Annotated in this window: 40 protein-coding genes and 1 tRNA gene (1 of these 41 only partly in view); 23 read left to right on the plus strand and 18 right to left on the minus strand. The window is 28.2% G+C overall.

Annotation, left to right across the window (positions count from 1 at the left end; all coding sequences use genetic code 11):
• From C4S76_RS04005 to C4S76_RS04025, 5 genes are all read right to left on the minus strand, one after another.
• A protein-coding gene (locus tag C4S76_RS04005; protein ID WP_105192902.1) for a UbiA family prenyltransferase crosses the window boundary here: on the minus strand, window positions 1-229 show its 5' portion. Its footprint begins 668 nt before the window's first position; only the first 229 of its 897 coding nucleotides appear in the window; its start codon is at window positions 227-229; its stop codon lies off the left edge, out of view.
• A gap of 50 nt (window positions 230-279) precedes the next feature.
• The gene (locus C4S76_RS04010; protein WP_105192903.1) at window positions 280-1206 is read right to left on the minus strand and encodes a mevalonate kinase family protein; all 927 of its coding nucleotides are present in this window, start codon (window positions 1204-1206) and stop codon (window positions 280-282) included.
• A gap of 187 nt (window positions 1207-1393) precedes the next feature.
• A complete protein-coding gene (groL, locus tag C4S76_RS04015) occupies window positions 1394-3022 on the minus strand; it encodes a chaperonin GroEL (protein ID WP_105192905.1) in 1629 nt (542 codons plus the stop codon).
• A 30-nt stretch (window positions 3023-3052) separates the two neighbouring features.
• Window positions 3053-3331: a co-chaperone GroES gene (locus C4S76_RS04020; protein ID WP_105192907.1), complete on the minus strand. Its 279-nt coding sequence runs from the start codon at window positions 3329-3331 to the stop codon at window positions 3053-3055.
• A gap of 349 nt (window positions 3332-3680) precedes the next feature.
• Window positions 3681-4247 (minus strand): HdeD family acid-resistance protein, encoded by a 567-nt coding sequence (locus tag C4S76_RS04025; RefSeq protein WP_105192909.1) that lies wholly within the window; start codon window positions 4245-4247, stop codon window positions 3681-3683.
• 172 nt (window positions 4248-4419) lie between these two features.
• Here C4S76_RS04025 and C4S76_RS04030 point away from each other — a divergent pair, with 172 nt between their 5' ends.
• Window positions 4420-4989 carry an RNA polymerase sigma factor gene (locus C4S76_RS04030; RefSeq protein WP_105192911.1) on the plus strand — a complete coding sequence of 190 codons (570 nt, stop codon included), beginning with the start codon at window positions 4420-4422 and terminating at the stop codon, window positions 4987-4989.
• Window positions 4990-4994: 5 nt separating this feature from the next.
• Here the strand turns inward: C4S76_RS04030 and yaaA are convergent, their stop codons facing one another.
• The 5 genes from yaaA to C4S76_RS04055 all read right to left on the minus strand — a co-directional run bounded on the left by yaaA (window position 4995) and on the right by C4S76_RS04055 (window position 11685).
• Window positions 4995-5753: a peroxide stress protein YaaA gene (gene yaaA, locus C4S76_RS04035; protein WP_105192913.1), complete on the minus strand. Its 759-nt coding sequence runs from the start codon at window positions 5751-5753 to the stop codon at window positions 4995-4997.
• 166 nt (window positions 5754-5919) lie between these two features.
• The gene (gene sufD, locus C4S76_RS04040; protein WP_105192915.1) at window positions 5920-7185 is read right to left on the minus strand and encodes a Fe-S cluster assembly protein SufD; all 1266 of its coding nucleotides are present in this window, start codon (window positions 7183-7185) and stop codon (window positions 5920-5922) included.
• Window positions 7186-7236: 51 nt separating this feature from the next.
• Entirely contained in the window at window positions 7237-7971 is a 735-nt protein-coding gene (gene sufC, locus C4S76_RS04045) for a Fe-S cluster assembly ATPase SufC (protein WP_105192917.1), read from the minus strand.
• Between the two features lie 634 nt (window positions 7972-8605).
• Entirely contained in the window at window positions 8606-11053 is a 2448-nt protein-coding gene (locus C4S76_RS04050) for a bifunctional UDP-N-acetylmuramoyl-tripeptide:D-alanyl-D-alanine ligase/alanine racemase (protein WP_105192919.1), read from the minus strand.
• Between the two features lie 29 nt (window positions 11054-11082).
• Window positions 11083-11685 carry a thymidine kinase gene (locus C4S76_RS04055; RefSeq protein ID WP_105192921.1) on the minus strand — a complete coding sequence of 201 codons (603 nt, stop codon included), beginning with the start codon at window positions 11683-11685 and terminating at the stop codon, window positions 11083-11085.
• A 72-nt stretch (window positions 11686-11757) separates the two neighbouring features.
• Between C4S76_RS04055 and C4S76_RS04060 the strand changes: the two genes are divergently transcribed.
• The 4 genes from C4S76_RS04060 to C4S76_RS04075 all read left to right on the plus strand — a co-directional run bounded on the left by C4S76_RS04060 (window position 11758) and on the right by C4S76_RS04075 (window position 13643).
• Window positions 11758-12444 (plus strand): hypothetical protein, encoded by a 687-nt coding sequence (locus tag C4S76_RS04060; protein ID WP_105192923.1) that lies wholly within the window; start codon window positions 11758-11760, stop codon window positions 12442-12444.
• 6 nt (window positions 12445-12450) lie between these two features.
• Entirely contained in the window at window positions 12451-13125 is a 675-nt protein-coding gene (rsmI, locus tag C4S76_RS04065; protein WP_105192925.1) for a 16S rRNA (cytidine(1402)-2'-O)-methyltransferase, read from the plus strand.
• Window positions 13122-13541 (plus strand): RrF2 family transcriptional regulator, encoded by a 420-nt coding sequence (locus tag C4S76_RS04070; protein WP_105192927.1) that lies wholly within the window; start codon window positions 13122-13124, stop codon window positions 13539-13541. Before rsmI ends, C4S76_RS04070 begins: the two co-directional genes overlap by 4 nt.
• Before the next feature lie 28 nt (window positions 13542-13569).
• Window positions 13570-13643: transfer RNA gene (locus C4S76_RS04075), tRNA-Ala, on the plus strand.
• A 306-nt stretch (window positions 13644-13949) separates the two neighbouring features.
• Here C4S76_RS04075 and C4S76_RS04080 read toward each other — a convergent pair.
• The 4 genes from C4S76_RS04080 to C4S76_RS04095 form a co-directional block, all read right to left on the minus strand.
• The gene (locus C4S76_RS04080) at window positions 13950-14831 is read right to left on the minus strand and encodes a CPBP family intramembrane glutamic endopeptidase (protein WP_105192929.1); all 882 of its coding nucleotides are present in this window, start codon (window positions 14829-14831) and stop codon (window positions 13950-13952) included.
• A 190-nt stretch (window positions 14832-15021) separates the two neighbouring features.
• Window positions 15022-15618: a ribonuclease HII gene (locus C4S76_RS04085; RefSeq protein ID WP_105192931.1), complete on the minus strand. Its 597-nt coding sequence runs from the start codon at window positions 15616-15618 to the stop codon at window positions 15022-15024.
• Between the two features lie 41 nt (window positions 15619-15659).
• The gene (locus C4S76_RS04090; protein WP_105192933.1) at window positions 15660-16430 is read right to left on the minus strand and encodes a C40 family peptidase; all 771 of its coding nucleotides are present in this window, start codon (window positions 16428-16430) and stop codon (window positions 15660-15662) included.
• Between the two features lie 2 nt (window positions 16431-16432).
• The gene (locus C4S76_RS04095) at window positions 16433-17065 is read right to left on the minus strand and encodes an O-methyltransferase (RefSeq protein ID WP_105192935.1); all 633 of its coding nucleotides are present in this window, start codon (window positions 17063-17065) and stop codon (window positions 16433-16435) included.
• 383 nt (window positions 17066-17448) lie between these two features.
• On the opposite strand from C4S76_RS04095, the gene C4S76_RS04100 reads away from it, so the two are divergent.
• Both C4S76_RS04100 and uvrA read left to right on the plus strand, forming a co-directional pair.
• Entirely contained in the window at window positions 17449-17775 is a 327-nt protein-coding gene (locus C4S76_RS04100) for a YegP family protein (RefSeq protein WP_105192937.1), read from the plus strand.
• A gap of 208 nt (window positions 17776-17983) precedes the next feature.
• Window positions 17984-20776: an excinuclease ABC subunit UvrA gene (gene uvrA, locus C4S76_RS04105; protein WP_105192939.1), complete on the plus strand. Its 2793-nt coding sequence runs from the start codon at window positions 17984-17986 to the stop codon at window positions 20774-20776.
• Between the two features lie 529 nt (window positions 20777-21305).
• Here the strand turns inward: uvrA and C4S76_RS04110 are convergent.
• Window positions 21306-23582, minus strand: a complete 2277-nt coding sequence (locus C4S76_RS04110; protein ID WP_105192983.1) for an aconitate hydratase — start codon at window positions 23580-23582, stop codon at window positions 21306-21308.
• Window positions 23583-24013: 431 nt separating this feature from the next.
• Here C4S76_RS04110 and C4S76_RS04115 point away from each other — a divergent pair, with 431 nt between their 5' ends.
• From C4S76_RS04115 to C4S76_RS04145, 7 genes are all read left to right on the plus strand, one after another.
• A complete protein-coding gene (locus C4S76_RS04115; RefSeq protein ID WP_105192941.1) occupies window positions 24014-24877 on the plus strand; it encodes a decaprenyl-phosphate phosphoribosyltransferase in 864 nt (287 codons plus the stop codon).
• Window positions 24878-24889: 12 nt separating this feature from the next.
• Window positions 24890-26203: an FAD-binding oxidoreductase gene (locus tag C4S76_RS04120; protein ID WP_105192943.1), complete on the plus strand. Its 1314-nt coding sequence runs from the start codon at window positions 24890-24892 to the stop codon at window positions 26201-26203.
• A 16-nt stretch (window positions 26204-26219) separates the two neighbouring features.
• Window positions 26220-27611: a hypothetical protein gene (locus tag C4S76_RS04125; RefSeq protein ID WP_105192945.1), complete on the plus strand. Its 1392-nt coding sequence runs from the start codon at window positions 26220-26222 to the stop codon at window positions 27609-27611.
• A 34-nt stretch (window positions 27612-27645) separates the two neighbouring features.
• Complete coding sequence (locus C4S76_RS04130; protein WP_105192947.1) at window positions 27646-28374, plus strand: SDR family NAD(P)-dependent oxidoreductase; 729 nt, start codon at window positions 27646-27648, stop codon at window positions 28372-28374.
• Between the two features lie 11 nt (window positions 28375-28385).
• Window positions 28386-29972: a hypothetical protein gene (locus C4S76_RS04135; protein WP_105192949.1), complete on the plus strand. Its 1587-nt coding sequence runs from the start codon at window positions 28386-28388 to the stop codon at window positions 29970-29972.
• A gap of 109 nt (window positions 29973-30081) precedes the next feature.
• Entirely contained in the window at window positions 30082-31593 is a 1512-nt protein-coding gene (locus C4S76_RS04140; RefSeq protein WP_181044052.1) for a hypothetical protein, read from the plus strand.
• Window positions 31586-32173 carry an HAD-IB family phosphatase gene (locus C4S76_RS04145; protein WP_105192953.1) on the plus strand — a complete coding sequence of 196 codons (588 nt, stop codon included), beginning with the start codon at window positions 31586-31588 and terminating at the stop codon, window positions 32171-32173. The genes C4S76_RS04140 and C4S76_RS04145 overlap by 8 nt, the downstream gene beginning before the upstream one ends.
• A gap of 56 nt (window positions 32174-32229) precedes the next feature.
• Here C4S76_RS04145 and C4S76_RS04150 read toward each other — a convergent pair whose 3' ends face one another.
• The 3 genes from C4S76_RS04150 to tyrS form a co-directional block, all read right to left on the minus strand.
• Window positions 32230-32655, minus strand: coding sequence for a DUF6646 family protein (locus C4S76_RS04150; RefSeq protein WP_105192955.1), 426 nt, complete (start codon window positions 32653-32655; stop codon window positions 32230-32232).
• A gap of 50 nt (window positions 32656-32705) precedes the next feature.
• Window positions 32706-33200, minus strand: a complete 495-nt coding sequence (locus tag C4S76_RS04155; protein ID WP_105192957.1) for a hypothetical protein — start codon at window positions 33198-33200, stop codon at window positions 32706-32708.
• 84 nt (window positions 33201-33284) lie between these two features.
• A complete protein-coding gene (gene tyrS, locus C4S76_RS04160) occupies window positions 33285-34580 on the minus strand; it encodes a tyrosine--tRNA ligase (protein ID WP_105192959.1) in 1296 nt (431 codons plus the stop codon).
• 412 nt (window positions 34581-34992) lie between these two features.
• On the opposite strand from tyrS, the gene C4S76_RS04165 reads away from it, so the two are divergent.
• The 9 genes from C4S76_RS04165 to C4S76_RS04205 form a co-directional block, all read left to right on the plus strand.
• Entirely contained in the window at window positions 34993-35799 is an 807-nt protein-coding gene (locus tag C4S76_RS04165; RefSeq protein WP_105192961.1) for a hypothetical protein, read from the plus strand.
• Between the two features lie 17 nt (window positions 35800-35816).
• A complete protein-coding gene (locus C4S76_RS04170; RefSeq protein WP_105192963.1) occupies window positions 35817-36290 on the plus strand; it encodes a DUF4280 domain-containing protein in 474 nt (157 codons plus the stop codon).
• A gap of 101 nt (window positions 36291-36391) precedes the next feature.
• Window positions 36392-39232 (plus strand): LysM peptidoglycan-binding domain-containing protein, encoded by a 2841-nt coding sequence (locus C4S76_RS04175; protein ID WP_105192965.1) that lies wholly within the window; start codon window positions 36392-36394, stop codon window positions 39230-39232.
• An 11-nt stretch (window positions 39233-39243) separates the two neighbouring features.
• The gene (locus tag C4S76_RS04180; protein WP_105192967.1) at window positions 39244-40281 is read left to right on the plus strand and encodes an SH3 domain-containing protein; all 1038 of its coding nucleotides are present in this window, start codon (window positions 39244-39246) and stop codon (window positions 40279-40281) included.
• A 2-nt stretch (window positions 40282-40283) separates the two neighbouring features.
• Window positions 40284-41246, plus strand: coding sequence for a hypothetical protein (locus C4S76_RS04185; protein WP_105192969.1), 963 nt, complete (start codon window positions 40284-40286; stop codon window positions 41244-41246).
• Window positions 41247-41836: 590 nt separating this feature from the next.
• Window positions 41837-42997 (plus strand): hypothetical protein, encoded by a 1161-nt coding sequence (locus C4S76_RS04190; protein ID WP_105192970.1) that lies wholly within the window; start codon window positions 41837-41839, stop codon window positions 42995-42997.
• 208 nt (window positions 42998-43205) lie between these two features.
• Entirely contained in the window at window positions 43206-43460 is a 255-nt protein-coding gene (locus tag C4S76_RS04195; RefSeq protein WP_105192971.1) for a hypothetical protein, read from the plus strand.
• 5 nt (window positions 43461-43465) lie between these two features.
• Window positions 43466-44362 carry a hypothetical protein gene (locus C4S76_RS04200; RefSeq protein WP_105192972.1) on the plus strand — a complete coding sequence of 299 codons (897 nt, stop codon included), beginning with the start codon at window positions 43466-43468 and terminating at the stop codon, window positions 44360-44362.
• Between the two features lie 5 nt (window positions 44363-44367).
• Window positions 44368-44834: hypothetical protein (locus tag C4S76_RS04205; RefSeq protein WP_221404983.1), on the plus strand; the 467-nt coding region annotated here is incomplete at its 3' end.

Consider the following 44834-nt stretch of genomic DNA (forward strand, 5'->3'; position numbering starts at 1 on the left):
CATAAAAATGATTGATAATGTATCCAGCCATAGCACTTAATGCTGATGAAAAAACGATTCCATGAAGTTTTATGTTTTTTAGATTTTCAATGATATTATGCTTTTCATTGAAAAGGAAAATCGCTGAAATGTACATAGCAAGAATTAACATAATTACATTAGTAATCCTTACTCTTATTAAGAGAGAAAAGTTAAATAAAAAAAACTTTTTATTAGCCAGACGCTCCATTTTTATGCTTTAGTAAGGCATAAAATTACAAAAAAGCAATTCAAAAGCTATTAAAAGCGGTAAATGACTTCTTTATTGTAATTTTTAAGCATTTTTTTAGTAGTTGTATAATCTTGGGTAAAGCCAAGTATATAACCTCCTCCGCCAGATCCACATAGTTTTAAATAATAAGTGTTGGTATCAATACCTTTTTTCCATATTTTAAGAAAGTCGTTAGGTATCATAGGAGAAAAATGGTTCAATGCCCATAGAGAAAGTTTTTTTAAATTTTGAAAGAGAGGTTTAGTCTCTTTTTTTAAGAAAGCATCAATGCAAGCATTATTGTATCGAATAAATTCTTCTTTAAGAGTTTTACGAAATCCCTCGTTTTTAAGTTTTTCAAAGAAAATTTTGACCATAGGCTCTGTTTCTCCGGGAACTCCTGAATTTATAAGGAATATAGCTCCTTTTCCTTCTTTTCCTTCAAAAATCCCAACTTTATCCACTTCAGAATTTGGTTGTATAAGAAGAGGAATATTCATATAGCAAATAAGAGGGTCTATTCCAGAACTTTTTCCATGGAAAAAAGATTCCATTTCACCCAATATTAACTTTAAACTTTTTAGATCTTGCTTTGCTATTTTACTGGGAGATATTTTATGAATACAGTATTTATCAAAAATTGCCGCAACTAAAGCGCCAGAACTCCCTACACCATATCCTTGAGGTATATTGGAATTAAAATACATACCTTGTTGTATATCTTTTTCCAGTTGCGTGTTATTGAGTTCAAATTTTGATGGAAATTTTAAAGTTTTAAGATACTTTGAAAATGCCTTAAGTGAAAGATTAGACTTTTGTTCTTTATCATCTTTAAGATCAGAAAATTGTAAAGTACCTTTATAAGAATTAAAAGGAAGAGTTAAACCTTTTGAGTTTTCTATAATCCCATATTCCCCAAAAAGCATAATTTTTGCATAAAATAGAGAATGAGTCATATTTTTAAATATCCATAAAAAATGGTTAATATTTTACAAATGTAAGAAAATTATCTAATTCTATTTTAGAATGGAACTTATTATTTAAATTGCATTAAATTAATTTATTTCAAATCAATTTTGAAAAATAAAAAAGCTGGATTTAATTTTAATCCAGCTTTTTATTATTATGCATGTATGTATTATATTACATCATTCCTGGCATTCCTCCTCCCATAGGTGGCATTGCAGGTTCATCTTTTTTAATGTCTGTAATTACACATTCAGTAGTTAATAACATTCCGGCAACAGAAGCAGCATTTTCTAAAGCTACACGTGTTACTTTAGTAGGGTCTATGATACCTGCAGCAAACATACTTTCATATTTTTCGGCTTTTGCATTGTAACCGAAATCATCTTTACCTTCCAATACTTTGTTTACAACTACAGATCCTTCACCTCCTGCATTAGCTACAATTTGTCTTAAAGGCTCTTCAATTGCTTTTTTCACTATTTTTATACCAGTATCTTCGTCTTGGTTTTCACCTTTTAAAGAGCTAACCCCTTCAATTGCTCTTACTAATGCAACTCCACCACCGGCAACAAAACCTTCTTCTACGGCTGCTCTGGTAGCGTGTAAAGCATCGTCTACTCTATCTTTTTTCTCTTTCATTTCAACTTCAGAGGCTGCTCCTACATAAAGTACAGCTACTCCTCCGGCTAATTTTGCTAACCTTTCTTGAAGTTTTTCTTTATCGTAATCAGATGTAGTATTTTCAATTTGTGATTTAATTTGAGAAACTCTTTGTTTGATAGCGTCATCCTTTCCAGCTCCATTTACAATTGTAGTATTATCTTTATCAATAGATACTTTTTCAGCAGTTCCTAACATTTCTAAGGTAGCTCCTTCTAAAGTTAATCCAGCTTCTTCAGAGATTACGGTTCCACCTGTTAAAATAGCAATATCTTCTAACATGGCTTTTCTTCTATCACCAAATCCTGGAGCTTTAACAGCTGCAATTTTAAGAGAACCTCTTAAACGGTTAACAACTAAGGTAGCTAAAGCTTCTCCATCTACCTCTTCAGAAATAATTAGTAAAGACTTTCCATGTTGGGCTACAGGTTCCAATACAGGAAGTAAGTCTTTCATACTAGATATTTTTTTATCACATAATAAGATATAAGGATTTTCTAATTCTGCAATCATTTTATCTGTATTAGTAACAAAATAAGGAGATTGATATCCTCTGTCAAATTGCATACCTTCTACTACATCTACGTATGTATCGGTTCCTTTTGCTTCTTCCACTGTAATAACTCCTTCTTTTCCTACCTTTCCAAAAGCTTCAGCAATTAAAGAGCCAATGGTTTCATCATTATTAGCGGAAATAGAAGCTACTTGTTTAATTTTTTCAGAATCAGAACCTACTACTTGAGATTGTTTTTTTAATGCTTCAACTACAGAAATTACAGCTTTATCAATACCTCTTTTTAAATCCATAGGATTGGCACCTGCTGCAACATTTTTTAATCCTTCTCTTACAATTGCTTGTGCTAAAACTGTAGCAGTAGTAGTTCCGTCTCCAGCCACATCATTAGTTTTAGAAGCTACTTCTTTTACCATTTGTGCTCCTAAATTTTCAATTGCATCTTCTAATTCAACTTCTTTAGCTACTGTTACCCCATCTTTAGTTACATGTGGTGCACCAAAAGATTTTTGTATAACTACGTTTCTACCTTTAGGTCCTAATGTGACTTTTACTGCATTTGCAAGGGCATCTACACCTTTTTTTAAAGCATCTCTTGATTCAATATTAAATTTTATATCTTTTGCCATTTTGTTTATTTTTTAATTAATGAAAAATTATTATATAATTGCTAAAATATCAGATTCCCTCATAATTAGGTAATCTTTACCATTTAGTTTTAATTCCGTTCCTGCATATTTACCATATAAAACTTTATCTCCCTTTTTTACAGTCATAGGTTCGTCTTTTTTACCGGTTCCCACAGCAACAACAGTTCCTTCTTGAGGTTTCTCTTTTGCACTATCAGGTATAATAATTCCTGAAGCTGTTTTGGTTTCAGCTGCTGCCGGTTCTATTATTACACGATCAGCTAATGGTTTAATTGATAATTCTGACATATTTTTTAATTTTTAATTAATACTAAATTATTTTCCATATTTGATTTTCGAAAAATATGCCAAAATATATTATTGTGCCAAAATATAGTTTTAATAAGTAACTAAATGACAAATTGTCTTTTGTATGCCTTAGTGGAAAATTAAAGACAAAAAAATTTATTGAATAATTAATATTAATTTTTATAAATTCTTACTTTAATAATAAGTTATCATTGTTAATACGATATAAATTTATGGGAATGATAAAAAATGATTATATGTGCATATATAGTTCAACTTTTAAAATAAAAAAGGTCTGTTATTAACAGACCTTTTTATGTATTATGAAATAGATGCTTTTTGTAAAAAATTATTCATCTAGTTTTTTAAAAAATTTCTTTACTCTGATTGCAATATATATGTTCATAATTCCTAAAAATAAGGCTACCATGCTTGACCATATAATAATTGTTCCTATTCCTATAGGAGGGAAAATAACAATTATAAAAGAAATAATTACTTCAAGGATTCCAAAAATTAATAAAAATCCCCAGTCAGAAGAATAATTTTTAGTTTCCAAAGATATACCTATAGAATTTATACCTCTAAATAATAACCATAATCCAATAAATAATACTAAAATTTGAGCAGATAAGGTAATAGGATTACATAATAAAATAATTCCTAAAAAAAGATCTAAAATTCCTCCTACTAAATACCATCCCCACGAATCTATAGTATTTTTATTATTTAGTGAAAAGATAATTTCAAATATTCCACTAATAAAAAATCCTATAGAGAAAAGCATAGCTAAAGCAGCAAAAGAAGCAATAGGATATAATATAAGTAATATACTAAATATAATTAATAATATACCCATAAGTAAAAAAGCCCACCAACTCCCGTGGCTTTTTCTTACGTTTGAATAATTTGTCATAATTTTGATTTTATAATTAATCGTTAAAGACAAAAATAATGCCACTAGATGAATGTATTTTACATGTTCCTAATATTTAGTAAGTGTAAATATAATAAGTGCTGGTATCAATATTGGTATAATTTAATTTAGGTATTATTATTGCGTAAAATTAGGCAGTAAATATTTTAATTTGAAAACAAAGTCTAATTTATTACAATTAATAGAGCAGGCAAGGTGTTCTAAACCACAAGCTCAAAGCAAAATAGTGAATCTTTTTTGGGATGAAATTAAAGGATATATTAATTCTTTAACTAAAGATGAAATTTTAGCTGAGGAGTTAACCATAAATACATTCACAAAAGTTTTAAATAAATTGTCATTATATAATTCTGATTTTGATTTTAAAACTTGGATTGTATCGATAGCCCACAATACCACAGTAGATTGCTTTAGAAAAAGAAGTAAAGGATTTGATTTTTATATAGAAGATAGTTATAGTGAAATTAAAGATATGGAACCTTCACCAGAACAGGTATTTATTGAAAAACAAGATTCTGAAGTATTGGAAAGAATGATGTCTAAATTACCAAAAAATTATAGTTACTTGATGCAATTAAGATATTTAGAAGGAAAAAAGTTAAAAGAAATAACGAAGGAAACGGACCTTTCGCTTGCGAATGTAAAAGTGAGTCTAATGAGAGCCAAGAAGTTATTGTTTGAAATGCAACAGAAAGACAGTGAGTCCGATAATTTAAAATAAAAAAATTAACGAACAAAGACAAGGTTGTTATTTTGAGATAACTCTTCTGAAAATTCATAACCATCTTCATTATAAACTTTTAATTTTTCTACATCTTTAATATTATTTATAGCACACCAACGAGCCATTTTTCCTCGGGCATTTTTTATATATATAACTATATACTTCCATTTATTATCTTTAAAATCTTTAAATTCAACATTTACTACTTTCCCTTTAAGATTTTTAGTTTTAAAAACTTTAAAATATTCTTTACTACAAAGGTTTAGGATAGGTTCATCATTTTCAAGATGAGAATTCAGGTAATGGGTAAGTGTTTGTTCCCAAAAGGAATATAAATCTTTAGATTTTTCAGTTTTTAATTTTTTTCCAATTTCTAAGCGGTATGGCATAATATCATCTGAGGGGCGAAGTATACCATAAAGCCCAGAAATGATTAAGAGGTTTTTTTGTAGATAATTTAATGCTGTAGATGAGAGGTTTTTTGCATTTAAACCTCTATAAACTTCACCTTTAAAAGCATAAATTGCCTGTAAAGATTCTTTTTTAGAAGGATTAGGTTTCCATTCCTGATTTCTTTCCCAGCTTTCTTGAGATAATTTTGGAGAAATATCAAGAAGATTTTCGAGTTCTTTTGGGGTATATTCTTTTAATACTGAATGTAGTTTCTTACTGAGTTCAATATATTCAGGTTGGGTATGTTTATGCCATTGGGATACGGTTTCAATACTCATAAGCTTTGCCGGAGATAATAGTATTTTCATGCAAATGAATTTATTATTTTACTAAATTAAAAAAATATAGAATGTGATAATAAATATTATTTTATTGTTTTTTTATTAAAAAAAACAGATATTTTTTCTGTAATGTAGATTAAAAAACAAAAGGTTAATATTGCATTTAACCTTTTATATAATTGAGCAATTTTTATTAAAAATCAATGTCAACATTAACATTTAGTTTTTTAGCTATTAATTTATTTATTTCGGTTTTTAGTTCAGGAATATTTACAGTATTGAGTACATCGTTGAAAAAAGCAAGCATAAGCAATGCTTGAGCTTCTTTTTGATGGATTCCTCTTTGTTTCATATAAAATAAAGCATCATTATCTAACTGTCCTATGGTACAACCATGAGAACATTTTACATCATCAGCAAATATTTCTAATTGTGGTTTAGAGTCAATTTCAGCTTTATTAGATAATAAAATACTATTATTTTGTTGAAAAGCATTTGTTTTTTGTGCTTTCTTATGAACTTTAATTTTACCATTAAAAATTCCATGAGCATCATCTAAATAAATTCCTCTGTATAATTCATGGCTCTCACAATTGGGTTGATTATGATGTACCATAGTATGATTTCCAACTTCCTGACTGTTTCCTATAATAGTAATTCCTTTTAGAGTTGAATTAATATTTTCTCCATTATGGTCAAATGTTAATTCGTTTCGAGTAGTATTTCCTCCAAAAGAGAATGTATGTATAAAAGCTTGGCTATCTTGTTCTTGTTGTATATAAGTTAAGTCTATTAAATTAGACAATTTAGTGTCATTTTGTATTTTATATATTCTGGCAACAGCATTTTTTTCAATAAAAATTTCATTAACAGCATTTGTTAAAAAAGAATATGTTGATAGTGTATGAATTTTTTGTGTAATACAAACCTCCGAGCTTTGTTCTAATATCAATAGATTCCTAATATTTTGTTTAGCTTTTTCAGATTGTTCTGAATTTATATATAATAGTTCTATGGGCTTTTCTTCTTTTATATTTTTAGGTAAATAAATGAAAACTCCCGAGGGAAAAGAAGAACTATTTAATACACAAAAAAAATGATGTTTATCGGTAATAGAATTATATTTTTTTTTAATTATGGAAAAATAACGTTCGTCTTTAAGAGCTTCAGATAAAGGAAGTATAACTAGTTTTTCTTTTGGATAAAAAGATAATTTAGGGGAAAAAACTCCATCAATAAAAATAATTTTATAAGAATCTAATCCCATAATTAAATGTTCTTTAATTACAGAATCATTTATTGTATTATTTTTTGCAGTAGCATATTCATTTACGTGGAAATCAGATATGCGAGAATATTTCCAATCTTCATTTTTTTTTAGAGGAAAAGGAATATTTTGTAAAAGAGAATCAGCGTTTGCTTGTATTTTATTTATTAGAGTGTTTTCTAAATGATTCATGAGATTTATTTATATGTAGTGTGTAAATTGTAATAATAATAGAAAATACTTTTAAAGCCAATCATACCCTTTTTGTTCAAGTTCTAAAGCAAGTTCTTTAGTTCCTGATTTTATTATTTTTCCGTCTCTTAATACATGCACTACATCTGGAATTATATAATCTAATAGCCTTTGGTAATGTGTAATAACCAATACAGCATTGTTAGGATTTTTAAGTTTGTTCACCCCATTGGAAACAATACGTAGGGCATCGATATCTAATCCGGAATCAGTCTCATCTAAGATTGATAATTTAGGTTCTAACATAGCCATTTGAAAAATTTCATTACGTTTTTTTTCTCCACCTGAAAAACCTTCGTTTAAAGACCGAGAAAGAAAATCTTTTTTAATTTCTAGTAATTTAGATTTTTCGTTTACTTTTTGCAAGAATTCTTTGGCTGAAATATCTTCCAATCCATGAGCCTTTCTATTAGCATTTATGGCAGCTTTCAGAAAATTAGAAACACTTACTCCCGGAATTTCCACTGGATATTGAAAAGACATAAAAATACCTTCATTTGCTCTTTCCTCCGGAGTTAAATTTAATAGATCTTTCCCTTCAAAAATTATTGAACCCTCTGTTACCTGATAATCTTCTCTTCCCGTAATAACATTTGATAGTGTGCTTTTCCCTCCACCGTTAGGCCCCATAATAGCATGAACCTCTCCTTTTTTAATTTCTAAATTAATACCCTTTAAAATTTTTTTACCATCTATTTCTGCATGTAAATTTTTTATTGTTAACATATTTATTTCGCCTTATACTTTAGATTTGTTCTAAATACAAATATACTATCTTTATATTAGGTATGAAAAACCCATTATAGATTTTATCTATTTTTTCATTTATAATTAAATAATTACAATTTTATTTATGTTTTAAAACTCAAAATATAAAATATTATTAACAAAAAAGAAATTTTTTAATATTTTCAATGATTCAATGGTACCTTTAAGATACTTACCTAAAATAAACATTTCTTTACTTTAATTAAAGTATTAAAAATACGGGTGTATTTTATAGTTCAAAATTCTACATAAACAGGAATATAATTTATATATTAGATAAAAGAATAATAAATAGGTTTATGAATTTTTTTTGAAAGAAATTCTTTCCCATCATGCCTTAAACATTATATTTCAAATAAGTTTAATTATGTTAAGTTCTTTTTCTCTTAGAAATGAAAATAGAAATAAAAAATATAAATTTTTAAGTTTATTTTTCAATAGATTGAATGTTATTAAAATGTATATTAAACATTTGATTGATTCTACGAATCTTCAAATATTTTCAAAAAAGTAATTAGTATAACATAGGTTTAAATTTAAAATTTTTAATTAAAGTGAATGAGAAATTAAAAAAAATATACACTATATAAACTTATTCACGGTAATAAACTCTTTTTACCCTTGGCGAAATAGAAGTAAGAATTTCATAAGGAATAGTCTGACACCAGTTTGCATATTCACGTAAGCTAGGGCTTTCGCCCAATATAATTACGGAATCTCCTTCTTTACAAGAAATATCTGTAACATTAATCATCATCATATCCATACATATAGATCCTATAATTGGTGCTTTTTGTCCGTTAAGCAGCACATATCCCACTTCATTTCCTACCAGCCTACGGATTCCGTCAGCATAACCTATAGGAAGAGTAGCAATTATACAATCTTTTTTTGCTTTAAATCTTCTACCATACCCTACCGTTTCTCCTTTTTTAAGATAATGTAAATTAGATATTACAGTTTTAAGGGTTACTACATTTTCTAAATTTTTCATAGCTTTTGTACTATCTACATATCCGTACATGCCTATTCCAATACGCACAGCGTCAAATTGATATTCCGGATAATTAATAATACCTGTAGTATTACATATATGCAAAAAAGGAGTATAAGAGATTTCTGCAATTAATGATTCATAACACTTTTTAAGTTCTTCGGCTTGCTTTCGGGTAAATTCTTCTTCAGATAAATCATCAGATGCAACAAAATGACTAAATATAGATTTTACTTCAACAAACGGATTGTCTTTAAGAAAAAGGCCTAGCTGTGTCATTTGCTCAAAATTAAATCCCAGTCTATGCATTCCGGTATCAATTTTTATATGTATTGGATACTTTCCTGAAATAGATTTTTCTTTGAGTTTAGATATAAATTTTTCAAGTACACGAAAACTGTATATTTCAGGTTCTAATTGATAATCTATAACAGTATCATAGCTACTGATTTCAGGATTCATAACCATGATAGGAAGGTAAATTCCTTTTTTTCTTAATAAAGCACCTTCATCTGCTATGGCAACAGCTAAATAATCTATGTGATAATATTGAAGGACTTCTGCCACTTCAAAACTACCAATTCCATAAGAAGAGGCTTTTACCATAGCAATAATTTTAGTTTTCGGTTTCAGAAGACTTTGGAAGTAGTTGATATTTGTCATCAAAGAATGCAAATTAATTTCCATAATAGTATCATGAGACTGAACTTCCAAATGGGCAGCAACTTTTTCTAATTCAAATTTACGTGCACCTTTTAGTAAAATAGCTGCATCTTTCATTATATAATTATCAAGATGATTAATCAATTCATTTGTAGATAGAAAACAATAAATAGATCCCTGAAAAAGATTTCTATATTTGTTTAAACATTCTCCAACTAAAAAAACAGAATTGATTTGGAACGTATTTATCCGTTTAGCTATTTTATGATAAAGTTCTTTTTCGGGTGTTTGAGATTGTAATATATCTGAAAGAATTAGTATTTTATTAGGTTTATTTTGTTGGAAAAGAAAGTTAAGGGCTATTTCCAGTGAAGTAAAATCAGAATTGAATGTATCATTTATAAGAATACAATTATGATTTCCCTTAATCAGTTCCAATCTCATAGAAACCGTCTGCAATTGAAGGAATTTTTCCTGCATAAATTGAGGACTGAATTCTAATGAATGTAAAACAGCTATTATACATAAAATATTCTGGATAGAAGCCTCATCGGTAAAAGGAATAGTAAAAGTTACTTTCTCTTCCAGTATAGAAATTTCAATCTGGGGTTCTTTTAGTGAAGTATTTATTCTAATTAATTGAATATATGCATTTTGATGACCAAATGAAATAAGTTTTTTATGTTTATAATTTTCACGAATTATTTTTTCAACTTCCTTATTGTCATTGTTGTAAATAATAATATGTGAATGTATAAACAGCTTTATTTTTTCATTAATTAATTCAGATTTATTAGTGAAATATTCGGAATGTGCAGATAAGACATTTGTAAGGACTCCGATTTGCGGATGGAATATTTGTTCTTGTGTTTCCATTTCTCCGGGTTTCGATATTCCTACTTCGAAAATACCCAAATTATTATCGTTTTCTGTTTGTAAAAGCGAAAGGGGAAGACCTATTTGAGAATTATAACTTTTTGGGCTTCTTACAATATTAAAATGTTCCCATAGGCATTGGTAAAGCCATTCTTTAATAATAGTTTTTCCATTGCTCCCGGTAATTCCTATAGAAGGAAAATTAAATTGAGAGATATGATATGCAGCCCATTTTTGTAAAGTCTTTAGAGGATTTTTAACGACTAGATAGCTGCATTCTTTATGAAGAATAGGGATATGTGTACAAATAAATATACGAATGGATTTTTGGTAGGCTTCTTCCATATAAATATGTCCGTCATGAATTCCTTGTATAGCTATAAATACCCCGTTTTCAGGATTAACTATAGTGCGGCTATCATAAAAGATATGAGTAATTTTTTTATCTGGGTTGCCTACAATTTCAGCATCCGTAATTTTTGCTAATTGAGAAAGTGTATAATTCATAAAAATGAGATAGGAAAGTAATATTCAATTTATTCTGGTGTATTTTTCTCTCGGTCTTTCTGTAATATTTCCCAAAAAGCCTGACGACTTAAAGGCTCATAATGCTCTTTTTCACCTAACTCTACTAAGTTTGTTCCCGGAGTAATACGATGTGAGTAATTTGCCAGATTTCCAGTTTTTACACATATAGCATGTACTTTTGTCACATATTCTGCAGTTGCCATTAAAAAAGGCATAGGACCAAAAGGACGTCCCATAAAATCCATATCTAACCCTGCTACTATTATTCTTTTTCCTTGGTTTGCCAGTAAATTACAAACATCTACAATAGCATCACTAAAAAATTGTGCTTCGTCAATGCCTATCACATCACAATCTGCAGCTAATAATGGAATTTCTAGAGGATTGTCTATAGGGGTACTTAAAATAGAAGTTTGGTCATGAGAAACTACAAGTTCTTCATCATAGCGAGTATCCATTGAAGGTTTGAAAATTTCAACTTTTTGTTTTGCAAATTTAGCACGATTCAACCTTCGGATTAATTCTTCGGTTTTACCCGAAAACATCGATCCGCAAATTACTTCGATCCAACCACTTTGTTTAACGCTATTTATTGTATTTTCAAGAAACATTTGTAAATTCGAACTTTAAAAAACTACTTTTTACAAAAGTAAAAATTAAAGGATATAATAAAAAGAGATTTTATGAACAATCAGGAACAGTTTCAAAATGAATTACTCAAAGATTTTAAAGACCTTGTAAATGAATTGAGTCAAATCAAGACTTTTTCGGGTTTGATGATACATCAACAAAAAATCCAATATTTATATGAAAAATTTATTTTTCTAAAACAATTGAATAATTTAAAATATTCACAAATTCTAGATCCTGTTTTCACAAATTCCTCAGAAATTCAAAAAAAAGTTTCTGAAAGTATTTTAGAACAAGAAGTAGACATTCCTACATCAATAGAATCTGTTGAGGAAAATGAAAATGTTTCAACACCAGAATTTGTGCAGGAAAATAATTTAGATAGTGGTAACAAAGAAAATTCTTTATCAGAAGAAAATATTCAAGAAATACAGGTAATAGAGAAAGATATTAAACTTACCCCACTTAATGTTGAAATTGCAGAAATAAAACCTCAAGAAAAAACAAAGGCTTTCGAACCCATTCATTTAGATTTTAATGATTCTATAGCTTTTATTAGTCAACTATTTAATGGCAGCAAAGCAGATATGGACAAAGAGTTTGCAGTTTTAAATAAAACTCAAAGCATAGAAGAGGCAAGAAAATGGATGGAAGAAATGTTTCATACTTATAATTGGAAAAATAAAGAGGAATTTGTTGAACGATTATCTGGGTTAATTATTAATCGCTTTGAATTATAATATTTGATGGGGGGAAAATTATATTTAATACCTACACCTATTGGAAATTTAGAAGATATTACGCTTAGAGCAATTCGTATATTACAAGAAGTAGACTTAATATTGGCAGAGGATACTCGTACTTCTGGAAAATTGCTTAAGCATTATGAAATACAAACCCCCATGCAATCCTATCATTTACATAATGAACATCAAAAGACTCATTTATATCTTAACTATATAGAAGAAGGTAAAAATATTGCAGTAATTTCGGATGCAGGCACACCAGGAATTTCTGATCCGGGGTATATGCTAGTAAAAGCTTGTGTAGATAAAAATATTAGGGTAGAATGTTTACCCGGAGCAACTGCATTTGTGCCGGCTTTAGTAATATCAGGTCTTCCATCTCACGAATTTTTATTTGTTGGTTTTCTACCACAAAAAAAAGGGAGGCAGACTAAATTGAAAGATTTATCAGAAGAAAAAAGAACCATAATTTTATATGAAAGCCCTCATAAGATAATCAATACCGTAGAACAAATAGCCTTGTTTTTTGGAGCTGACAGGAAAATTAGTTTAAGTAGGGAAATCACTAAAATTTACGAAGAAACATTAAGGGGTGAAGTTTCTGTAATCTTAGAAAAATGCAAAGAAAAACCTTTGAAAGGAGAAATAGTTTTATTAATTGAAGGGAAAAAATGATTTCAAACCGATGTAAATATGCTTTAAAAGCTTTGATTTATATTGCTAAGCAAGATAAAGCAAAAAGCGTATTATCATCTGAAATATCAAAAGATGAAAATATTCCTAAAAAATTTCTGGAAAATATTTTAAGAGATTTGAAAAATGCCCAATTTTTAACCAGTAAAAGAGGGGCTAGGGGAGGGTATAAATTAAATAAAGAACCGGAAGAGGTTACTCTTATTGAAATTATCCGATTAATGGATGGCCCCATTGCCTTGTTGCCTTGCGTCTCGCTTATGTATCATCAAACGTGTGATACATGCATGACAGAAGAAACTTGTAGTATACGTAATGTATTTATTGAAGTGCGAGATGCTACTTTAGATATTTATCAAAAAACCACATTGGCGGGTTTGGTTAAAAAAGAAAAATAATATACATTTGCAACTTACAATTTAGAGAGGGGCTGTAGCTCAGCTGGCTAGAGTGTTAGACTGGCAGTCTAAAGGTCGTGGGTTCGAGCCCCATCAGCTCCACTTTGCAAGACAATAAATTGATAATCAATTTATTGTCTTTATTATTTTACTACATTATTGGCTGAAAAATTTACGATTAAACTATTACTTTGATTTTTTTAATGAATGTAACCATTTAATTATAGGTTATTATTATAAAAATAAATGAAAATTTAGTAAAATTTATTTATATAAATTAAGTTTAAAAATTACCAGAAAAAGCTTTTTATAGTGGAGCTTTAATTTATATGCAAAGTTATTTTTCGTTAATTAACTTTTATTATGTTCTACAAAATATCAAAATAAAAAATAATAATTTATAATTAATTATGCATTTTTTTGATTTTTAATGTTAAAGGCATAATCTATTATAAAAACAGTTAATACCGAAAGGATCATTAATACCCCTGTAGGTCCAAATAAATCATTAAAGTTTATTTGTGTAATTACTAATATACTTGATATTGTATTAAAACCTCCATGAAGAGCAGCAATAACAAATAGACATTTTGTGTTTTTTAAAGCAAAAGAAAAATAAAAAGACAGTGGTATACATAAGAATACCATCATTATTATTCCTAAAAAAGGATGTGATGGGTAATTATGGCCGCATAAGATTATAGGCGTATGCCATATGCCCCAAATAATACCAATTAAAACATTTTTTTTAAAAAAAGATAGGTTAATATTTTTTTCTAGAAACCCTCTCCAGCCAATTTCTTCACCCAATGCAATAATCCCATTTACAGAAATAGATAATAATAAACCAGAAATAAATGTCATGAGAATTAGAAAAAATAATAGATAATCTGTTTTTAAAAAAGAAGGTAGCTTTTTAATTATTTCAGGATCTAACTGGGTATAATTAGTTACTAATCTTCCAAATACTTCAATTTCTAATATATTTCCTAATAAATACCCATAAGCCATAACTAAAATAGGAATAAATAAGTTCGTTATTAATAAATATTTAAAAGTTTGTTTCCAGTTAATGTTTTTAAAATTTAATTGAAATTTTTCGGTTATTTCTAAAAACTTCTTTTTTTCTACTATAAATGCTACAATAGAAGGAGTAAACATTAATAATATATAAAGAAAAAGTTGAAAAGGGTTAAAGGGATTTTGTGTTTTTGGGATATTCCACATTATTATACCTATTATCCCAGATAAAATATAACATATGGTTATAAATACGGTTACTTTTTTCATAAATATAAAAAATATAGTTAATTTTATTTACAAATATACATTTTTTAAATCATAAATTAATTAAAAAATATTTATGTTTAAGTATTTAAGGATAATTTCTTTCTATTATAAAAATAACAAAAATATGTCTTTTATTTTTTAATTGGTTTTAATGTTTTTTTGTATTTATACTTATTTCAAAATATAAAATTTACATATCCAAAGATAGTTGAGTAGGAATAAGTTTAAAAGATTTTCTATGATAAGGAGTTATTCCATTATCAATAATAGCCTGTCTATGTTCAGCGGTAGGATATCCTTTATTTTTCTTCCATTGATATTGCGGATATTCACTATCTAAATTTGTCATTAATTGATCTCTATAATTTTTTGCTAATATAGAAGCTGCCGCTATATTCATATAATTAGCATCTCCTTTTACTGCACAAATAAATGGAATTTCCTTATATTTTTTAAAACGATTCCCATCTACCACTAAAAAATCTGGTTTTTGAATGAGTTTTTCTAGGGCTTTATGCATGGCAAAAAAACTAGCGTTTAATATATTGATTTTATCAATTTCTTCTGGAGGTACTTCAGCAATAGCATAATCCAAAGCATTATTTTTAATAATTATATCTAGTTCAATTCTTTTTTTTTCACTTAGTTGTTTAGAGTCATTAATTAAAGGGTTAAAAAAATCTTTGGGTAATATAACTGCTGCAGCTACTACCGGACCAGCTAAGCAGCCCCTTCCTACCTCGTCTAAGGCAGCTTCATATGAAAAATTTGAATAACGTTTTTTCATATAATAAATATATGTTTTAGATCACTTAACAAATAAGAAAATTAAAATATTTTTCTAATAAAACGTAATTGATGTGTGTATCGGTTTATCTCAGAGTTAAAAATACCCGTATAATCTAAATTATCAATACGGACTTTTCCGTGTGCGTGTAAAATTTTTTGTTCAGGAAGAACAAAACCAACATGAATAATTTTCCCTTCAGAATTTTCAAAAAAAGCAAGATCTCCCGGTTCAGATTCTTCTATAAAACTTAAAACTTCGCCTATTTCTGCCTGTTGATAGGCATCTCTTGGAAGTTTATACCCGCAAATTTTATATACCATTTGAGTAAATCCACTACAATCAATACCATAAGTAGATTTTCCTCCCCATAAATAAGGGGTATTTATATATTTAAATGCAAAATCCAGAATTTTTTCTTTGGTTTGTTTGCCTTTGATTAAACTATCCTCAATAAAAAATTTTTTACTTTGTGTCAATTGAAAAGTATCGGGTTCTTGTAAGGTATGGATTTCTGCGCCGATAGTTACAGGGAAAGGTTTATGATCATAGACCAATAAACCAAAAGGTTCTGAAATAAAAGAAGTTTCCTGAGATAAGGCACTATATTCAAGATCACTTAACATTAAAATTTGCTTAATATCTACCCATCCTTCATATCCATCAAAAATAATTTTAATTTTCACCCAATTTTTTAAAACTTCCAGAACCTCAACAAATTCGCCAAACAAAATTTGTGTAATCATTTCAGAAGTATCTGAGGGCTCTTTTCTTACGGGAGATACACTTACCTGGCAGATAGATTTACTCATACTTATTTCTTACGGATAATACTTATTCCATCTCTAATTGGTAAAATAACCACCTCTACGGAATTGTTCAATTTTATCATTTTATTAAATTTTCGGATAGCCTCTGTTTTTTTATCCTTTGCATCCCCTACTACCTTGCCTTTCCATAATATATTATCGGCAAGAACTATTCCTCCTTTTTTTAATTTAGGCAAGAGTATATTTATATAATCGGAATAAGATTCTTTATCTGCATCCAGAAAAACCAAATCAATACCATCTTCTATATTGGGAAGGATTTCTATAGCTTCTCCTATCTTGTAATTAATCAAATTGGAAAATTGAGACTGACGAAAATATTTCTCAGGTATATAAGAAGTTTCTAAATTTTTGTCTATAGTTATGATCTTTCCGTTTTTATTTAACCCTTCTGCGAGACATAAAGTAGAATAACCTGTAAATGTTCCCACCTCTACGATAAGATTGGGATTTATAATTTTAGAAATAATACTTAAAATTCTACCTTGTAGATATCCCGAAATCATATGGGGTTGTGTTGTCTTTTGGTATGTTTCTCGTCTTAGCTGAGCTAATATTTCAGGTTCATCTTCACTATTTTGTTCAATATATAATTCTAAATCTTTTGTAAGGTCCATTATTGTTTACTGTCTTTTATCACAAAATTAATTAAAAAAATAAGTAAATAAGTGTTTTAGTAAAAATAGTATTTATTAAAAAGTAAATAAAGCTAAAAATATGTTTATAAACAAATTGTAATGATGTAAATAAAAGTAAATAGCAAAGAAAGATGATTAAAAATATTTAAAGTTAAATTCTATTTAGAATAAGATAAAATCAAAACTTATAATGCCTTGAAAATAAAATGAAAAAGAAATTATCAAAGTGATTTTTTTAATAATAAAATGCATATACAGAATAGTAAACTAATTATTTAGATATATTAAAATTTGTTTTTTATAAAATTTTGGCATGATTTTTACTATGATTATGTCATATTAACACTAAAAAATAAAGAATTATGTTTGAAATTTTCAAAAACAATTCCGGTGCTTTTTGTTTTAGACTTAAGTCTAAAAATGGTGAAACAATCTTGGTAAGTGATGGATATACCCAAAAGACAAACTGTCAAAAAGGTATAGGTTCTGTAAAAAGAAATACTAAAAATGAAGATCGATTTGAATTTAAACAATCTTCTAATAAAAAATGGTATTTCAATCTAAAAGCTGGTAATGGACAATCTGTTTGTGTAGGAGAAAAATATGATAATGAATCTTCAGTGAAAAATGCTGCAAAATTAGCAATGAAAACAGCTCCAGTAGCAGAGATTATAGATTTGACCAAGTAAAAAAACAAATTGACTTTTTCATATAATAAGACCGGTTTTTTGCCGGTCTTTTGTTATTTGAAAAAATTGAAGATAATAGGTTGAAATTTATGATTTATAATCATTAAATTTTATCTGGAAATGTTAAAAAAAAATATAAAAAAGTATTAATTTTTCTACCTTTGTTTTTTGTATATAACAGAAATTTACCATACATTAAAAAGAAGATTTGAAAACAAAAAATATAAAAACTACGGATATTGTATATATTAAAAATGCACACCTTCACAATTTAAAAAACATTAATGTATCCATACCGCAAAATAAATTGACAGTTATTACAGGAGTTTCAGGAAGCGGAAAATCAACCTTGGCTTTTGATACTTTATATGCAGAGGGACAACGACGGTATGTGGAAAGTTTAAGTTCTTATGCACGTCAGTTTTTAGGTAAGCTAGAAAAACCTCAGGTAGATGATATAAAAGGTTTGGCGCCTGCTATTGCTATACAACAAAAAGTTATTTCAGGAAATTCACGTTCTACAGTAGGAACTTCCACAGAAATTTATGATTATCTCCGATTGCTATTTTCAAGAGTCGGAAAAACCTATTCTCCGGTTTCAGGAGAAGAAGTTAAAAAAGATGAAGTTACAGATGTTATCAATTATATTACCCAATTACCGGAAGGAGGAAAATATATTTTATCCTCACCTTTAGAATGGGAAGATAAAAAATTTCCTGAATTATTAAAATTATTAAAAAGTCAGGGATATGTTAGATTAGAAGTAGGCGGTAGATTAATCACAATTGATGATTTAGAAAGTTTTGGTTTTATACCTGAAAAGGGAATTGAAATTAATTTAGTAATTGAAAGATTTTCTGTGGAATATGAAGATGAATTTTTACAACGTTTTGCAGATAGTGTGCAGACAGCTTTTTATGAAGGAAAAGGAATTTGTTTCATAAAAAATACAGAAACAGAAACCACTCGTACATTTTCTAATGCATTTGAAAGAGATGGCATTACCTTTTTAGAGCCTACAATACATTTTTTTAGTTTTAATAATCCTTATGGAGCTTGTCCTATGTGTGAAGGATATGGAAAAGTATTAGGTATTGATGAAGATTTAGTGATAACTAATAAAAATTTATCTTTATATGAAGATACAATTTTATGTTGGAGAGGTGAAAAAATGAGTGAATGGAAAGATGAATTTATTAAGCAATCAGCAAAATATAAATTTCCGATTCATAAACCATATTTTGAATTAACTGAATCACAAAAGGAAATTTTATGGAAAGGAAATGGAGATAAAAATTTTCCATGTCTTAATAATTTTTTCAAAATGTTGGAAGAGAATACCTATAAGATACAATATAGAGTTATGCTTTCCCGCTATAGAGGAAGAACAATATGTCCGGAATGTAAAGGGAAACGTTTAAGACCAGAAACAGAATATGTAAAAATTAATGGATATTCTTTAACGGATTGGGTAGATATTCCATTAGATCAATTATATAAAATAATTCAAGATTTATCATTAGATTCATATCAAAAAAAAGTCTCTCAAAGGCTATTATTTGAGATAAATAATCGGCTGTCTTTTTTATTAGATGTTGGTTTAGGATATTTAACATTAAATAGGGCATCTAATACACTTTCTGGAGGAGAATCTCAGCGAATTAATCTTGCTACTTCTCTAGGGAGTAGTTTAGTAGGATCTATTTATATTTTAGATGAACCAAGCATCGGATTACACGGAAGGGATACAGAACGATTGATATCTGTTCTTAAACGATTACGAAATTTAGGTAATACTGTAGTAGTAGTAGAGCATGACGAAGATATTATGAAAGCAGCAGATTATTTAGTAGATATAGGACCAAATGCAGGAAATTTAGGAGGAGAAGTAGTTTTTGAAGGTAATTTTAAAGATATGTTAAAAACCCATACGCTTACTTCGGACTATTTAAATGGAGATAAAAAGATAGAAGTCCCAGTTAAAAGAAGAAAAACCAAAGAATTTATTGAAATTACAGGTGCTCGTCAAAATAACTTAAAAGGAATAGATGTAAAATTGCCCCTACATTGCCTTACAGTTATTACTGGAGTCAGCGGTTCCGGAAAGAGTACTTTAATGAAAGATATACTAACTCCTGCACTTCAACGTAAATTAGGTTTAAGCGGAGATAAACCAGGAAGTTTCTCAGAACTTAAAGGAAATATTAAAGAAATTGAACATTTAGAGTTAGTAGATCAAAACCCTATAGGAAAATCTTCACGATCAAATCCTGCTACATATGTAAAAGCATTTGATGATATCCGTGATTTATTTGCAAAGCAAAAATTAAGTATACTAAATGGTTATAAACCCAAACATTTTTCTTTTAATGTTGAAGGCGGACGCTGTGAAACTTGCCAGGGCGAAGGGCATATTACCGTAGAAATGCAGTTTATGGCTGATATTGAACTGGAATGTGAAACTTGTCATGGAAAACGTTTTAAACAGGAAATTTTAGAAGTACAATATGAAGGCAAAAATATTTCGGATATATTAGAAATGACTATAGAAGAATCCATTGTTTTTTTTAAGAATAACAAACAAGATAAAATTGTAATAAAATTACAGCCTTTAGAGGATGTAGGCCTAGGATATCTTCAGTTAGGTCAATCATCAGGAACACTTTCTGGAGGAGAAGCACAACGTATTAAACTGGCTTCCTTTCTTGTAAAAGGAAATGCTTCAGAAAAAACTCTGTTTATATTTGATGAACCAAGTACAGGTTTACATTTTGACGATATTAATAAATTATTGAAATCCTTTAATGCACTTATAGAAAAAGGGCATAGTGTGATGGTTATTGAACACCACCCAGATATTATTAAATGTGCTGATTATGTTGTAGATATAGGGCCTGAAGCAGGTATAAATGGAGGGCAAGTAGTATTTTCAGGAACTCCTGAAGATTTAGTTAAATGTAAAAAATCTTATACCGGTTTATATTTAAAGGATAAACTTTAAATTTTATATTTTTAAAGAGAACAAACATAATGCAAGAATTAGTAAGGACATAGGAGTTTTATCAGTAATTCGAAGAGCAGTTCCCATCATTTAAAAAATTAATCTTTAAAATGCCTTAACCATAATATTATACATCTTAAAGTTTTGTTTTTTAATAATTTTTCTGTTACTTATTGAGATGGAATGTATTTTTTAAGTAAATAGCAAAATTTACTTTTGGTTTTCTGAAAGTAAGATTCATTCTTCCATAATATATCATCAGCATCAAAAGCAATAACTTATATTTTTTTCATTTTGTTCTTTATTAAAAAAAGAGTTAAAAGATTAATTTGGCTTTTTTTCCAATTTTTTGAAGGTATTTTTCTTTTTTTATCTCGGTATAATATGTTCAAGTTTTCAAAAGGAATTATTTTTCTGTCTTCATTAATTTATATGTACGCAAGATTTTTTTCATGGCGTAAATTAAAATCATATGCATTCATGAAATTTATAGTCTATTAGGTGCAGGCTTTTTTATATAAGATTAAATTTAGTTCTTTTGAAAAGTTTCTTTTTGTTTAATTAAATTTAATGCAGAACCCGCTTTAAACCAATCTATTTGTGCTTGATTATAGGTATGGTTAACAAATATGTTTTCTTTGTTACCATTTGCATGAATCAATTCAATAGTTAAAGTTTTACTTGGAGCAAATTGGTCTAAATCCAAAAAATTAAAAGTATCTTCTTCTAAAATTTTATCATAATCATCAGGATTTGAAAAAGTAATGGCTAACATTCCCTGTTTTTTAAGATTGGTTTCATGAATTCTTGCAAAAGATTTTACCAAAACAGCTCTTACTCCTAAATGACGCGGTTGCATGGCTGCATGTTCACGAGAAGAGCCTTCACCGTAATTGTTATCACCAACTATAATTGTTGGAATTCCGGCTGCTTTATATTTTCGTGCAGAGTCAGGAACAGGCATATATTCCCCATTTATTTCATTTTTTACTTTGTTGGTTTCCATATTAAAGGCATTCAAAGCGCCTATTAATGTATTATTTGAAATATTATCTAAATGTCCTCTAAAACGAAGCCAAGGTCCTGCCATAGAAATATGATCTGTAGTGCATTTACCATAGGCTTTTATTAATAAACGAGCACCAGTTATATTTTTTCCGTCCCAAGCAGGAAAGCTTTCTAGTAACTGTAAACGTTCAGAAGTTGGGGAAACAACTACATTAATATTAGAACCATCTTTAGCGGGTGCCACATATCCAGGATCTTCAACATCAAAACCTTTAGGAGGAAGTTCAAATCCCTGAGGTTCATCTAACATAACCTCTTCGCCTTTTTCATTTTTTAATTTATCTTTTCTAGGGTCGAAGGTTAAATCCCCTGCTATAGCTAAAGCTGTTACCAGTTCCGGAGAACTTACGAAGGCGTAAGTATTTGGGTTTCCATCTGCTCTTTTAGCAAAGTTCCGGTTAAATGAGTGTACAATAGTATTCTTTTCTTGTTTTTCTGATCCTTCTCTTGCCCATTGACCTATACATGGACCACAAGCATTTGCAAAAACTTTACCTCCAATTTTATTGAAAACGTCTAAATATCCATCTCTTTCTACAGTATATCGCACTAATTCGGAACCAGGAGTAATTGTATATTCTGCTTTTGGGAGTATTCCTTTGTCAGCAGCTTGTTTAGCTATAGATGCTGCCCTGGAAATATCTTCATAGGATGAGTTTGTACAAGAGCCTATAAGACCAACTTCAACTTTTAATGGCCAGCCATTTTTTTCTGCAACTTCTTTAATTTTAGAAATAGGAGTAGCAATATCGGGAGAAAAAGGACCATTAAGATGAGGTTCTAATTTATTTAGATCTAATTCGATTATTTGGTCAAAATATTTTGCAGGATCTTCATAGATTTCTTTATCTGCCCGAAGTTCATTTTTTATTTCATCTGCCAACTCAGCTATTTCAGTTCTATTTGTTCCCCTTAAATATCTGTTTATACTTTCATCATAGGCAAAAATAGACGTTGTAGCTCCGACTTCAGCTCCCATATTACATATGGTTCCTTTTCCTGTGCAAGAAAGGGATTCTGCTCCTTCACCAAAATATTCAATAATGCATCCTGTACCTCCTTTAACAGTTAATAATCCGGCCAATTCTAATATAATATCTTTCGGAGATGTCCAACCACTTAATTTTCCGCTTAATTTTACACCAATTAGTTTGGGAAATTTTAGTTCCCATGCCATTCCCGCCATAACATCTACTGCATCAGCTCCACCAACTCCTATAGCAACCATTCCTAGTCCTCCAGCATTTACTGTATGAGAGTCTGTACCTATCATCATACCACCAGGGAAAGCATAATTTTCTAAAATTACTTGATGAATAATTCCTGCTCCTGGTTTCCAAAATCCTATTCCAAATTTGTTTGTAACAGATGCCAGAAAGTTGTATACTTCATTATTTTTATTTAACGCTTCTTGTAAATCTTTATCTGCGCCTACTCTTGCCTGTATTAAATGATCTGCATGAACGGTAGAAGGAACTGCAACTTTTTTCTTTCCGGCTTGCATAAATTGCAATAAAGCCATTTGTGCAGTTGCATCCTGCATAGCTACACGGTCTGGAGCAAAATCAACATAGGATTCTCCTCTTTTAAAGTTTTCTGTTGCATCTCCTGCAAATAGATGTGCATATAAAACTTTTTCTGCATATGTTAGAGGTTTTCCAACTATGTTACGAGCTTTTTCTACTCTCGATTTATAGCGAGAATAAACCCCTTTAATCATATCTAAATCAAAAATCATAATGTGTTTATTTTTAATTAAGTCTATAATCATTAATTATATATATAGAAATTTATTTACAAAATTATTGTTGAGTATTTAGTAAATAAAAACATATAATTTCTTCGACACCTAATATACAATATAAATTTTGAAAATATGATAATTATCATTTTGAATTGAAAATTTATATTTATTCTAAATAATGAAATAATTAGTTTATTTAAATGTAAGATTTAGGAATTAATAAAAAATAATGTATATTTTAAAATATTTGTAGTTAATTTTTTACTTTTTTTGCAAAAAAAATGATATAATTATTTTATTTATGTTTTTATTTTTAATCATATACGTATGTTAATTGATTTTATGTCATTTATTTATCATATGTAAGGGTTAGAAATGTAAAAAATACATAAATTTGTACCTTTATGATCTTAAAAAAAGTCTAAGTGCAGTATTTACAATTAATAAGAGTACATCAGTGGATAAAAAATGGATTTGTATTTCTTCCTATTTTTTTCGCTGGAGAATTATTAAATAGAGATTTGTTAATTAAATCTATAATAGCGTTCTTTTCGTTTTCTTTTATAGCAAGTTCTATCTATATAATTAATGATTATGTAGATATTGAAAAAGATAGAAAACATCCAGAAAAAAAAAATAGGCCATTAGCTAATGGCACAATTTCTAAAAAAGAAGCTGTGATTGTTTTTTTTATTTTGTTTTTCTTATCATACTTTTTTTGTTATTTATTGAAATCTACTTCAACTGTGATTATTATTACAATTTATTTTTTAATGAATTTAGCTTATAGTTTTAAGCTGAAGCATGTAGCGATTATAGATATAACAATAATCGCAGTGGGTTTTTTACTAAGAGTTTTTGCTGGTGGATATTCAACAGGTTTATTTATTTCTATATGGGCTATTTTATTAACGTTCTTCCTTGCATTAATTATGGGAATTGGAAAGAGAAGAGGAGAACTGTTAAATGCTCAATTAACAGGAGAAACTAGAAAATCTTTAGATGGATATAATTTACAATTTACAGATATTTCTATGACAGTAGTTTCTACTTGTTCTATTGTATGTTATATTATGTATACATTAGATCCTTTGGTGAAAAAAAATTTACATGAAGGCATAGTATATACAAGTTTTTTTGTAATCGTTGGGATATTGCGTTATTTACAACTTAGTTTTGTTTATAATAAAACTGAATCTCCGACAAAAATTGTATATAAAGATATATTTATCCAAATTGATATAATATTATGGGTGTTAGTGATTTTTATTCTTAAATATTTAGCATAATAATTTTTAATAATGTTTAATAAACAAAAAGTAACAAACTGGGGTAAATATCCAGTGATTGAAACAAATTTAATTGAGACTTCCAATATTTCTAAAATAAAGAAGTCTATTAAAGAAAGTTCAACTATAATTGCAAGAGGAAATGGTCGCTCTTATGGGGATAATTCTTTGAATAAAAATAATATTTTTTCGACTTTACGATTAAATAAATTTTTATCATTTGATAGAGAAAAAGGTATTTTTGAGTGTGAATCAGGGGTTATATTATCAGATATTTTAGATGTTATAGTGCCAGAAGGTTATTTCCTTCCAGTTACACCAGGAACTAAGTTAATAACAGTTGGAGGTGCTATTGGAGCTGACGTACATGGAAAGAATAATCATTCAGAAGGTTGTTTTGGAGATTATGTATTAGATTTTAATATAATAACTGAAAATGGTGAAATAAAAAAATGCTCAAAAACAGAAAACTCTGAATTATTTTGGAATACAATTGGAGGTATGGGGCTTACAGGCATTATTCTTTCTGCAAGATTTACCTTAAAAAAAGTACAAACAGCATATATAAAGCAAAAGGTTTTAAAAGCAGACAATTTAGAAGAGATTTTTGATTATTTTAATCAATTTAAAAATTATACGTACAGTGTGGCATGGATAGATTGTTTGCAAAAAGGGAGTAAGCTGGGTAGATCTATACTAATGGTAGGAGAACATGCGAGGCTAACAGATCTACCAACTAAATGGAAAGGAGCACCGCTTAAGCCTAAAAAGAAACTTAAATTAAATGTTCCATTTGATTTTCCCTCTTTTGTACTTAATACCTTCACGGTAAAAGCATTTAATTTTTTATATTATTTTAAACAGAGAAAAAAAATAATAAATAATGTGGTAGATTATGATACATTTTTTTATCCTTTAGATGCTATTAATAATTGGAATAGAATTTATGGCAAAAAAGGTTTTATACAATATCAATTTATTATACCTGAAAATGTTGGTAAAGAAGGAATGACAGAAATTTTGAAAACTATTGCTAAAAGTGGGCAAGGTTCTTTTTTAGCTGTATTAAAATTATATAAACAAAGTAGTATAGAAGCCCATAATTCATTTCCTATTGACGGATATAGTTTAGCACTAGATTTTAAGATTAATAATAAATTACCTGCACTTGTGAAGGAATTGGATAAAATTGTCGAAAATTATAAAGGAAGGATCTATCTAGCTAAAGATTCAATGTCTAAAAAATCCTTATTGGATTATGTAAAAGTACCAGAAACAGGAGTATTTAATTCGGTACAACATGAGAGAATAGAGAACTACATTTAAAAAGAAGTAAATCTTAATGAAAATAAATTATTTAAAATATTGGGTTTTATTCATTTTTGTAATATTAAAAACTGCTGTGCTTCCCTTTTTTCTCCCTTCTGGAGGAATAACATCAGATTCAGTAGATTATTTTAGAATAACCATTGGATTTCCTAAAATAGTAACAGATTTATTTCCATTAGGTTATCCTTTTCTTGTCAAAATATTTTACTATATAATCCCAGATTATTTTTATAGTACTAAAATTATTAATGTTTTAGGAATTTGTTTTATTGGTATTTTTTCTTATTATAAAAAATTTTTTTTTAAAGAAACAATTATACTTTTAACGTTCAAAATTTTTTCGCTCTTTCTCTTTTCTTACTCTGAACCTCCATTTTTAGTATTGGAATATTTACTAGTATATTATTTTTACCAATATTTTTCTGGAGAATTAAAGGGAATTAGATTTGTTTTTCCAGCCTCTGTGATAATGATATGTATGTTTCTGGTAAGATATTCTGGGATATATATATATTTGGCTATTGGATTATACTTTTTATATTATACCATTAAAAATAAATTATTTAAAACTTTTTATTATAAAAGTTATTTTTATTTTTTAATATTTTCAGCAATAGGAATATTGGGATATGTAGGATTTAACTATACACATTTTAACGATTTTATTGGAGAAAGTTCCAGAGGATTGCCTAATTATAATAACATATATACATTTTCACATGAAAATTTTTTAGGGGTTATTAACGTATTAAATCCCATATTATCAGTAAAAGTTACAGAATATAGTAGCTCTATAATGTTATTAATAGGTATAGTTTTAATTTTAATAGATATCTCTCTATTATTTATGTTCTTCATAGGATATAAAAAATTTTTTAAAAGAGAAGTTAGTAATTTTCATCAATTATTACTAACCATTGGAATAGTATATTTAGGATGTATGATTTTTTCTGAATACACGCAAAGAATCGAGATAATAAGTACAAGAATGATATGTGAATCTTCTTTTGTGTTATTTTTTTCCGTTCTTATATTATATTACAAATGTTTTCCAGCAAAAACTAAATGGTTATTTATATTGGGAGTTATTTCTTTATTGTATAGTATTATTGCAATTATAAAAACACCATCCAATTATTTGAAAAATAGAGAGAAGGTTGAATATGCTTTAAAGAAAAGGAAAGAAGTAAAATATTTTTATAGGGATTCAAATGGTGAAGATGGAAAAATGACTATAAAAATTCCTTTTATAGACAAAAAAATAGATTATACAAATGTAAATATAATTTCAGGAAATTATAATTTATATATTGTTACAGGATTAGAGCCTTCAATTAAATTAATTTCTAATGATAAAGATATAAAAGATAAAAATCAGATTTTATATAATTCTCAAATAAAATAAGTAATTCAGATTTCTAAAAATAAAATTTGTTATAATGATAATATTAGGAGCAACATCAGATATTTCACAAGCTTTTATAGATAAGGTTTTGTCAGAAAATGAAAAGAAATATCCTAAAATTTATTTAGTGACTTCTAGTTTTGATGAAACTCAGAGATTAGCACACCATTTACAGGTTAAATATAAACAAGACACCGAAGTTATTCCTATGGACATAACTCAAACTATAGATTACTCTGTTTTTGACTCTATTGAAACAGACTTATTATTTTGTGCAGCAGGATTTTTAGGTAAAAATACAGAAGAAGGTTTATATGATGTTAATAATACTGAAAAAATTATTCAGATTAATTATCATGGATTAGTTCCGATAATCAATTATTGGGCACAAAGATTTGAAAAAGTCGGAAAAGGTACAATCATAGGATTGTCATCTGTAGCAGGATTAAGAGGAAGGCAAAGTAATTTTATTTACGGAAGTGCAAAAGCTGGTTTCATGGTTTATTTAGATGGACTAAGGAATTATCTATATCATAGAGGAGTTCATGTTATGACTGTTTTGCCTGGATTTATGAGTACAAAAATGACAGTAGGTCTTCCTCTTCCCAAAATTTTAACCACTTCACCACAAAAAGCAGCTCAAATCATTTACAAGGCTTATAACAAAAAAAGAAATAAAATATATGTAAGTGGTATATGGTGGTACATAATGACTGTTATAAGGGTCATTCCTGAATTTATTTTTAAAAAAATGAGGATGTAAAAAATAATCCAATGAAAACAAAACTAATATGCTCTTTTATTCTTGCCTTATTATATTTAATAATTAATTATTATTATATCAAAGTATTTAATTTTGAAGAAGACGCCTACATCATGTTCAGATATGTAGAAATGTTCGTAAAAGGATACGGTATTACTTTTTATCCAGGAGGAGAACATTTAGAAGGAGCGACAGATTTTTTGTGGTTTATTCTCTTATCAATTTTAAATAAAGTCCATATAGATGTTGGAATAGCATCTTTAATACTTAATGCATCTGGAGTTTTCCTTATAACCTATATTATGAGTGCAGTTGTATTAAATGTTCAGGATACAAGAACCGTAAAAATTTTATTTCCATTTTCATTTTTATGGATTTTATTTATTCCTATTTTTGCAGCTTTAGGAGGCTTTAGTGTATTTTTATATAGTTCTATTATTCTTCTTACTGTACATTTATTAAATAAAGAAGAAAAAATAAATTGGATCCCTATACTTTCCATTATAATATCTTTATTTCGCCCTGATGGAGTAATCTTTGGAGTATGTTTTACATTTATAGGATTATATATATGTGTAAAAGAAAAAAGGAGACAATATATTATCAATATGATGATAGCCCTTATCATTGGGATAATATACTTCACATGGAGATATACTTATTTTAGAGAATTACTTCCACTGCCATTATACGTTAAACAGTCTAATGATGTATGGTTAACTGTTAAATTGAACATAAAAGTTTTTTTCTCTTGGGGAAGCATAGCGGGAGTTACTTTATTCTTGATTTACTTTATACTACAAAAACCTCAAGACAAAAGAAAAATATTTCTATTATCTATTCCGATAATTATATTCTTTTCTATACTGATTTTTGTCTATCTATCTCAAAATGTATCATTCAGATTTCAAGCACCTGTTATGTATATAGGATATTATCTTATTTTAAACATGTTGATTAATCTCCTAAGATTTAAGATAAAGCATAAAAAATTATTAATTGGGTTATTTTATTTAGTAATTTTATTAACTACAATATCGACTATTAGAAATTTAGGGTGGAATTATATATATAATAGGTTTACTTATATGAATAATACATTTCCGATTCGGTTTTCAGAAAAAATATTGCATGATGGAGATGTTATTGCTCTTACAGAAGCTGGCAGATTACCATACTGGATAAATAAAAAAGTTCAAATAATAGATTTGGTAGGGTTAAATACTAAATACACAGCTAAAAATAAAACTACAAAACAATATATTGAAAAAGTAAACCCAGATATTATTATGGCCTTTATCAATACTACATATGAAGGAAATAAAAATGTATATTGGATAGAAGATCCTTACATTTTTAAAAACTCAATAAATATTAGTGGAATAGAAAAACACGATCAGGCCATGATAGCAGTAGAAAATTTTTTATTAGGCCACTGGAAGGAATATGATGTATTTTTTGTAAAGTTTTGGCATAGTTATCCTCATGTATATGCAATTAAAAAAAGTAAGAAAAAAAGTGATATATTATATAATTTATTAAATGAATCTTTTAACAATTATACATCTTATTTTGAATTAAAAAATCTTTTAAAATAGTGAAATATTTTAATATTTATTAACTATGAAGTTAAATTTAAAAAAAGGAATATATTCATTCTTAATTGCCATATTTTATGTGGTAATTAATATTTACTACATATCAAAAATGAATTTTGAAGAAGATGCCTACATCATGTTCAGATATGTAGAAATGTTTGTAAAAGGATATGGTATTACTTTTTATCCTGGAGGGGGACATTTAGAAGGAGCTACAGATTTTTTATGGTTTTTACTTTTATCTATATTAAATAAATGTTATATAGATACTGGAATAGCCTCTATTATACTTAATTCTCTAGGGGTATTCATAATAACTTATATTTTAACTTCGGTTATATTGAAATCTAAAGATAAAATAATAAGAAATATTTTGTTTCCGTTTTCTTTTTTATGGCTCTTAATTGTTCCTGTATTCGCAGCATTTGGTGGTTTTAGTGTTTTTTTATATAGCTCAATAATACTTCTCACTTTACATTTATTATATAAAAGAGTAAAAATAATTTGGATTCCTATATTATCTATAATAATAGCTTTATTTCGTCCAGATGGAGTTATATTAGGAATTTGTTTTACCATTTTGGGATTTTTTTTATCTGAAAAAAAGAATAGAAAATTATATTTTGTTAACGTATTTATTGCTGCAATAGTAGGAATATCTTACTTTTTATGGAGATATAATTATTTTGGAGAATTATTGCCTCTTCCTTTATACGTTAAACAGGCAACCAGTATTTGGAAAAGTTTTAAAATTAACATATATGATTTTACATCGGGAGCTGTAATAGTGGGGATTATATTATTTGTTATATGTTATATTTTGCAAAACAAACAAGAAAAAAAGAATATATTTTTATTAGAATTACCATCTATTATATTTTTTCTAACTATATCTTTAGCTCATCAATCTCAAAATATAGCTAGTAGATTTCAGGCTCCGGTTATATATATGGGTTATTATCTTATTATTGTGATGATAATAAATTTGTCTAAAAATAAAGGGAAATATAGGTTAGTATGTGTTGGCTTATTTTATGTGCTAATTCTTATTTCTCTTTGTAATAGTATTGCCCATATTTTATGGACATATGGTCATAGTAAAAGATCCTATATCAATGTATTTCCTTCAAAATTAGCAAAAAATATACTGGTAGACGGGAATACTTTAGCTGTTAGTGAAGCAGGAAGGATTCCCTATTGGGTAGATAAAAAAGTAAAAATAATTGATTTGGTGGGATTAAATACAAAGTATACTGCCAAAAATGAAATCACGGAATCATATATTGCTAAACTAGACCCTGAAGTAATTATGATATTTATACATAATACATTTAAGGGAACTCAAAATGTGTATAAAATATCTGATAGAAATTTAATTAATCGATATATTTATATAAATGGTAAGGGAAAAGAATATCAGGCAATGTTGGTTACTTCCAAATTTATATATGACCATTGGGATGAATATGATGTGTTTATGGTTAGATTTCTTGATTATTACCCTCATGTGTATGCCATAAAGAAAAGACTCAATAAAAGTGAATTAATGTTTAAATTGTTAAATGAATCTTTTAACGAATCTTCGTCCTATTGGGATTTAAAAATGAAAAAGAATGAATAGAAAATTATACTTATTTGATTTTGATGGAACCATAACCAATAAAGACACTTTGTTTGATTTTCTGAACTTTACTTTTCCTACTACGTATAATTCTGTTTTTATAAAATATATCCCCTTATTTATAGCAACAAAGTTTAAATTGATAAAAGCAGAGGAAGTAAAGAGAAAATTTATAAACTCATTTTTAAAAAATAAGAATAGAGAAGAAATTGAAATTTTAGCAGATAATTACTTTGAAAATAGGAAAAACATTATTATTAGACCCGAAGCTTTAAAATATATAACAAACTTATCTAAAGAAGAAAATAAATATATCGTTACTGCCTCTTTAGATTTATGGGTTAAACCTTTTGCAAATTATTTAGGACTTAGACTAATTTCAACAAAAGCAGATTTTGACGGTAATATATTTCATGGAAAATTTAAAACACCAAACTGTAATTATAAAGAAAAAGTTGAACGGATTGTAAAAGAAATCCAGTTATCACAATTTAATGAAATATATGCTTTTGGAGATACTAAAGGCGATAAATATATGTTAGAATTAGCCACACATCCCCATTTTAGGTATTTTGAATAATATACTTTAGAACAAAACAATTTTTGTTTCTAACCGGTAGTAGAATAAAAAAGAACTTAAAGATTAATAGTTACACCTATAGCTCCATGGCTACCTATTTCAGCAAAAACTCCAAAATTTTGATTGAAAAAATATCTATACCCTAAATGTGCACCAATACCAAAACCATCATTTCTGGCACCAATATTCACTCCCGGATATAGATCCATATTGTAAGGCAGCCCTATAACATCTCCTAAATGGAAATTAGCTTTCCCATAAATAAAAAAATTATCATCATCATCACTCCAAAAAAATTCACACCCGGCACCTATAGACATCCAATCTATGACACCATATTCATAAGAACCTGTAATTCCCGTACCATAACCAAAAGCATTAAGCCCGATTTGTATTTTTTGATCTCCCGGCCCACTAAAAACCTGAGCTTTGGACAAAGAGAACGTACATAAAAATAGACTTAAGAAAAATAATTTTTTCAATGTATTAAATATTTAAATTAATATAAAAATTAAATCATATTATATATGATTCAATCCTCTATATTTAAAATATCATTTGTAAAAACACAAGATATTTTAAATTTTAAAGGATCTTTATTTGTAATAAAATCTTCACAATAGCCAGTCCAGATCATTTTTAAATTCCCCTCTTCGTCTTTTCCGAATTTAAGTTCATTATCATCTGTATCTAAATCTTCCTCATCATTAAGATTTAAATTGGTATAGAAAATATCTTCCATATCGCCAATTTCGTTTTCCTTTTCTTCAAATGCAGGAATTTTAAAAGATTTTCCGGATAACTTAAGAATAGAATCAACCGGAATTTCAAAATCTTCAACAGTAAAAGATACCTGTGGATATTCATTTTGATAAGAGTCTTCTTCTACATGCTCTAAATCGTCAGAAGATTCTATTTCTACGACTAAAGTATTTTTATTATTTAAAAAAACTACTTTACAAAAACATTTCCTGATGTGATATTCTAAAGTTTCATCAGGATGGTAAAACTTAATAAGTCCCTTCATCTGTTTGTTCTATAAGACGTTGCAAATATATTTATTTTTTTATCAGAATATAAATTTTTAAGGATAAAAAAATAAAAATCATGTTTATATACCTTTCAAAATAAAATATGATTTTTTACCTCTTTGCAATAAAATATACTTGCCTTGTAAAAGATTACTACTATTTATAACAAAATCTTCTTTAATTTTATCCTGATTTACAGATATGGAATTTTCTTTTAAAGCTCTTCTTGCTTCTCCTTTAGAAGGTAAGAAACCACTAAAATCAGAAAGAGCTTCTAAAATAGGAACTCCATTTTTAATTTCTTCTAAAGATACTTCCTTTTGAGGCACACCGTCAAACAATGATAAAAAAGTAGATTCATCTAAAGAAAGGAAATCTTCTTTCGTAGATTTTCCAAATAAAATAGCCGAAGCTTTTATAGCCTTTTCGGTTTCTTCATTTCCATGTACCCAGCGGGTAACCTCTTCCGCTAATTTTTTTTGTAGTAAACGAGATCCCGGGTTGGCACGGTGCTCATTTATTAAGCCTTCTATGGTTTCCTTACTTAAAAAAGTATAGATCTTGATGTATTTTTCAGCTTCAATATCGGCTACATTCAACCAAAACTGATAAAATTTAAAAGAAGAAGTTTTATTTATATCTAACCAAATATTTTCCCCCCCTTCGCTTTTTCCGAATTTTGATCCGTCTGCTTTAGTGGTTAAAGGGCAAGTAAGAGCAAAAGCCTCTTCAGATAATTTTCTCCTGATAAGCTCTGTTCCCGTAGTTAAATTTCCCCATTGATCAGAACCGCCCATTTGGAGTTTTACTCCTTTTTCTTTAAATAAATAATAAAAGTCAAAACCCTGAAGTAGTTGGTAGGTAAACTCTGTAAAAGACATGCCATCCTGAAATTCCCCATTTAGTCTTTTCTTTACCGAATCTTTGGCCATCATATAATTTACTGTTATATGCTTACCAATATCTCTGGCAAACTCTAAGAAACTTATATTTTTCATCCAGTCATAATTATTAACTAAAACGGCTGAATTGGGCTGATTTCCATCAAAATCTAAAAAACGGGCTAATTGAGATTTAATCCCTATTAAATATTTTTGTAAAGTTTCGTCATTTAATAAGTTCCTTTCATTACTTTTTCCCGAAGGGTCTCCGATCATACCGGTAGATCCCCCGATAAGAGCAACAGGCTTATGGCCATGCCTCTGAAGGTGTACCAAAAGTAAAATAGGAACTAAGCTTCCTATATGAAGAGAATCTGCAGTAGGGTCAAAACCGATATACCCCAAAGTCATTTCTTTATTCAATTGTTCTTCTGTTCCGGGAATCACATTATGAATTAACCCCCTCCATGTAAGTTCTTCAATAAAAGAATTCATTTTTTAAATTTTAGAGAAACAAAGGTAAAATTTTTTATACAATCTCTTATAAAACATACTTGTAAAAACCTTACTTTTTGCTGGGATTTATATTTTTATCATCAAAAATTATCCAATAATAACGGTGAGCAAGTAAAATCTTACAATTACTTATGTTCTTTTTGCATAAATTTTACAAGCTTATGAAGAAACTCCGGGATTTTCTATTCGTAATTTCTAAAATATGAATAACATTACACGAAATGTAAACACTTTGTTTATAATGGGTTTATTCTAAATAACAATAAAACAATAAATATATATCTGTGTTTTTAGATAAATTATTTAAAAAAAATAAAAAAATAATTAATGAATCATCTTTTTTATTACATTTGTCTTTTATGTTTATTAATTAGTGTTTAGTAAAAAAATAATGGGGAAAGTAAATTTCGGAGCCAATAACTCACTTTTTTCAAATATCTATTCTCAGGATTCTGTGTATAAAACTACTATGAAAACACAAGGGCAGGTGGTGACCTATGAAATTTCCTTAAACTATAAAAATGAGCAGGCAACCCTTTATCTTAAAAATTTATTACTCAACGGAAAAGCTCCTGATTTCCTTGTAGATCAACTGGCATGCCGTGCCGGAAATCCCTTATATCCCCTAACGCTTTCCCTTACCCCACATGGGGGAATTCATAGAATAGTAAATTATGCAGAGATCCTGAGTCGTTGGAATTCCGTTAAAAATGATTTATTTACCTATTATAAAGATTCCTATTCTCAAAATTATTTACAGCAGAATAATGATTTTTATAATTCTGAAATGTTATTAAAGACCCGTATTCAAAACACGGCGTTTTTCTTTTTATTTTTTGGAGGGATATATCAGCGGGAACTCGATCAAGATTTTTACAGGGAATATTCTTGTAAATATAAAGGAGTAGAGTATTACTTTTCTGAGCGTGTAGATGCCTTGACAGATAATCAGGATTGTTTTTCCCTTTATCGTGAAGGAGTTCATGAAGACAGAACTGAAAAGCTCTCTATGCGGTATCTTCTACGAAACTCGGATAAAAATATAGAAAAAGCATTTTTCACCTTATATAAAAACGGAAGGGCTGAACAGCAGTTATCGCTGGAGGAATCTGAAATACAATCAGTTGTTATGAAAAAAGATTTATCCTCGTATGCAGCGAAAAACTCTGTAAATTTTTGGATAGATGAAAAAAAATGAAAATTAAAAACTAAACGATGAAAGAAAAACACCTTGTATGCCAGGGGGCTATTTGCCGGTGTATCTATGGAAGCAATACAGATATACTGAGAGTAAATACCCAAAGTAAACGCTATATTAATGATTCTGAAGGAAAATATAAACTAATAGCGACCAATTGCGAACTGGGAGCCACATTAGAAAAAAATACTTTTGGGAGTTGTGCTAGAAAGAACGGAAATTCCTGTACGGTATTCATAACCGAATGGCAAGATTTTTATGAAGAGGTAAAATTGGAAGATAATGGCGGAAAAATTTTGCTCGAAGACAGTACGGCCAGCTGCCCTGTAGGTGGTTCCGCCTGCATTCAAATTGTCTTTCACGGACAACAGGCAGAACTTTCTAAAAAGAATTTTCAACACGCAGATCCTTTGATACATGAAGCCCTTAATCCGGTGGGAGATATAGAGAATATACAACAACTAACTGAAGATATATATGAAGCTCAATAAAAAAAGATTAGCAAACTAGAATTTTTATTTATGAATTAAAAATAAAAAATCTAACATTTAACTATGAAAAATACTAAAACCACAAAATCTAACTTATTCCTATGCCTGACTATATTTTACATAAAGTAAAAAAGGGTGATACCCTTTGGGGAATTTCCCGAAAATATGAAATAGAAGAACATAAAATTGTACAAGCCAATCCTGAAAAAATAAAGCTGGTGAAAAAGGGTAGCAGCTATACCCCTGTTATTTATGAGGGTGATACTTTGCGCATCCCTCAACCGGACGAAGAATCAAGGGCTTATATAATACGAGGGAAAAATTCTTTGGGAATGGGAGAAAGCGCCGAATATGAACTATTAGATAGTGAAGAAAATCCACCCCACTATCCCTCGGAAAAAATAACCTGGGAGTTTTATGTGGAAGAAGGAGAGGAAAACTGGAGAAAGCTGCGTTTAGAAAAAGAAAAAACCGGACAAAAATTTACGATTATCTTTACCAATCAAAAACTTAAATCTAAAAAAGTCCGTATAGAAGCTTATCTGAAAAGAGAAAGCAGTAACGAAAAACTGGCGGAATTTTTTATGACTTTAGACGGGGAAGATGTTCCCGAAATAAAGAAACTGGAGTTGCTAGATGTAAATCGTAATAAAATAAACAGAAAACTATCTTATGCAGAAACTCTCTTTGCCCGTGCCCAATGTACGGGTATGGAAGGCGAAACGCTATATTTTACTTTATGGGAAGACGATGCTCCCGGTGCCGGGCACAGCAAAGAAAACGAAGAAAATATTATAGCTACTAAACAAGCTAGTGTCATTCAGGGGTTGGCAGAAGTGTCTTTTTCTTTAGTCTATTCTACCATGGCTCCTATTGCTAACCGTAAAATACCTTACGGACAAAAAGACGAAGGCAGATACCATGAATATTATGTAACCGTTAGCCGTCATGAAGGTTCACCCGAAGATAAAAGCAGTGAAAATGTAGAGGTAATCAATCCCGATTATATTCCGCCACCTAAGCCTCAGCCGAAAAAAAAGAAAGCTCCCCAACCTCAGCCTGCAGCTCCTAAGGTTATTCATAAAGAAAGGGTAAATAACTATCCTAAACCTCCTGCTTCTGCATGGAAAGAGCCAAAGATCATTAAAGTATCTCTTAGAGATGGCAACGGAAAGGAATGGACACGTCGCCCAAAATATGGAGAAAAAATGCAGGTTTATATAGAGAGTGAAAATATGGTGAACCGCAAGATTAGGGTGAGAATATACGATAAAGATAAATTTTCTGATGACCTGCTGCATGAAGAAGATCGCATAGTTAGAGCAAATTCCAGTTATCTTACCATTACTCTTACCAAGGCTATGCAAGATAAGGGGGGAGATTTTTGGTATCAGGATATTTTTGCTGAGGTTTCCTTATATGAAACCCGACAAACTTTAAAAAGTACAATTATAGAAGTAGATAAAACAGATTTTTCTATTCCTAAAACCGAAGGCGAGAATGTGGTTACCAAAAATTCTTCCGAAAAAGGGAAGGGGAAGAATGAGGGGAAATGCCCAAGATGTGATAAAGATATAACTTTAGAAGAAATAAAGAATATATGTGTTGACGTTAAAGGTAAATGTCTAATTACTAATGACACATTAATAAAAGCAGCTATTCCGTATTTAAATCAATATAGGAAAAAAGTAGGTATTAATACATGTATAAGGAAAGCGCATTTTTTAGCACAGATAGCGCAGGAAAGTAAATTTTATGATACAGAAGAATGTTTTAATTATTATTGGGAGTCTTTAATAGTCAATTTTAGTGCTTTCAGTACTGAAGAAGGTAAAAAAAAGGCAAAGATGTGGGGAAGGGCAGTGAAAGATAAAGGGGCAAAAGGATATATTGCTGTTTCTAAAGAAGATCAAATTAATATAGCTAATTGGGCTTATAAAAACAATAATAAAAACGGGAGCTTTAGCTCAGGAGATGGTTCTGTTTACAGAGGGAGAGGTTTTAAACAAATAACCTGGAAAAGTAATTATGAAGATCTGTCTAATTATTTTAATAAAAATATGAAGATAGGAAATGAAGCTAATGTAGATTGGGTTAAAAACCCTCTGAATTTGACAAATAATCCTAAAGAGGCTATTACTTCTGCTTTAGCTTATTGGGGATCTAAGAATATTAATCAAAAAGCGGTAGAAATTAGTGATTTATCTGTTGAAAACGTAACATATTTAATAAATCCTTCAAAAAAAGGACTAAGTGAACGAATTAGGTTTTTTAATAAAACAGTGGATATTTTAGAAACTGATAAATGCGCTCTCTTATCTAAAACAAAAAATAATAACAGGATAGATAAAGGTTCGCTGGTTATTGTATCAGGAAATGCTTCTATTTATGGAAGTGAAGAATCTTCTTCTGGAAACAAAAAATGGTTAATTTATAAAGTATCTGTCTACTGCAATTTGTCTTATAATAATTATAAAAAATTGAAAGACTCCCAAAAATTACCAAAAGCTGATTATATTACATATTTAACTAGAGATGCGCATATGAAAAGTTCTGAGAGATCCACTAAAAGGTATGGAACATCTAATGAAGCTCCTCCTGGAAAATATTACCTTAATAAAGGGGGTAAGAGTCAAAAGTTTCACATATACCTTTCTGATAAAGAAGGTGTTGGAGCCTCTTCTATTCAAGGTGCAGATGGATGGAGAGGTGGGATTGCTATCCATGGGGGATGGTCTATTGGATCATTAGGTTGCTTAACTACTCATACTTCAAATTATGGTAATAGAGTAAAAGCACAACCTATAAATCCTTTAGTGCAAAAACTTATTGATAATATTCCTGATTTCAATAATAATTCAGATGATAAACCTGTAATCTTAATACTTGAAGAACGAAGTGTTACAAAAACAGGAACTGTTTGGACTGGCAATAAATCGTAAAAGATCACAATATGAAAAAAGTACTTATATTTTTACTAACTATTATTTCTTTTAGTAGTTGTATTAAACACAATAATAAAGATCAAAATATGCTCAATAATAAAATAGAAATTTTAAAAAATAACAATTTTGAATTTCCAGAAGATAACCTGTTTAAAGAAAGAATTAAACTTGTATTTGGGGTAAATATAGATTCTGTCTTCAGCAATGAATTCTATCTAGAGATAAAACCCATTATACCTGATGCTCCAGATTTTTATCCTACTGTGTATAAAAAAGAAAAGTATTTAGATACGGACAACTTCACTAACGATTTATCTTTTGTTTCATTTAATAAATACGTTTTTTATGAGGATAAAATGGCTTTTAATTATTTGAAATTTAATGATAATTATTACTTATATATGTTAGTTCAAGATTATGGATATTATAATAATGAATTACTTGAATATATCTTTAAAGAAATAAAAAATGATTTGGAAACTCCTTTTGCATATTCTGTATTTTTTGGAAGAATAGGAATTCATGGAAATTGGGAATTGAGAAAAGAAATATTTCAAAAATATATTAATCAATACCCTGATGTAAACATTTCTGCCACTTCTTTTATAGCTCCTATTATAGAAGAAAAAAATCCCTATGAAGGGAACAGAGAATATGATGTTGCTTTTATTTTAAATCTTCTTATTGAAAGAAATCAGAAAAAAGATATATATCCTGTAGGAGAAGTTGATTATTTATTTATTAAATATCCAAATTTTTTAAAACACCTAAAAAATAACAATTACTATTCTTTTCCTAAATTAAAATCATATTCAGAAAACCAGTCTGATTCAGATAATAGTGATAATCCTATTGAATATTATATTCAAGATCCTGATGGATTTACCAATCTAAGGAAAGAAAAGAATTCCAAATCAGAAATAGTGCAGCAAATAAAAAATGGAGAAAAAGTGGAAGTATTAAATGAAGAAGGAAAATGGTGGTTGATAAAGACCCAAAAGGAAAAACAGGGGTATGTGTATTATGACAGAGTAAAAGTTAAATAAAAATGGGAGTAAAAAAGAAAAATGCTTTAGTACTTATTTTAATTATTTGTGCATTTATCGCATGTAAGAAATCCCCTGAAAAAATTATATCAGGATCTGAAAAATCAGATACTATTTTTTTGATGGATAAAGAAATTCTTTTTATTTCACCGAGTGATAAGAATATTGAAAATCTTAAAAAGAAATATGGAGATGACTTTTATACGATTGCAGATGATGCACATACTTATTTTTCTGACGCATCCACCTATTTGGATTCTCTAAAAGTATCTTATAAAAATTATAATGATGACAGAATAATTGGATTTAAAATAAATAATAAATTTATAGAAATTCCCAAATATAAAAATCCATGGTATTTAATCTTCTTTCAAAATGATAAATATAAAATGTTGGATTTAGTAAATATCAGAGAAGAATATGTAAAGTTTTTCAATAATGGAAATCTCGCTAAATCAACAAATTTAGATTCAAAAAAAATTATAGATTCTATTGCAGGGAATCAATATTTTAGAGTGGAAGAAAAAGACTGTGATTTAAATAATGATTCTTTTCAAGACAAAATTATTATTTTAGGGAATAATCATGATATTAATCCTCAAGATCCAAGTACTAAAATAGCTCCGATTATAATTCTATTAAATGAAAAAAATGAAAAGTATAAAGTATTGATAAACAATAGGATATATCCAAATGATTTTGGAGACGCTTTTAGTAGGTTAGTTATTAAAAATGAATATTTCACAATAGAATTGAAAAATACAATTCCAGACAATTATGATTCTGAAAAGTATATTACATTTAAATATGATGCTGTAACAAAAAAAATAAATCTATATAAGTATAGTGAAGATATTAATTGGCATGATGGTAGTAAATCAAGTATTAGATGTAGCAAAGAGCGTTTAGGTTCAATATATTTTGATCAATTTAACTCTAATTCAATCAATGAAAAATGTAAATAAAAAGAAAATAATGAAAAATTTTAAATTCTTGTGTTTTCTTTTTATAGCTATTGTCATGTTTAATACCATTAGAAAACTAGAAATGATTTAATCATATACCAATCTTAATAGTATTATATTTTTAGGATATCCTAGTATTTCAGAAAATGATAATTTCAATTATTTAGTATAAGGTAGAAATCTTAAAAGATCATAACATGAGAAAAGTACTTATATTTTTACTAATTATTTTTTCTTTTAGTAGCTGTATTAAACACAATATTAAAGAGCAAAATAAGCTAAATTATATTTTAATGATATATCAGCAAATGATGGGAGAAATATTGGGCATAAAGGTCATAGGGTAGGGAATGATATAGATATAAGGCACCCTGGTAGTTCTGATGGTACTCAAACACTTTGGAGCGAAGCTATGAAAAAATATGGAACAGAAAATAAATTTGTGGAAGTTTTAGAAAATATTTTGTATACTGCAAACCCAATGGGGATTTAATACAAACTATGCTTACAAATCAAATATTAAATATACCAAAGGGGTGGCTATGAGTGTACATCAAGATCATTTCCATATTGGGTTAAAATAAAAAATTATGAAAAAAACAACTTTATTGTTTATTGGGCTTTTGTGCACAGTTAGTTTTGTTTTTTGTCAAAAGAATGAAACTAGGCTAAATACGTCAGAATTATTAGCAAAACCAAATTTAGATTTTGAAAAAGTAAAAAAGCATTTGGAATTGCAAAGTAATTATGAAGTTGAGGATGGTGATATTTCTAAGCAATATAATTTGACCGATGAAGATATAAATATAGGTGCTAAAATTATACAAGCTGGATTGATAGATAAAGGATATAAAATACCTTCAAAAGAAGTATATAAATCAACGGTTGAAAATGTATTTGGTAAATCTTTGCCCTTATGTAAAAATCTAATTAATCACGAAGACTTCAGTGTTTATCTTATATCTCAAAAAAATGAAAATATAGATGAGCTTAGAAAAACAGAATACGATTATACTTATGATCATTTATTTTTGAGTGAAAAGTTTGGAATTATTTTTTATGTTTCTCTATTGGATGACTTATTTGAAGTAAAAGGCGCAAACATTAAAATAAATATACCCGAAAAGCTGGTTGCTAGAAACAAATATATTTTTAACAATGATAAAAAACAATTGAAATGGCTTTTTGAAAATGATAAGGTATTTTTATTTCAATTGATAGATGTTTTTGGATACGACAAAGATGATGCTTTGAATGAAGTAATTTTAAATGATGCATATAAAAAATATAGCAATGAAATTCCAAATCAAACAGAAAAAATTGGATCTTTGTTTTTTTCAAAAAATTGTAATGGTAAGCTCCAGATCAGAAAGAATCTATTAAAATATGTGAAAAAAAATACATTTTCAAATAATAATAGATTAATAGAAGCTCTTACTACATACATGTCTGCATTGTATTATGGAGATAAGGATAATGTCTTTAAAGAAGACCCATCAATCATATTCACCGAAAAAGAAAAGGCAGAAATTGTAGCAAATATAGCAGCTATTGAGACACCAGCTTATAACAAGTTTAAAGAAATTGACCCAAGTGTATGGGATAGAGAGGGAACTGCTTTTTACAATTTGACAACTGCTTTTCCAAAAATAATAACGATTATTGAAAGAAATCAATTCTTTGGAATCCCTGAAATGGAGGGAATAATAGAAAACTTAGCTCAAGAAGCACCAATTTCACCACCAAATTGAAAAAGCATAATTTATATATTTTAAAATAGTTGGAAAAGCAAATAATGGTACCTATACTAAATCATTTAATTTAATTGCAGGCAAATATTATTCGACATATTATTTAGGTAACAATAAAAAACGCACTTCTGGATGGACTTCTGAACTTCAAAATATATATGCTGAAGATTGGAATCAAGATCTTTCGTTAATTTCAGAAGGCTCAGCAATGAAAGATGGAACATGTTTTCCAAGTGTTTCACATACTAATGGAGAAAGTATAGATTCGGATTATTTTAATTTAATAAATACACAAAAATATGTGAATGCAATGGCAAATTTTGGCATAACAACATTTTATTTTAAACCAGGAATGAAGTTAGTCAAACCTAAAAAAGCAATAACATTTAAAGAAGATTCTCATCATAAGGCTCATCTTTATTGTGGAGTAAAAAATATAGCTGTAATAGAAATAAAAGAATAAATTAAATGAAAAGAATACTTAGTTTAGTAATATTTGCATTGACAATTAATATTTCTTGTCAAAAAAAAGAAGTGATTCATAATATGACGGAATCAACAATAGATAGTTTAGTAGAAAAACCAAAATTATTATATTTTGATGATGATAATATTGAAGATAAAGCACAGATTCAAGAAAAAAATAGCACAAAATTTTTAAATTTTGTTCTTAAGATTTATTTGTCATCTCAAAGTAAAACAATTGAAATACCTGTTTTAAATAATAGTATATTGTATAATAATATAAAAACAGATTATTATGTAAGTGATCCGATTATTAAAGGTAAAATTATAGAGCTAAGTGTAGATTATGCAAATCAGGTTACGAAGAAAAATATTTCAGGAGAAAAGAAAAATTTGATTGAAAAGATTAAGTTTAGATATGATATTCATAATAAAAAAATACAAGTTATAGGATATGACTTAAGTTATACGAAAGATAATAATGGTGCCTATACTAAATCATTTAATTTAATTGCAGGCAAATATTATTCGACATATTATTTAGGTAACAATAAAAAACGCACTTCTGGATGGACTTCTGAACTTCAAAATATATATGCTGAAGATTGGAATCAAGATCTTTCGTTAATTTCAGAAGGCTCAGCAATGAAAGATGGAACATGTTTTCCAAGTGTTTCACATACTAATGGAGAAAGTATAGATTCGGATTATTTTAATTTAATAAATACACAAAAATATGTGAATGCAATGGCAAATTTTGGCATAACAACATTTTATTTTAAACCAGGAATGAAGTTAGTCAAACCTAAAAAAGCAATAACATTTAAAGAAGATTCTCATCATAAGGCTCATCTTTATTGTGGAGTAAAAAATATAGCTGTAATAGAAATAAAAGAATAAATTAAATGAAAAGAATACTTAGTTTAGTAATATTTGCATTGACAATTAATATTTCTTGTCAAAAAAAAGAAGTGATTCATAATATGACGGAATCAACAATAGATAGTTTAGTAGAAAAACCAAAATTATTATATTTTGATGATGATAATATTGAAGATAAAGCACAGATTCAAGAAAAAAATAGCACAAAATTTTTAAATTTTGTTCTTAAGATTTATTTGTCATCTCAAAGTAAAACAATTGAAATACCTGTTTTAAATAATAGTATATTGTATAATAATATAAAAACAGATTATTATGTAAGTGATCCGATTATTAAAGGTAAAATTATAGAGCTAAGTGTAGATTATGCAAATCAGGTTACGAAGAAAAATATTTCAGGAGAAAAGAAAAATTTGATTGAAAAGATTAAGTTTAGATATGATATTCATAATAAAAAAATACAAGTTATAGGATATGACTTAAGTTATAC

The sequence above is a fragment of the Apibacter adventoris genome (genome assembly GCF_002964965.1).
In the GTDB taxonomy this organism is placed as follows: Bacteria; Bacteroidota; Bacteroidia; order Flavobacteriales; family Weeksellaceae; genus Apibacter; species Apibacter adventoris.

What these genes read in the sequence shown, in the direction of transcription:
- C4S76_RS04060 (WP_105192923.1), top strand. Translation starts at nt 11,758, where the DNA reads ATGAACAATCAGGAACAGTTTCAAAATGAATTACTCAAAGATTTTAAA.
- C4S76_RS04095 (WP_105192935.1), bottom strand. Translation starts at nt 17,065, where the DNA reads ATGGACCTTACAAAAGATTTAGAATTATATATTGAACAAAATAGTGAA.
- tyrS (WP_105192959.1), bottom strand. Translation starts at nt 34,580, where the DNA reads ATGAATTCTTTTATTGAAGAACTTACATGGAGGGGGTTAATTCATAAT.
- C4S76_RS04125 (WP_105192945.1), top strand. Translation starts at nt 26,220, where the DNA reads ATGAAAATAAATTATTTAAAATATTGGGTTTTATTCATTTTTGTAATA.
- C4S76_RS04165 (WP_105192961.1), top strand. Translation starts at nt 34,993, where the DNA reads ATGGGGAAAGTAAATTTCGGAGCCAATAACTCACTTTTTTCAAATATC.
- C4S76_RS04120 (WP_105192943.1), top strand. Translation starts at nt 24,890, where the DNA reads ATGTTTAATAAACAAAAAGTAACAAACTGGGGTAAATATCCAGTGATT.
- C4S76_RS04080 (WP_105192929.1), bottom strand. Translation starts at nt 14,831, where the DNA reads ATGAAAAAAGTAACCGTATTTATAACCATATGTTATATTTTATCTGGG.
- yaaA (WP_105192913.1), bottom strand. Translation starts at nt 5,753, where the DNA reads ATGAAAATACTATTATCTCCGGCAAAGCTTATGAGTATTGAAACCGTA.
- C4S76_RS04140 (WP_181044052.1), top strand. Translation starts at nt 30,082, where the DNA reads ATGAATTTTGAAGAAGATGCCTACATCATGTTCAGATATGTAGAAATG.
- rsmI (WP_105192925.1), top strand. Translation starts at nt 12,451, where the DNA reads ATGGGGGGAAAATTATATTTAATACCTACACCTATTGGAAATTTAGAA.
- C4S76_RS04025 (WP_105192909.1), bottom strand. Translation starts at nt 4,247, where the DNA reads ATGACAAATTATTCAAACGTAAGAAAAAGCCACGGGAGTTGGTGGGCT.
- C4S76_RS04130 (WP_105192947.1), top strand. Translation starts at nt 27,646, where the DNA reads ATGATAATATTAGGAGCAACATCAGATATTTCACAAGCTTTTATAGAT.
- C4S76_RS04020 (WP_105192907.1), bottom strand. Translation starts at nt 3,331, where the DNA reads ATGTCAGAATTATCAATTAAACCATTAGCTGATCGTGTAATAATAGAA.
- C4S76_RS04100 (WP_105192937.1), top strand. Translation starts at nt 17,449, where the DNA reads ATGTTTGAAATTTTCAAAAACAATTCCGGTGCTTTTTGTTTTAGACTT.
- C4S76_RS04090 (WP_105192933.1), bottom strand. Translation starts at nt 16,430, where the DNA reads ATGAGTAAATCTATCTGCCAGGTAAGTGTATCTCCCGTAAGAAAAGAG.
- sufD (WP_105192915.1), bottom strand. Translation starts at nt 7,185, where the DNA reads ATGAATCATTTAGAAAACACTCTAATAAATAAAATACAAGCAAACGCT.
- C4S76_RS04085 (WP_105192931.1), bottom strand. Translation starts at nt 15,618, where the DNA reads ATGAAAAAACGTTATTCAAATTTTTCATATGAAGCTGCCTTAGACGAG.
- C4S76_RS04170 (WP_105192963.1), top strand. Translation starts at nt 35,817, where the DNA reads ATGAAAGAAAAACACCTTGTATGCCAGGGGGCTATTTGCCGGTGTATC.
- C4S76_RS04145 (WP_105192953.1), top strand. Translation starts at nt 31,586, where the DNA reads ATGAATAGAAAATTATACTTATTTGATTTTGATGGAACCATAACCAAT.
- C4S76_RS04200 (WP_105192972.1), top strand. Translation starts at nt 43,466, where the DNA reads ATGAAAAGAATACTTAGTTTAGTAATATTTGCATTGACAATTAATATT.
- C4S76_RS04010 (WP_105192903.1), bottom strand. Translation starts at nt 1,206, where the DNA reads ATGACTCATTCTCTATTTTATGCAAAAATTATGCTTTTTGGGGAATAT.
- C4S76_RS04195 (WP_105192971.1), top strand. Translation starts at nt 43,206, where the DNA reads ATGAAAGATGGAACATGTTTTCCAAGTGTTTCACATACTAATGGAGAA.
- C4S76_RS04135 (WP_105192949.1), top strand. Translation starts at nt 28,386, where the DNA reads ATGAAAACAAAACTAATATGCTCTTTTATTCTTGCCTTATTATATTTA.
- sufC (WP_105192917.1), bottom strand. Translation starts at nt 7,971, where the DNA reads ATGTTAACAATAAAAAATTTACATGCAGAAATAGATGGTAAAAAAATT.
- C4S76_RS04055 (WP_105192921.1), bottom strand. Translation starts at nt 11,685, where the DNA reads ATGTTTCTTGAAAATACAATAAATAGCGTTAAACAAAGTGGTTGGATC.
- C4S76_RS04155 (WP_105192957.1), bottom strand. Translation starts at nt 33,200, where the DNA reads ATGAAGGGACTTATTAAGTTTTACCATCCTGATGAAACTTTAGAATAT.
- C4S76_RS04070 (WP_105192927.1), top strand. Translation starts at nt 13,122, where the DNA reads ATGATTTCAAACCGATGTAAATATGCTTTAAAAGCTTTGATTTATATT.
- C4S76_RS04110 (WP_105192983.1), bottom strand. Translation starts at nt 23,582, where the DNA reads ATGATTTTTGATTTAGATATGATTAAAGGGGTTTATTCTCGCTATAAA.
- C4S76_RS04180 (WP_105192967.1), top strand. Translation starts at nt 39,244, where the DNA reads ATGAAAAAAGTACTTATATTTTTACTAACTATTATTTCTTTTAGTAGT.
- C4S76_RS04190 (WP_105192970.1), top strand. Translation starts at nt 41,837, where the DNA reads ATGAAAAAAACAACTTTATTGTTTATTGGGCTTTTGTGCACAGTTAGT.
- C4S76_RS04050 (WP_105192919.1), bottom strand. Translation starts at nt 11,053, where the DNA reads ATGAATTATACACTTTCTCAATTAGCAAAAATTACGGATGCTGAAATT.
- C4S76_RS04175 (WP_105192965.1), top strand. Translation starts at nt 36,392, where the DNA reads ATGCCTGACTATATTTTACATAAAGTAAAAAAGGGTGATACCCTTTGG.
- groL (WP_105192905.1), bottom strand. Translation starts at nt 3,022, where the DNA reads ATGGCAAAAGATATAAAATTTAATATTGAATCAAGAGATGCTTTAAAA.
- C4S76_RS04185 (WP_105192969.1), top strand. Translation starts at nt 40,284, where the DNA reads ATGGGAGTAAAAAAGAAAAATGCTTTAGTACTTATTTTAATTATTTGT.